Genomic DNA, 57671 nt, shown 5'->3' with positions numbered 1-57671 from the left:
GAGTCGCTGCCCGATCACGGCTGAGCCGCTCCACGGGGGCCGATCGATATCGGATCGCGCGGGGGGCCGCGCCCTGTCACGCTGTCCCCATGGACCACGCGGACGCACAGCCGGTCGGGGACATCACGCGAGAAGTGGTCGCCGCGACCGGTCGGGCCGGACCGCACCCGACCCCCGAGGAGGCACTTGCCGATGCGAAAAGGCGGCTCGACCTCCCGGGGGTCGTCCGCTGGGCAAGCCCGTGCGGTTCACGCACCCCGACGTCGACCCGGACACCTGAACCGGGTCCCTCTCACCATCCCAGGACTTCGCGGAGGTAGCGGCGGGCCATCGTGGCGTACTTCAGCGGTTCCGCCGTCGCCGGGTCCTGCTCGGCCTCGACCACCAGCCATCCCTCGTAGTCGGCTTCGGCCAGCGCCGAGAGGACGGGCCTGAAGTCGATCGCGCCCTCCGGGTCTCCGGGCACGGTGAAGAGGCCCTGGCGGATTCCCTCCTCGAAGGACAGGTGGTCGCTCCGCACCTTGTCGGCCACGGGCTGGCGGACGTTCTTGAGGTGAACGTGCTTGATCCGCTGCTTGTGCTTCTCCACGGCCGTGAGCGGGTCGTCGCCGGCGAACCGGAGATGCCCGGTGTCGAACAGCAGATGCACGTACTCCGCGCTGGTGCCCGCCATCAGCCTGTCGATGTCCTCGGCCGACTGCACGCCGGTGCCCATGTGGTGGTGGTAGCACAGCCGCATCCCCCTGTCCGCGGCCAGCTTCCCGATCTCGTCGAGCCCGCTGGTCAGGAGGTGCCATTCCTGGTCGGAGAACTCGGGGCGGTGCTTGAATACCGGAATGGGCTGGAGGTGCGACGACTGCCCGAACTCCGCGACCACGATGTCCCGACCGCCCACTTCTTCGAGGAACTTCAGCTGCCTCCTGAAGTTCTCGACGGTCCGGTCCTTCTCGCCGATGGTGAAGTAGGTGCTCACCCACGGCTCGGAGACCTTCAGGCCGCGCAGCTCCAGCGCTTTCTTCAACACGGCGGCGTCGGTCGGGTACTTGTGGCCGATGCTGCAACCCTGGAATCCCGCGAGCGCCATCTCGCTCACGCACTGCTCGAACGGGACCCCGATGTCGATCAGCGGGAAGTCGTCGTTCCACCACAGCGTCGGCGTCACGCCGAGTGACACCTTGTCGCGGCCCAGGTTCGGGATGATGCTGGTCGTCACACTTCCTCCTTCTGGCGGTCCTCGAACGTGGGCGGAGTGGCCCACGAGCCGTAGCCCGGCGCCTTCGCGCCGGATGGGTGGGCGCCGATGGCGCGCCACAACAGGCCCTCGGTGTAGGCGTCGGGGGAGACGACGAACAGGGGTACGCGTCCCTCCGCGGGCTCGCTGCCATCCGGGACGGCGGGCTTCGCTCCGCTCCGCCCGGGCGCCGTCCAGGCCGCAACGTCCATGCGCCCCGCCAGTTCCGGGCCGTACCAGACACCGACGTACCAGAGCTTGACGATGCTTCCCACCACCGGATCGGCGGGGGTGGCAGACGGATCGGAAGTCATCGCCTTCTCGATCGCATCCTGCCCTTCCTGCTCCACCGCCGTCTCGTAGTACACCTCCGCCTGACCGGTTCCCCACAGGTCGAACTCGCTGAACCCGGTCGCAGCGGCAGAGAACTTCACAAACGCGCGCAGCTTCTCTTCCGCGTTCGTTCCTTGCGTCATGATTCCCACCTCCGTCGACGGTCTTACAGCTCGAATGTCGGGCCGGCATTCGCCCCCGGATGCCCGGTGAGCGGATTGCGGATGAGCCGGTTCATGCTGTCGCGGATGCGGAACATCTCCCAGACCGCCTTCAGCAGAAGGTCGGGCTGGCCGTTGTAGGCCAGATTGACGTTGGTCAGGAAGGTGGCGTAGCTCTGGTTGAACTCCGTGGCCGCCGCGTGGATCTGCGGGTCATCCGTGAGGTCCGCCAGCTTGATGTCCGGCTTCACCGGATAGACGGCATCCCAGTCGACGTTCACCTCCGGGCCGGAAGGATCGCCCGGATCATCGCCCTTCTGGTAGTACCTCCCCAGTTCCAGCTGCTGGAACCGGTAGTAGTGGGCGATCTCGTCCTGGCTGTCGTAGATGCCGCCGTACAGCCCTTCGCCCTGCTCCGCGACGAGGGTGAGCGCCGCGACCGCGGTGTCGCGGCCGGTCACCACGATCACGTCGCCGCCACCGGAGTAGAAGTACTCGGGAGTCACCTGGCGAGCGGGGTCGCCGGTGAAAATCGTCTTCCCTGCCTTACGGGCCTGGTCCTCCAGGTGGTTGATGCCCCGGATGATCTCCTCGTAGAACTCACCGATGCTCAGGAAACGCGTGGTGGGTTCTCCGGGGACGAGGCCGAGGACCGTCCCGGACTCCTCGAGCTCCGCCAGTTTCGCCGCCGGTGGCGCCGCTCCGTCGGACGTCAGCCCGAGGGCCGCCCAGTCCACCGGGACGAACCTGTCCTCCTCGGTCGGTGCCTGCGCGGGCTTCTCGATCTTCAGGAACGTGTCGAGCGCCTCGGGCGAGAAGGGCCGGAGGTGCACCTTGAAGTAGTCGGGACCGCACGGCAGGTATGACGGGTAGTCCGGTACGAAGTTCGTCCTGGTGAGGTCCGGTGTCCCGCCCACGGCGTTCAGGACGTTCGCGACCAGGGTGAGGTGCAGCATCTCCTCGACGGCCACGACCCTGATGACGTGCCAGGCGTCCGAGTTCTTCCCTGGATGCAGCGAGTAGAGCGCGGTCAGGTAGGGCGGCAGCGTCGCGTGCTCCAACTGGAGCCCGTCGTGGAGGTACCTGCGCAGCTCCTCGATGGTCTGGATCTTGGGCTCTGGAGCAGGCTCTGGTTCTGGAACGGACATGTTCCCCCGATCGTGGGCGGTGGGTGGGTGGTACGCGGTACCGCGTCCGGTACGCCGGTCAGCGAGCCGTCCGGCTGCCGACGACGGCCGGCGCCTTCGCGGCACGCAGGTACCTGACGATGTGGCCCGCGCTGCGGAAGGCGAGCGCCGCCATGGTCAGGCTGATGTTGGACGTCCCGATCGAGGGCAGGCTGCCGGGTCCGACCAGGTAGAGGTTGTCGTGGTCCCACGAGTGCTGGGTGTGGTCGACCACGGAGTTCGCCGGGTCGGTCCCCATGATGTGGGTGCCTGCCAGGTGGTTGCCGCCCACGATGTTGTACCACTGGCCCTCGTGCTCGACGGCGCTGTAGCGGTCCTTGTGGTAGACGGTCCGGTCCTCGGCGCCGAGCTTGTCGAAGATGTCGGTCGCGAGCTTGCGGGCGAACGCGGCGCCCCGCATGGTGTAGGGCGGGATCGTGAACGACACGACCGGCTTCAGGTTGCCGATGGCGTCCTTGTACCGTTCGTCCACGGTGACCGTGTTGTTCCTGTCGGGCAGCAGGTCGATCATGAAGGCCAGCAGCAGCTGCCGGGAGATCCGGTCCCCGAGGGTCCTGCGCAACTCCGCCCCGCGCAGGCCCCGTTGGTCCACGAACTCGACCAGGTCCGTGTAGGGCGAGCCGGTCGCCCAGCCCCAGCCGTCGTTGTGGATGTCCACGCCGAAGCCGGCCTGGGTGCCGCGGAACCGCCCGCCGCGCAGGTCGGTGATCCCACCGGTGCAGGAGGTGCCCCGCATGGTGCCGGCGGGCTTGGGCAGCAGGCCCCAGGACAGCAGGTACGCGTGGTCCATCAGGTTGCGGCCGATCAGCTTGCTGCGGCTCATCCGCTGCATGTCGGAGGCGAGCATGAGCCGGGCGTTCTCGATGGCGTGCGCGCACAGGATGTAGACGGCGCCCTTCACCGTGTACTCCGTGTACTCCCCGGAATCGAGCGCGTCGTAGTTCTTGATGGTGATCCCGGTGACCCGCTGGTCATCCCCGTCGACCTCGACCTTGGAGGCGACGGCCTGCGTCACGATCGTGACGTTGCCCTTGCGGAGCGCCTTGGCCAGCGTCTTGCCCGCGTGGTACTTGGCCTGCACGGGGCAGATCGGCACGCAGTTGGTGTTGCCCTGGCAGCGCTCGCCCTCTTCCACCTGGTTCGTGCTCACCGCGCCGACCGGGACGAAGCCCTTGCCGCCGTCGTACGCCGGGTTCGGCACGCCGTTGCGGGCCTGGGGAAAGCTCCGCACCCGCAGGGCGTACTCGTCGTCCGCCAGAGTGACCCGCATGCCGTCCACACCCCGGGCGACCGTCTGGTCGAGATAGGACAGCGGCATGCGGTGCATCGGGAACACGTATCCCTTCGGGAAGTGCATCCCCAGGTAGGCCTGGTCCTCGACTTCGGCGGCGACGCCCAGTTCGGCCTCGGCCTGCCGGTAGTACGGTTCCAGGTCGTCGTAGCTGAGCGGCCAGTTGAGGCCCTGGCCGTACTTGGTGCGCAGGTCGAAGTCCTCGGGCAGCATGCGCAGCGCCTTCCCCTCCCAGTGCATGGAGGTGCCGCCGAGGACCCGGGTGAAGGTGGTGTCCGTGCAGTACGGGTCCTCCTGCACGAGGTAGAACTCGTCCTGGGGCGTCTCCGGCCCCACCGGCATGGTGTCGGTGCTCCTGGGCATCCGGGCGTTCGGGTTGAACGGGTACGGAGACTGGTTGTCCTTGACGACCGCGCCGTAGAACCGCGACAGGTACGACTCGTACTCGGCGAGGTCCAGGTCCTTGCCGGGGCCGGCTTCCAGGATCACCACCCGGTAGCCCGCCTGGCCCAACTGCTCGGCGACGATGGAACCTGCCATGCCGCCACCGACGACAACGGCATCCCACTCGCCTTGCGCCGCCTCTGCGGCGCTGGTCTGCGTCGCGGCACCGGCGGGGAAGATCACCGAATCCGTATCGTCGTAAGACGTCATTGATGCCCCTTGTCGCGTCTGGGGTGGCCGCACCCCGATTACGGGCCGAACAGCCCGATGGCAGATTCCACCGGCCGCCGGAACGGATGGCGGTTTCGCGACTGTCGAAGGGGCACTGCTGCCACTGGCAAAAGGGAACCAGCCCGAAATCCGGGTTCGGGCCGGCGAACCGACGCAAGAAGGCATCGCGGCGCCCACCGATGAGCCGCTGAGGGCTTCCCGTGTTCCCCAGTGGGTCCCGCCGCCAACTGCGGCCGCTTATCGCATGGTTCCCTGGGGATCGCGGGAATGGCCTCCATGCCGAGGGTTGCATATGTCGCTGTCATTCCGGGCCGCCACAGCCGGTCTTGCCGGCAAACCCACCTTTCGGGCGTAATCGGCGAGGCGTTCTCCGGGTCGGCTCCGAAAGGACCCCGGCCGAGGGACGGTTCAGGAGGCGAACGTCTCGATCTCGCCCGCGAAGACGATGACCTGGTCGATGAGGCTGCGCCGCAGATGGACGACGTCCGTTCCCGCCAGCCGCGGGCCTCCGTCAGGCGTGGTGAAGACCCACTGGTACCGGGCCCATTCGTCCGGCATGTCCACCGCCGAGCAGCGCACCATCGTGCCGGTCCCCGCCGGGTGGCGCCGGATGTCCAGCACGAACCGCTCGACCGCCTCGATCCCCTCGCTGCGACCCAACGGCCCCCAGAAGACCACGTCCGAGGTCAGGGCCTGGGACAGCAGGTCCGCCACATAGTTGTCGTCCGAGGCGTTGAACGCCGAGATGAACGTGTCGATCGCGGAGCATGCGGTCTCTTCCTGCATGCCCCAGTGATACCAGACCCCTCGCGCCCGCTCGACCCGCGAGCCGCTTTCCGATCACCCACCCGCGTCGCGGAAGCACGGCCTTCGCCGCGGCGGGGCCCCAGGTCGGCCGAGTGGGCCGAGTCGGCCGAGTCGGTCGAGCGAACCCGCCGCGCATGGCGCGGCCTTAGGAGCCCTGGGTGGTGATCCGGGCCTCGAACGCGGTGAGTTCGGCCCTTATCCGGGTGAGCAGCAGATCGTTCTCGCGCCGCACGTCGTCGATCGTGGCGTCGCGGTACTTCTTGTCGAGCGTGACCACCAGCGCGCCGCCGGGAGAGAGGGTGGCGTCGGTGATCTCGCCGATGTCGTCGGCGCCCTGACGGCGGCAGGCGGCCACGACGTCGGCCCGGCGCAGCCCGAGCCGGTGCAGGGACTTCGAGATCACCTGGCCGTCGCGGATCAGCGCGGTGGAGCGTCCCTCGAAGATCCGGACCAGCCGCGGGAAGCGGTTGACCAGACGGACCATGAGGGAGTTGAGCGCGACCAGGACGACCGCGCCGAGCAGGCCGCCCGCGAGGCTGTTGTCGCTGCCGATGACCGCGTTCTGCACCACGTTGGACAGCAGCAGCATCACGACCAGGTCGAAGCTGTTGAGCTGGGCGAGGTCGCGCTTGCCGGCGACCCGCAGCAGCACCGCCAGCCCGATGTAGACCAGCACGGTGCGCAGGACCTTCTCCGAGGCCGGGATCTGCATGTTCCACAGGTCGTGCCAGATCAACGTCGTGTCCCCTCGCGCCGGTTGGGCCGTGTCCGCCCCGGGAGCAGGGCGCCCCCGGGGTGGACAGCTTGCTGCACCCCGCGCGGGCGGGCAACGACCGCGCGGCGGTCAGCGCCCCAGGCGCGGGTCCGCCAGGCTCCACCAGCCGCCGGCGGGGCCGGTCCGGGCGACCTGTGCGGCCATGCGGCGCGGGTCCGGGCCGTACGACCCCACCCGCGGCACCGGCGGGGGCCGGCCCCGTACCCCCTGCGGGTACCTCCGCCCGGCGCCGGGACACGCGACTTCGCCCGGTGCGCGCGGGTCGCCCCGGCGGGACCGTCGGTACGCGCGTGATAGGTCCCCGCGGTATGGGTACCCGCAGGGTGTACGTACGTCCGGTCCGTGCCCCCCGTGCGGGTCGGCACCGCGGGTGCCCGTACGCCCTGCGGATCGGCGCAGGGCCCGCACCCGGCGACCGAGGGAGGATCGATGCAGCACGACCAGATCATCGGCAAGGTGCAGGCGCTCGCCCAGCTGCCGGACCGGGGGTCCGCCGAACGCGCGGCCACGGCGGTCCTGCGCACCCTCGGCGAACGCGTCTCCCCGGGACTGGCCCGGCACGTCGCCGCGCAACTGCCGCCCGACCTGGCGGTCTGCCTGCGGACGGCCGCGCAGGACGCGGTCGGGGAAGGGCGCGACCGCGGCTCGGGGGAGAAGTTCGACCTGCCGGTCTTCGCCGGACGGGTGGCGGGGCGGGCCGGCGTGCCGGACGACGCGGCGCTGCGCGACACGGGCGCCGTCCTGGAGGTGCTGGACGGCGCGCTGTCCCCGGAGCTGATGGACAAGGTGACCGCCGACCTGTCAGCGGACTTCGCACCGCTCCTCCCCTCGGGCCGCGCCTGAGCACGGGGCCGGGGCCCACAAGCGGGGGCCCGCCGCGGTCCGAACCCGTCGTGGGGACCGCGGGCCCGTAAATCGCCCTACGCGACCCTGACCACGTACTTGCCCTGGACGCCGCCCGCCTCCAGCGCCTGGTGTGCCGCTGCCGTCTCCTCCAGGGGGAAGACCGTGTCCACCGCGGGGCGCAGCCTGCCCTCGACCACATGGCGGGCGAGGTCGTCGAAGTCCGCCTGCGTGGGGTTGCCGCTGAAGAAGCGCACCCGGCCGTGTCCGTGGACCGTGCTGGCCGCGAGGTAGCCGAGCGACGCGGCGGGCCGTTCCAGGTCGAAGGCGATGGTGACCATGCGCCCGCCGGGATTCAGCAGCCGCCGGAAGGCCCCCAGGTCGGTCCCCGCGGTGTCCACGACCACGTCGAAGCGGCCCAACTCCGCCGGCCGCACGGTCCGGTGGTCGACGGCCTTGTGCGCGCCGAGCCCGCGGACGAAGTCGAGGTTGGCTGCGCGGGCCAGCGCCGTGACCTCTGCGCCGTACGCCCGTCCGAGCTGGACGGCGGCGTTGCCGACACCGCCCGCCCCGCCCCGGACTAGGAGCCGTTCGCCGGGGCGCAGCCGGGCTTTGTCCCGCAGCGCGGTGACGGCCGTGGTGGCCACCGGCAGCGCGGCGGCATCCACCAGGTCAAGGCCGTCGGGGACCCGGCCGACCCGCTCGGCGGGTACGGTCACGTACTCGGCGGCGCTGCCGAACCCGGAGGCGCGGCCCAAGACCCCCCATACGCGGTCGCCGGCCGCGAACCGTGTGACCCCGGCCCCCATCGCGGCGGCCTCGCCGGTGAAGTCCAGGCCGACGCGCTTGGGGAACTTCCGGCCGCTCAGGAGGCGGAGGCGGCCGGCGCGGACCGCCAGTTCGCCGCCGTTGACGCTGAACGCGCGCACCTTCACCAGGACCTCCCCGGGGGCCGGCTCAGGGATGGGCACGCGCCCCGTGTAGAGCACGTCGGGGCCGCCGTAGCGGTCGTAGAGCACTGCCTTCATCATGCGGTCGGTCATCGTTCTGCCTTTGCCGCCGGGGGCCGTACGGGGATGTGGCACCGACCGTAAGCTCTCAAGTGGACGCAATCGTCCGCTTGGACCGGAAGCGAGAGACAGTGATGGCGGAATCCTCTCGGATCACAGCCCGGGACGGGGTGCGGGCGGACGCCCGGCGCAACCGGGAGCGGGTCCTCGTCGCCGCCCGTGCGGTCTTCGCCGAGCACGGGATCGACGCCCCGATGGCGACCGTGGCCCGGCGGGCCGGGGTCGGCGTGGCGACGCTGTACCGGCATTTCCCGACCCGGGACGCCCTGGTGAGAGGCGCGTTCGCGCAGCAGATGGAGACCTGCGCGCGGGCGCTCACCGAGGCGCTGGCCGCCCCCGACCCGTGGCAGGGCTTCCAGCACCTGGTCGAGACGGTCTGCGCCCTGCAACGGGAGGAACGCGGGTTCCCGGCCGCGTTCGTCGCGGCCTTCCCGGACAGCACGTCGGAACACGCGCAGTACCGGCAACGCGCCGAGCGGGACTTCACGACCCTGGTACGCAGGGCCCAGGCGTCGGGCGCGCTGCGGGCCGATTTCCACCCGTCCGACCTCGCCGTGGTCCTGTTGGCGCACTGCGGTCTGGTGACCGCGCTACCGGATGACGGTGCGGCGTCCCGGCGCCTGGTGGCGTATGTGCTCCAGTCGTTCCGCGCCGACCCGGCCGGCGAACCGCTGCCCCCGCCGAGTGCGCTGACCCTGCGCAGCTTCCCGATGGCAGCTGACAGTCCCCAGGGGCAGCGGTCCCGCAGGGCCTGACAGGAAGCGCTGCCTGCGGCAGGGCACATCGGGGCCTTGCCCGGGCCGTCCGCCGCGGTGATCCCGTCCCGCGCGACGCGACGCCGCGATCGCCGACCGATTGCTGAACGAGGGCGCCTTCGTGACGATCTTCGGGCGACGCGCGGGAAAGGCCACCGCGGCCGTTGACGATGCACCCGGCGCGAGGTCGTCGGTGACTGAGTCGGTGACTGAAGCGTCCCGGGGGCTGTCGCCGCGTGGCCGCGGGCGTCTGGTCGTCGTGGGACATGCCGGTCAGGCGCGGATGAGCGGCCGTGTGCTCCTTGTCGGCGCTGCTGTTGTCACCCGAACTGCTCAACCGTGCTCGGCAACGGCATCGCCCCTGCGCTGCCACATTTCATAGTTCCCACATTCTGCCGTGATCTCGGCTGCCGCCTGAGCCGCGGTGAAGAAGTCGTTGACCACCGGCGAGACGCGTGATGCCGCCACCGCGAGGCACACCTGGTCGGGCGCCAGATCCGGGACGGGCACATACGTGACGTCCGGATGCGAGTAGAACACGGTCGCCGAACGGGCCAGGTACGAGATGCCCCGGCCGGCCGCGACATGCTCGAGCGTCTCGTCCACCCCGCGCGCCAGGTACCCGGCGTCAGGGTGCGGGCGCCTGGTGGGCTGCGTGCTCGGGTCGGCATGCCAGACCAGCGGCTCACCGGCCAGGTCGGTCTCGGATACTTTTTCCTTGCCGGCCAATCGGTGGCCGGCGGGCAGCACCGCCACCCGCGGCTCGGCGTAGAGCGGGGCGACGCGCAGGCCGGCTTCCTCTATGGGCAGCCGCACATAGCCGACGTCGATGCGGCCGTCGAGCAGCATCGGGGCCTGGTCGTCCCATTCGATCCGCTGCACGTCCACCAGAACGTCCGGGTGCCGGGCGGCGAACAGTTGTACCGCCGGGGCGACCGCGATGCCGGCCCGGAAGCCGACCATCAGCCGCTGGCTGCCCCGCGCGGCCACGGTCACCCGGCGGCGGGCGGCGTGCGCGGAGGCCAGCAGCGGACCGGCGTCGGTCAGCAGTTGTCGGCCCGCGTCGGTCAGCGTTACGCCGTGGCGATCCCTGGTGAACAGCGAGGCGCCGAGGTCCTGCTCGAGCGCGCGGATCTGTCGACTGAGCACCGGCTGCGCGATATGGAGTTCATCGGCGGCGCGGCCGAAGTGCAACTGGTCGGCCACGGCGACGAAGTAGCGCAGTTTGCGCAGATCCAGATCCATGGCGCCCTCCCGGTCCGGTGATGCCTCCAAGGTATCACCCCGACTGAAGGAAGTATTGGACACCTACTCAGGCCAATGGCAGCCTGAATACGTACCCAATGGGGGGCGAAGCGAATTCGGCACAAGAATTCGATACGGGGGATTGGTAGCAGGGCGCAGGCTCGGAATGGTCGTATCGGGAACTGAGTGGCGTCCATCGCGTTTTATCCGGCTTCAGAAAGCAGGCACACCAGTGAGCAGCATCAGCATTATCGGTCTGGGGAACATGGCCGGCGCCCTGGCCGACCGGGCGCTCGCCGGCGGCAACGCCGTCGAGATCATCGGCCGCGACCCGGTCAAAGCCAAGGAAACGGCCGCAGCGCTCGGCGGCGCCACTGTCGGGACAGCCGGCGCCTCCCCGGCCGGGGACATCGTTGTCCTTGCCGTGCCGTACGCCAGCGCGGTGGCGGTGGTGAGCGAGTACGGGGACGCACTACAGGGCAAGGTCATCATCGACATCACCAACCCCGTCTCCCCGGATTCCCAGGGCCTTGTCACCCCCGACGGCACTTCCGGCGCCCAGGAGATCGCGAAGGCCGCCCCGGCCGGCGCGCACGTCGTGAAGGCGTTCAACACCGTCTTCGGCCACATGCTGGCGCAGGGCAGCCCGCTGGACGTGCTCATCGCCGGCGACGACGCCGAGGCCAAGGCGACGGTGTCGGCGTTCATCAAGAGCCTCGGGTTGAAGCCGATGGACACCGGCCCCCTGGCCATGGCGCGCTGGCTGGAGGGAACGGGCCTGGTGATGATCGGCCTGGGCCGCAATGGCGTGGGGAGCTTCGACTTCACCCTCGGCGTCAACACGTCTGCCTGAGCGCGCCCGCACCACCACTTCTCGCGCCCTATCGATATATCAATCACAAGGACCAGTAGCATGCGCGTTTTCGTCACTGGCGGGACCGGCCATTCCGGTTCGTACATCGTCCCCGAGCTCATCGCCGCCGGGCACGAGGTCACCGGCCTGGCCCGATCGGACACAGCAGCGGCGGCGCTGTCCGCGCTCGGCGCGAAGGTGCGCCGCGGCGACCTCCAGGATCTCGACGGGCTCAAGGAGGCGGCCGCGGACTCCGACGGTGTCATCCACGTCGCGCACAGGCAGGACCTGCTTCCGTCCGGCGGGATCGACGCCGTGGCCGCCGCGGAGCTCCCGGTCATGCTCGCGTACGGCGAGGCACTGGCGGGAACCGGAAAGCCGCTGGTCGCAGCGGGGAGCATCGGCTCGCCCGGGCAGCACCTGGGCCGGCCGGCCACCGAGGAGGACCCGGCCCTTCCCGGCGGCGATGAGTACAAGGGCACCCTGCGGGTTCGTAACGTCGTGGAAACCGCCGTAATCGGCCTCGCCGAGCGGGGAGTGCGGTCTTCGGTCGTGCGGATTGCCAACATCGCGCACAGCACGACCGACCGTACCGGCTTCCTCCCCACGCTGATCGCGCTCGCGAAGGAGAAGGGCGTCGTCGGCTACCCCGGCGACGGCGCGAACCTGTGGAACGCCGTGCACATCCGCGACGTCGCCTCCTTGTTCCGCTTGGCGCTGGAGAAGGGGCCCGCCGGCAAGTACTGGCACGCGGTCGGGGACGGGGCCATCCCGTTCCGCGAGATCGCCGAGGCCATCGGGGGCCGTCTGGGCCTGCCCGCCGTGAGCATTCCCGCGGACGTCCTGATGGTGCCAGGATATTTCGGGTTCCTCGCGAACATCGTCACGCAGAACTACCCGGCGTCCAACCACATCACCCGCCGGACCCTGGGCTGGGAACCCGCTCAACCCAGCCTGCTCGCCGATTTGGACAACGGACATTACTTCTCCGCCGGCTGACGGCGGGTACGCGAATCGCAACGAGCCGGAAAATAACAAGGGTTCGGCTCTTCTGGAGGGATGCTGAGAATATGACGACGGTGGGATTCATCGGAAGCGGATACATCGGCAGTACGATCGCGCGGCTCGCCGTCGAGGCCGGGCACCAGGTCGTGCTCAGCAACTCGCGCGGTCCCGAAACGCTCGCGGACACGGCCGCGGAACTGGGGCCGCGGGCGTCCGCGGCGACGAGCGGGGAGGCCGCGGCGGCCGGTGACATCGTCGTGGTCTCGGTGCCGGTCAAGGCCTTCCCCAACGTGCCTGCCGCGCCACTGGCCGGGAAGACGGTCATCGACACGTGCAACTACGGCCCCGAGCGTGACGGGCATATCCCCGAGCTCGACAGCAAGTCGCTGACCTCGAGCGAGCTGCTTCTGCGGTACATCCCGGACGCCATGCTCGTGAAAGCGTTCAACAACATCTTCTTCAAGCACCTGCTGTCACTCGCCCGCCCGGCGGGGGCGGCCGACCGCTCCTACCTGCCGATCGCCGGGGACTGCGCGCCGGCGAAGGCGGCGGTGACCGAATTCATCGAATCCATCGGGTACAGCGTGGTGGACGCGGGACCGCTGGCCGACAGCTGGCGGCAGGCGACGGACACGCCGGTGTGGGGGACTCCGTACGGGCCGGCTTCGAACGAGAAGGGCCGGCCGGTCAGCGAGGACGCCATCCGCGCGGCACTGGCCACCGCGACGCGGTAACCGCAAGTCGGCGCGGGCCCGACAACATCGAATCCGACACTGAGCCCTTTCCAACCTGGCATCTGAGCAGGTCAGTTGGGCTGGCAGACAGGTGAAGCCCCTGGTAGATGGGTTTTCGACCAAGAAATCCGTCTCCACCAGGGGCTTCGTGTGCTTGTCTACCCGTCGGGCGTCGACGTGTCCAGCTCTTCCCTTCGCTTCTTGTCCGCCAGGCTCCGCCAGCACCGCCGGGAGCTCGGCACTCGGTGGAGGCGTCTGAGCCCGGGGCGGCAAGCTCTGCTCACCCTCGCCTACCTTCGCAACGGCCATCCGTACGCCCAGGAAGCAACGCTGAAAACGCTCAATGTTGAGCAAATAGTCAATTCCCTTTACGGTCGCACTGCACGCCCGTAGAGTGGGGGCGTGGATCATAACCGGCGATCGGTGCACCTGCCCCGAACTGAGACCGCCCCTGTCATCCGGACCGAATTCAACGATGCTGCCGGCTGGGCGCTTTTGATGCAAGCCATGGAAACGCCCATCACCTACACCGAGGACTCACAGAAAGTTTCCGACTACGAGCAGGCTATTTCACACATCACCCTGATCGACCAGGCCGAGTATCAAGAAATACTGCCTGATGCGGTACTCGCCGCCGCCCCCGATACAGGCCATGATCTGCCGTACGACCACCTCTACCTGGTCGACGCAGAAACCTACGCCTCTGACGATCTGCGTCTGCTCGGCATTGACATCAGCGTGTACGGATTCGATCGCTTCGCACCGTTCCGCGTTCCGGCCCTACAAGTGGCCAACATTGAAGTAAACGATCAGCTGGGCAATCTGTCTTTCGTCGAGTTCAGTGATATCCCTTGGTCGGAAATCGGGATACATGCGGCGGGGCCAGGCACGGAGATATTTGAGAAGTTCCGTCAGATTAACAGAGCAAAGGGGGCGCCAACTGACCGTGCCGCGCCCTGGCAGTCGTAGTACCCAGGGCTGATTCAAAGTCCCGCCGCACGAACGTGCCCTGGTCGCACTCGTGTACCTGCGTCGTCACGAGACTCTCGCCCGGATCGCCAGAGTCTTCGGGATATCCGTCGGCACCACCCACGCCTACGTCGCCGCGGTCGCCACCCTGCTCGCCGAGTAGGCACCGGGCCTGCTGAAGACGCTGCGCGAGAGGGACCCGGATTGCGTCCTCCTGGACGGCACCCTCGCAGAGTGTGATCGCGTCCACGACGGCAAGGCGGACTACTCCTCGAAACACCGACGGCATGGGGTGAACGTGCAGGTCGTCGCCGACCAGGCCGGGGAGATCCTCTGGCTGTCGCCGGCAGTGCCGGGTCGGACCCACGACCTGACAGCCGCCCGCACCCACAAGATCCTCCGGATCTGCGAACGCCAGGGTGTCCCGATGGTGAGCGCGACGACGAGCGGTCCGCGATGTTGCTGGAGCGGGTTCAGCCGTCGACCCTGGCGGATGTCGGGGACGGCGACGAGTTGGTGGGGTCGCCGGGCGGCTCGGCGAACTCCTCTCGCGCCAACTCGCCTCAGCCAGCCAGCCCAGGCCGACCGCTGCCGTCGCCCGGCAGACCCCCACTACGAAGACCTTGATCTACGGGCTGGAGTACTAGAGTCGGCACATGCGAGGGAGGACGGGGCTCGCGCTGGGCGGGGCCGCTGCGGTGCTGGCTTGGGGTGAGTGGGTGAACTGCCGCTGGTCGCGGGCCCTGGTGGGGGTCGGCGGGGGCGGGGGCGGGGCCGAAGCCGTGGTCGTGCTGGGTTACCGGAACCGGCGGCCGACGGCGAACTTCGTCAACCGCTGGCGCGTTCGCGCCGGAATTCGCTCCGTCGACGCGGGCGGTGCGCGGGAAACGCGCGTCATCTTCAGCGGTGGTGCGGCCGTCGGCCCCACCGCCGAGGCCCAGTTGATGGCCGACTACGCGACCTCGGTGCTCGGGTTCGACGGCACGGTGCTCCTCGAAGACCGGAGCACGACGACCTGGGAGAACATCACGAAAGTGATCCCGCTGCTGGAGGATGTCGACCGCATCAAGATCGTCTCCCAGCCGGCGCACGCGCTCAAGGCGCGGGCGTATCTGCGACGCCGGCGCCCCGATCTCGCCGAGCGGCTCGTGCGGGCGGATGACTACCGACCCGGTGAGTGGCTGCTCGGCAAACCGCTGCTGGGCCTGTACGGGCTGTGGGCACTTCGCGGACTCACGGCCGAGGAGCGGAAGGCCGCGTCGTAGGAAGCCGCTGCTAGGTCGCCGCCGGGCCTACGACGCCCCGGTCCTGTGCGGCGCCCCCCGCGAGCCCCTCCGCGCAGGTGCGGCCGCGGCGAACCCCGCGGCGCGGCCCGGGGATACGGTCCGTCAGGCCGTGCCCGGTACGACGGCCAGCGCGTCGATCTCGACCCGGAAGTCCGGGTGCACCAGGCCGGCGACCTTCACCAGGGAGGAGGCGGGCGGGTGTTCCGCGTTCTGGTGCTCGTCCCGGACCTTGCGGAACGCGGCCAGGTCGGCCAGGTCGGTGAGGTAGACCGTCAGTTTGACCACGTGCTCCAGGCCGGAGCCCGCCGCCTCCAGCGCGGTGGCCAGGTTCGCGTAGACCTGCCGGACCTGCGCCTCGGCGTCCCCCTTGCCGACCGGATTGCCGTCGCCGTCCGCCGGGACCTGGCCCGATACGGCGACCATCGTGCCGGAGAAGGCGACCGCGTGGCTGTAGCCGTTGACGGGCGGTGCGCCGTCGGGGCGGGTGAAGTGCTCCATGCCTCACGATCATGCCACGGCCGCTCGACGGCGTCCGGGAAACGGCCCCCTCGACTCCGGGGAGGCCAGGGGAGACCCAGGGCGCCCCGGGGAGACCCGAGTTGCGGCCTCCGGCGCCCCCGCACCTTGGGCCTTCCGCGCCGCCGCGCCTCCCGCGCCCCCGCCCTTCCCTACCCCCGGCCCCCACAACCCCCGCTCCCCAACGGCTCTGCCGCCACCCCCCAACAGGGCCGAAAACCCTTCACAGGAGGACCTGAAACGCTATCGACGCCACCCCCACACCCCCTTCCTGAAGCCCCGTCAGGCCCCGAACGCTTGACGCGGCGCCCCTTCGTCGCCAGGATTCCAGTCATTCTTGGCATGCCCCGCGCCGCGGATTCACTCAGGCTCGGCCTGTATGGAGAGCTGACAACGTTGTCAGAGAAGTGGAGTACACGATGACCCGACGGACGCGGCTGCGAAGAGCGGCCACCGCGATGGTGTTCGCGCTCGCCGCGGCCTGCGCGGCGGCCCTCCCGGCCCAGGCGGCGTCGGCCGGCACCGCGAGCACGAGCGCGGGCGGCGACCTGACCCACCTGGTGAACCCGTTCATCGGCAGCCAGGACGACGGCAACACCTACCCCGGCGCGGCCGTGCCCTTCGGCATGGTCCAGCTCTCCCCGGACACCGGCCACAACACCGGCTACGACTACAACCAGAACCACATCCTCGGCTTCAGCTCGGTGCACCTGTCCGGCGTCGGCTGCGGCCTCGGCGGCGACCTGCCGGTGCTGCCCACCACCGGCGACATCACCAGCACCGACGACGCGGTGTACGCGGCCCCCTTCAGCCACGACGACGAGAGCGCGTCGCCCGGCTCCTACCAGGTGAAGCTGGGCACCGGCATCACCGCCGAGCTGACCGCGACCACCCGCACCGGCTGGCAGCGCTACACCTTCCCGGCCACCGACAAGGCCAACGTCCTGCTCAACAGCGGCCAGGCGCTGCACAAGGTGACCTCCAGCACCGTGACCGTGCTGGACGACCACACCGTCCTGACCGCCATCACCGGCAGCGGCTTCTGCCAGGACACCAAGCCGTACACCCTCTACACCGAGACCCGCTTCGACCGGCCCTTCGCCTCCTACGGCACCTGGAACGGCGCCACCGTCACCGCGGGCAGCGCCAAGTCCACCTCCACCGGCCGCGGCGGCGCCTACGTGCGGTTCGACACCACCAAGGACCGCAGCGTCACCGCGGTGACCTCGCTGTCGTGGACCGGGGCGGCCGGCGCCGCGAAGAACCTCGCCGCCGAGGGCGGCGGCAGCTTCGACCACGCCCGCGACGCCGCCCAGCAGGCGTGGCAGGACCGGCTCGCGCAGATCCGGGTGAGCGGCGGCACCGACGAGCAGCAGCGCACCTTCTACTCGTCGCTGTACCGGTCCTTCCTCGCGCCGAACGTCGGCGACGACGTGGACGGCCGCTACACCGGCTGGGACGGCAAGGTGCACGCCGCGAACGGCATCACCTACTACCAGAACTGGTCGCTGTGGGACACCTACCGCACCCAGGAGCAGTTGCTGTCGCTGCTGGCGCCGCGCGAGTCCCGGGACATGGCGCTGTCGCTGCTGCGGGTGGCCGACGAGAGCGGCCAGCTGCCGCGCTGGGGCTACGGCACCGTCGAGACGAACATCATGACCGGCGACCCGGTCACCCCGTTCCTGGTGGACGCCTACCGGCAGGGCCTGCTGAAGGGCCATGAGGAGGAGGCGTACCGGGTGCTGAAGCAGCACGTCGACCACGCGGCGCCCGACTCCTCGCCGTCGGCCGACCGCCAGGCCGACGCGGAGTACCTGGCCAGCGGCTACGTGCCCTACGACCCGACCCGGCCGCAGACCAAGCCCGGTGACGACGACTACCAGCACGGCCCGTCCGCGACCTTGGAGTACGCGCTGGCCGACGCCGCCCTCGGCGGCATGGCACGCGACCTCGGGCACACCGCCGACGCGAAGAAGTACCTGACCCGCGGCCAGAACTACCGCAGCATCCTCAACCCGGCGACCGGCTTCTTCCAGGCGCGCGACACCGACGGTGCGTTCGTCGGCCCGACCGACCCCGCCTCCAGCGTCGGCTTCCACGAGGGCACGTCCTGGCAGTACATGTGGCTGGTGCCGCAGGATCTGCCCGGCCTGGTCGACCAGATCGGCGGCACCGACGCCGCCAACTCCCGGCTGGACTCGTTCTTCGCCTACGACCAGCTGCTCAAGGACCCGGCCGGCACCGCGCGGGACGTGTGGGTCAACGGCCCCTACTCTTACTACAACCAGGACAAGTACAACCCGCAGAACGAGCCCGACCTGAGCGCCCCGTACACGTACCTGTCCACCGGGCAGCCGTGGAAGACCACCGACGTGGTGCACGCCGCGCTGACGCTGTTCACGAACGCGCCCAACGGCGTCACCGGCAACGACGACCTCGGCACGATGTCCGCCTGGCAGGTGCTCTCCGCGATCGGCATCTACCCGATGGCGCCGGGCACCGACGAGTGGGGCGTGTCCACGCCGCTGTTCGACCGGGTGGACCTCAGCCTGGACCGGTCGGCGTACCCGACCGGGAAGCTGACCATCACCGCGCCCGGAAGCAGCGACAGCAACCGCTACATCCAGTCCGCCAGCCTCGGCGGCAAGAAGCTGGCGCACACCTACATCACCACCGCCGACATCAAGGCCGGCAAGAACATCGCGCTCACGCTCGGCACCTCGCCCTCGTCCTGGGGCACCGCCGCCTCCGACGCCCCGCCGGCGCTGGACCACGTGCAGGACAACCGGCGGCACACCGCGGCGGCCGCCACCCCGGCCGCGCCCGGCATCCTCGCCGGCGCCGACGCCACCGAGGTGGACCTGTCCGCGGTGCTGTCCGGGCCCGGCACGGTGTCCGGCTCGGTGAGCGTGACGGCCGCGAAGCCGCTCAAGGTGGACCCGGCGAGCGCCCGCTTCACGGTCGTGTCGAAGTCGCTGCCGGCCACCCACGTGGTGCCGCTGCACGTCTCCGCGCCCGCCGGCACGCCCGACGGCACCTACCCGGTGACGGTGAAGGTCAAGCAGGCCGGCGGCCCGACCGCGACCCGGACCATCCCGGTGTCGGTGACGAGCGCGACCTGCCAGGGCACCAGCGGCTACTGCGCGCAGGACCTGTCCGGGCAGTACGACGTGGACGGCGTCAGCGTCTCCGGCGGCCCCGGCGCGGACTTCGACGGCACCGGCACCAGCTACCCGGCCGAGGACATGCCCGCGCCCGGCACCGGGGTGCTGGCCGGCCGTGCCTACGACTTCCCCGACACCTCCGGCACCGCGAAGAACTTCGTCACCGCGCACGGCCAGACCATCGACCTGACCGCGCGCGCCTACTCCGGGCTGGACGTGCTGCTCTCCGCGCACGGCGGGGACGTCACCTCGACCGCGACCGTGCACTACTCCGACGGCACCAGCGCCCAGTTCGCGCTCAATGCCACCGACTGGGCGGCCTCCTCCCCGCGGTTGGGCGAGGACACCGCGGTGCACGCCGACAGCCGCTACAACAGCAGCGGCGCGCCGGACGGCGTCGCGGTCAACCTCTGGCACATCACCGTCCCGCTGGACAGCGGCCGGACCGCGCAGTCCGTCACCCTTCCCGACAACACGAACCTGGCGCTGTACGCGATCAGCGGCCGCAACGCCTGACCGGGGCGCGGTGCCCGGCCCGGCGTCACCACGCCGGGCCGGGCGCCCGCCCTCCGCTCCGCATGACCCGACGGCCGTAGGACGCCTGGCCGGCCGTCACCCACCGCCGGTGCCCCGCCCGCCCGCGACCCCCGTGCAAGCGGGCGGGGCGCCGGTCACGCACCTGGAGCCGTAACCAGAAAGGCAGCACCCTCATGAGAAGTGGCCGATCCCGCCGCACGCTCGCCAGATCACTGCTGGCAGCCGCGGTGTCCATGGCCCTGACCGTGCCGGCCGCCGGCCTCGCGCACGCCGCCAGCGGCGGGCACGGCGCGGGCGACACCTCCGACCCGGCCTTCACCACGTCCTTCGAGTCCGGGCAGGCGCAGCCGACCTGGACGAGCACCGCGGAGACCGACGCCAAGGGCAAGGCGTGGGTGTCCGGTGTGACCGCCGGCACCGTGCCGGTGCTGGCCGGCAGCATCAAGGACAAGATCGCCAAGGTCACGGCGAACTCCGACAACCCGCCCAACGAGACGGCCGACAAGGCCGCCGACGAGGACTCCAACACCAAGTGGCTGACGTTCGCCCCCACCGGCTGGCTCCAGTACCAGCTGACGGGCGCGGTGACCGTCAAGAAGTACGCCCTCACCTCGGCGAACGACAGCGACGACCGCGACCCGAAGGACTTCCAGCTCCAGGGCTCCGACGACGGCTCCACCTGGACCACCGTCGACAGCGAGACCGGCCAGAAGTTCGCCAACCGCTACCAGTCCGAGATCTACACGGTCGCGAACCCCGGTAGCTACAGCTACTACCGGCTGAACGTCACGGCCAACAACGGTGCCACCGGCGCCACGCAGCTCGCCGACCTGATCCTCTCCGACGGCTCGGCCGCGCCGACCCCGGTCTCCGGCATGACCACCGAGGTGGGCAGCGGCCCGTCCTCCGGCCCGGACATCAAGGCGAACGTCGGCTTCACCGGCGCCAAGGCGCTGGAGTACGCCGGCACGCACACCGCCTCGGGCGCGGTGCACGCCTGGAACAAGCTGTACGACGTGCACATCCCGGTGCAGCGTGACACGCAGCTGTCGTACGACATCTTCCCGGAGCTGACCGGCGGGGACCTGAAGTACCCCAGCACGTACGCCTCGATCGACCTGCACTTCACCGACGGCACCTACCTGAGCCAGCTGAAGAAGAGCGCGCAGGACGTCAACGGCGTGGCGCTCACCCCGCGCGCGCAGGGCGACTCGAAGATCCTGTACGCCTCGCAGTGGAACGCGGTCGCCGCGACCGTCGGCAAGGTCGCCGCGGGCAAGACCATCGACCGCATCCTGCTCGGCTACGACGACCCGGCCGGCAGCAACGCCGAAGGCGCCGCCACCCAGTTCAAGGGCTGGATCGACGACCTGACGATCGGCGCGGCCCCCGCGGCGAACACCTCCAAGAGCTACGTCGACCACGTCGACACCCGGCGCGGCACCAACTCCTCGGGGTCGTTCTCCCGCGGCAACAACCTGCCGCTGACCGCGGTGCCCAACGGCTTCAACTTCTTCACGCCGGTCACCGACGCGGGCTCGGACAGCTGGGAGTACAGCTACGCCGCGCAGAACAACTCCGACAACCTGCCCACGCTCCAGGCGTTCGGCATCAGCCACGAGCCCAGCCCGTGGATGGGCGACCGCGACCTGTTCCAGGTGATGCCGTCCACCGCGACCGGCACCCCGGACCTGGACCGCACCAAGCGCGCGCTGCCCTTCAAGCACTCCGACGAGGTGGCGCAGCCCGACTACTACGGTGTGACGTTCACCAACGGCCTCAAGGCCGAGATCGCGCCCGCCGACCACTCGGCGATCATGCGCTTCACCTTCCCCGGTGACACCGGCGACCTGCTCTTCGACAACATCGACAACAGCGGCGGCCTGACCTTCGACGCCGCCAAGGGCACCCTCGACGGCTACGCCGACCACAAGAGCGGGCTGTCCACCGGCGCCAGCCGGATGTACATCCACGCCGAGTTCGACCAGACGCCCGGCACGGCCACCAAGACCACCGGCCAGGGCCGCGACAACGTCACCGGGTACGCGCAGTTCGACACCTCCGGCAACAAGGTGGTGACCATGCGCGTGGCCACCTCGTTCATCAGCGCCGCGCAGGCGAAGAAGAACCTGGACCTGGAGATCCCGCAGGGCACCTCCTTCGACACGGTCAAGAACCGCGCCGCGCAGGCGTGGAACGCCAAGCTCGGCAAGGTCGAGGTGCAGGGCGCCAGCGATGACCAGCTGACCACGCTCTACTCCGACCTGTATCGGATGAACCTGTACCCGAACTCCGCCTCGGAGAACACCGGGACGAACGCCAAGCCGGTGTGGCAGTACGCCAGCTCGTTCTCCGCGCAGGGCAGCAGCACCGCCACCCAGACCGGCGCCAAGGTCGTCGACGGGCAGGTGTACGTCAACAACGGCTTCTGGGACACCTACCGCACCGAGTGGCCGGCCTACTCGCTGCTGGAGTCCGACACCGCGGGCAAGCTCGCAGACGGCTTCGTGCAGCAGTACAAGGACGGCGGCTGGACCGCCCGCTGGTCCTCGCCCGGCTACGCCGACCTGATGACCGGCACCAGCTCCGATGTCGCCTTCGCCGACGCCTACGCCAAGGGCGTCACGAACTTCGACGTCAAGGCCGCCTACGAGGCCGCGGTGAAGAACGCCACCACCGTCTCGCCGAACTCCGGCACCGGCCGCAAGGGCATCGACACCTCCGTCTTCACCGGCTACACCAACACCTCGGTGGACGGCAGCGTCTCCTGGTCGCTGGACGGCTACGTCAACGACTACGGCATCGGCACCATGGCGGCCAAGCTCGCCAAGCAGCCCGGCACCTCCAAGGCCGACCGCGAGCGCTACCAGGAGGAGTCCGCGTACTTCCTGGCCCGCGCGCAGAACTACACCACGATCTTCAACAAGAACGTGGGCTTCTTCGAGGGCCGCAACGCCGACGGCTCCTGGCGCGTCGCGGACGACGCCTACGACCCCAAGACCTGGGGCTACGAGTACACCGAGTCCAACGGCTGGAACTACGCCTTCACCGTCCCGCAGGACCCGGCCGGCCTGACCTCGCTGTACGGCGGCCAGAAGAGCATGGAGAAGAAGCTCGACACGTTCTTCTCCACGCAGGAGACCGCCCAGGGCGACACCGGCTCCTACGGCGGCACCATCCACGAGATGATCGAGGCCCGTGACGTGCGCATGGGCGAGCTGGGCATGAGCAACCAGCCCTCCTACGCCATCCCGTACATGTACGACTACGCGGGCGCGCCGGCCAAGACCCAGGCAGCCGTCCGCGAGATCGAGCAGCGCCTGTTCACCGGCAGCTCGATCGGCCAGGGCTACCCCGGCGACGAGGACAACGGCGCCACCTCGACCTGGCAGATCTTCAGCGCGCTCGGCTTCTACCCGCTCCAGACCGGCAGCGGCAACTACGAGATCGGCTCGCCGCTGTTCACCAAGGCGACGATCCACCTCGACAACGGCAAGACCATCACGGTCAACGCCCCGAACAACAGCCGCAGCAACGTCTACGTGCAGTCGCTGAAGGTCAACGGCAAGCCGTACAACAAGGTGTACCTGACGCAGGACCAGCTCTCAGGCGGTGCCGTGCTCGACTTCACCATGGGCGCCAAGCCGTCGACGTGGGGCACCGGCAGCAACGCCGTGCAGACCTCGCTGACCGCGGCCGGCAGCACCCCGAAGCCGCTCGCGGACACCACCGGTACCGACCTCGGCACCGCCTCGGCAGCCGACGGCACCAACGTCAGCGGCCTGTTCGACAACACCTCCAAGACCGCGGTCACCTTCCCGTCCGCGACGCCGCAGATCACCTACGCCTACCAGGGCAGCGGCAAGTCGGCCGAGCAGAAGGCCACCTTCTACACCCTCACCTCCGGCAGCACCGCCGCGCAGGACCCGAAGAGCTGGCAGCTCCAGGGCTCCACCGACGGCGGCAAGCACTGGAAGACCGTGGACACCCGCAGCGGCCAGACCTTCGACGACCGCTCGCAGACCCGTCCGTTCGAGATCGCCCACCCCGGCGCCTACTCGTCCTACCGCCTGGTGGTGACCGCGAACAACGGCGGCAGCTCCACCACGCTCTCCGAGGTGGAACTGCTCGCCACCTCCACGGGCACCGGCCACTGACCCGGACCCGCTGACAGCCGGCGCCCCCGCCACGACCGTGGCGGGGGCGCCGCGCTGTGCGTTCGGCTGTCCGGGCGAGCCGCCCGTGCGCCTGAACCCGGGCCGGGCCGCCCCCGGGTTGACTGGCGTCGCAGCCGCCCGGGCCCGGGCGGGCACGACACAGGCCGGACGGGGAAGGGCGGGTGGGCGCGGGTGGCCGAGGACGCGGGCGCCGAACTGGACTACGCGGCCCTGTTCGCGGCGATGCCTTCGGCCTGCATCGTGCTGGACCGGCAGTTGACGATCGTCGCGTGCAACGACGCCTACCTCGCCGCCACCGGCCGCGACCCGGCCGACCTGCTGGGGGTGCGCTTCTTCGACGCCTACCCGCCCGACCCCGGCGACCCCGCCTCGCAAGGCGCCGAGGTCCAGCGCAAGTCCCTGGAGGCCGCGCTCGCCACGGGCCGCACCAACATACTGCTGCTGCACCGCTTCACCATCCCCGATCCCGACCGCTCCGGCCCGTTCGCACCGCACTGGTGGAACGTGGTGAACCGGCCGGTCAGGGACGCCGCCGGGCAGGTCCACCTGCTCATCCACCAGGTCGACGACGTCACCGAGTACGTCCGGGCCGAGCGGGCGGCCGACACCGCACACGGCGAGAACGCCGCGCCGCGGGAGGACACCGCGCCGCAGGAGGACACCGCGCCGCGGGAGGAGACCCCGCCGGACGACGCGGCCGTACAGGCGCCGCGCGCCGAACTGTTCACCCGGGCCCGCGAACTCCAGCAGGCCAACGCCCGCCTCCAGGAGTCCGCGGTACGCACCCAGGACGTCGCGCTCACCCTCCAGCGGGCCATGCTCGCCACCCCCGACCTCGCCGCGCACCCCGAGGTCGCCGTGCGCTACCTGCCGGCGCTGACCGGCATGAACGCCTGCGGCGACTGGTACGACGTCGTCGACCTGCCCGAGGGGCGCCTCGCGCTGTCGGTCGGCGACGTGGTCGGCCACGGCGTGGACGCCGCCAGCGTCATGGGCATGCTGCGCGCCGCGCTCAGCGCCGCCATCCGCGTCGCCGACAGCCCCAGCGGTGCCCTGGAGACGCTGGGCCGCTACGCGCGCGCCCAGGACGGCGCGGTCGCCACCACCACCTTCACCTGCCAGCTCTTCCCCGGCAGCCGGCTGCTGATGTACAGCAGCGCCGGCCACCCGCCGCCGCTGCTGGTGCACTCCGACGGCAGCTGCGAACTGCTCGACCAGGCCACCGACCCGCCGCTGGGGGTGCGCATGGAGCACGTGCCGCGCCCGCAGGCCACCGCCGACTACCGCGACGGCGACCTGCTGGTGCTCTACACCGACGGCCTCATCGAGCGGCGCGGCGAGGACATCGACGCCGGGATCGGCCGCCTGATCGAGGGCGTGCGCACGCTGCGCGCCCTGCCGCCGGAGGAGGTCGCCGACGGCCTGCTGCGCGTGATGGCCGACCCGGCCGGCCAGCAGGACGACATCTCCCTGCTGATCACCCGGCTCTGACGCCCCGCCCGACCGCGCCGCTGACCAGCGCGCTCCAAGGGCTGGTCCAACGCCCGGTTCACCCCGTCGAGTTGTGGTGTCCGCTTTATTGACGCTGCAATGCCGCGATGATTCACTTCCGTCCTGAGAGCGCTCTCATGCAGCCCGGGGCCAGGGCGTGCCGTACCTGCCCGTCTTTTCCCACCACTTCAGGGAGAGCCGTGTCCGTCATTCCCACGCGCCGTGCCATGCTCCGCGGGGCGGCAGTCGCCGCCGCGGTGCCGCTGGCCGGCGGCATCTCCACCGGATCAGCCCACGCCGCGCAGCCCGGGCGCGGCAGCGGCCCCGGCACGCAAGGCGGCGCCGCGCAGCACGGCGGCACCGACCTGGGCGCGAACGTCCTGGTCTTCGACCCGTCGATGGGCGACGCGGCGATCCAGCAGCAGCTCGACGCGGTGTTCGCCACCCAGCAGTCCAACCAGTTCGGCACCGAGCGCTACGCCCTGGCGTTCAAGCCCGGCACCTACAACGTCGACGTCAACGTGGGCTTCTACACCCATGTGCTCGGCCTGGGCGACAGCCCCGACGACGTGCTGATCAACGGCCATGTCACCGTGGACGCCCAGTGGCTGGACGGCAACGGCACCCAGAACTTCTGGCGGGCCGCGGAGAACCTCAGCATCGCGCCCCCGGACGGCCTGGAGCGCTGGGCGGTGGCCCAGGCCGGCCCGATGCGCCGGGTGCACGTCAAGGGCGACATGACGCTGTGGCCCAGCCCGCCCGGCAACCAGTGGTCGAGCGGCGGCTTCCTCGCCGACAGCGTCGTGGACGGCCAGGTGGAGTCCGGCTCGCAGCAGCAGTGGCTCTCGCGCAACGACACCTTCGGCAGCTGGACCGGCTCCAACTGGAACATGGTCTTCGTCGGCACCCAGGGCGCCCCCGCCCAGTCCTTCCCCACGCCGCCCTACACCACCGTGGACCGCACCCCGACCGTGCGGGAGAAGCCGTTCCTGACCGTGGACCGGCACGGCGGCTACCACGTCTTCGTGCCCGCGCTGCGCCGCGACAGCACCGGCACCACCTGGGCGCACGGCCCGGCCCGCGGCCACAGCATCCCGCTGTCCGGCTTCCACGTGGCCACCCCCGGCGACACCGCAGCCGACCTCAACCGGGCGCTCTCCCGCGGCCAGCACCTGCTGCTCACCCCCGGCGTCTACGCCCTGTCCGCGCCGCTGAAGATCGACCGCCCCGGCACCGTGGTGCTCGGCCTGGGCCTGGCCACCCTGCGCTCCACGCACGGCAACTCCGTGGTGGAGGTCGCCGACGTCGGCGGCGTCACCGTGGCCGGGGTGCTCCTGGAGGCCGCCTCCGACCACGCGCCGCTGCTGCTGCGGGTCGGCCACGGCCGCAGCCGCCTGCGCCACGACGCCGACCCCACCGCGCTGTTCGACGTCTACGCCCGGATCGGCGGGTCGCTGCCCGGCGGCGCGAGCGTCAGCGTCCAGGTCGACAGCAATGACGTGATCTGCGACAACCTGTGGCTGTGGCGCGCCGACCACGGCCTGGACGGCACCGTCGGCTGGACGGTCAACCCGGCCGACACCGGCTTCCTCGTGAACGGCGACCACGTCACCGCCTACGCGCTGGCCGTGGAGCACTACCAGAAGTACGAAGTGGTGTGGAACGGCAACCACGGCCGCACCTACTTCTTCCAGAACGAGCACCCCTACGACGTGCCCACCCAGTCCGCCTGGGTGCACGGCGGGACCAACGGCTACGCCGCCTACAAGGTCGGCGACGCGGTCACCGAGCACCACGCCTGGGGACTGGGCAGCTACTGCTTCTTCAACCTCGAGGCGAACATCTACACCGACCGCGCCTACGAGGTACCCGACACCCCCGGGGTGGTCTTCACCGACCTGATGACGGTCTGCCTCAACGACGCGGCCGGCGGCGGCATCCTGCACTGCATCAACGCCAGCGGGGACCCGGTCGAGAACGGGTTCGGCACGTACAACATGAAGCAGTACGCGAACGGGGTCGCGACCGTGTGACGGTCGCCGCCGTGTGATCCGTGTGATCCGTGTGGTTCCGGGCCGCCGGTGCGCTCCGCGCCGGCGGCCCGCGGGCGTCAGGGCGTCTGCTGCGGGGCGGCGGCGCGGTCCATGGCGCTGCCGCCGCTGCTGCTGCCGCTGCCGCTGCCGCCACCGCTGTCGGTGGAGGACGAGGTGGGGGGCGACGTGGTCGCCGACGGGGTGGGTTGCGTGGTCGCGGTGCTGCCACCGGAGCCGGAAGCGTTGCCGCCGGTCCTGGTGCTGCCGGTGGAGGGCGTCGCCGACGGGGTGGGGGAGGACGGGGCGGTGGTCGAGGTGCCGCCGGTGGCCGGGTCGGTGGCGGTCGGCGCCGGGCTGGTGGTGTCCTGGCCGCCGCCGGAGCCGCTGGTGCTCGGGCTGCCGGTGGTGGAGGGGGTCGGGGTGGTGGTGGAGTGCGACGAGCTGCCGCCGGTGAAGGCGTTTCCGATCGTGGTGCCGCTGCCGTGGCCGCTGATGTTCTGGCCCGAGGCGAGCTCGACCACGGTGATGCCGCCCATGGTCAGGCCGAAGGCGAGCGCCACCGCGACGGCCGGCCGCTTCCAGCGCCGCCCGCGCCCCCCGCCGGCGCGGTGGACGGTGCCCTCGGTGTAGGCGGTGTCCGCCGGCGAGTCGAGGTGGCCGGTGGAGAGGGCTTCGAGCGAGGCGGCCGCGGTGGCGTCCAGGGTGCCGTACACCCGCGTCGCGCCGTCCGTACGCTCGCCGGCCGGTTCGCCGCCAACGTCGGCGGGGTCGGGGCCCGTACGCGGCTGCGGCTGCGCGGCCTGGTGCAGGGCGGTGGCCGGGGCCTGGCCGGGGGAGTCGGTCGGGGTGTCCGGCGGGGTGTCCGTCGGCGGTGCGAAGACGGTGTGCGCGGTGGCGGGGTCCGGCTGCGGTTGCGGGGCCTGGCCGGGGGCGTCGGGCGGGGTGGGCGTCGGTGGTGCGAAGACGGTGTGCGCGGTGGCGGGGTCGGGGTCCGTACGCGGCCGCGGGTCCTTGCGGAGGCTGGGGGCCGACAGCAGGCCGGTGCGCGCGGCGGTCTCGGTCGCGGTGGCCGTCAGGGACGGCTTCGCCCGGCCCTGGAACGCGGCGCCGTGGACGTGGCCGGCCACCTCGTGGACGTGCCGGCCGGTGCGGCGGAAGACGTGCTGGAGGATCGAGCCGCCGCAGGTGCCGAGCACGCTGACCACGCCGGCGCCCATGATCGTGCCGTACACCCCGAGGTTGGAGGCGAGCTTGGCGGCCACGACCGCGGCCACGGCGCTGCCCGCCACCTGCGGCACGCTCAGGTCGAGCGTGGCGCGGCCGCCCCTGCCCGCGGGCTCGCCGCCCTCCGGCTGCTCCGGTGCGGCCTCGTCCGGCCGCTCTTGCGCGGGCCCGCCGGCCCGCTCGTCTCCCAGCCCCATCCCGGACCCGGCCCTCCTCTCGCGGTCAACCGCAAGGACAGACGGACGGCCCGCGGCGTAAAGTTCCTTTTGCGCTCTTTTCGTGAACTACGCCACTCCGCCCCGCCCGCGCCCCCCTCCGCCGCACCGCCACGCCCGGGCGGAACCGGCTGACCAGGTGCGACAGCGGATCGCAACCGGGGTACTACGCTGGGCCGATGGCGCGATACCTCGACGTACACCCTGAGAACCCCCAGCCGCGCATCATCGGCGGCGTGGCCGAGAGCATCCGGTCCGGCGCGCTCGTCGCCTACCCGACGGACTCCTGCTACGCGCTGGGCTGCCGGGTCGGCAACCGCGACGGGCTCGACCGCATCCGGTCCATCCGCAACCTCGACGACCGCCACCACTTCACCCTGATGTGCCGGAACTTCGCCCAGCTCGGCCAGTTGGTGCAGATCGACAACGACGTGTTCCGGGCGATCAAGGCGGCCACGCCCGGCAGCTACACCTTCATCCTGCCGGCCACGCGGGAGGTGCCGCGGCAACTGCTGCACCCCAAGAAGCGGACGGTCGGCGTGCGCATCCCCGACCACGTCGTCACGCAGGCGCTGCTCGCGGAACTCGACGAGCCGCTGGTCTCCAGCACCCTGCTGCTTCCCGACGAGGCCGAACCGCTCACGCAGGGCTGGGAGATCAAGGAGCGGCTCGACCACGTCGTGGACGCCGTGGTGGACTCCGGCGACTGCGGCACCGAGCCCACCACCGTCGTCGACTTCTCCGACGGCGCCGCCGAGATCGTCCGCCGCGGCGCCGGCGACCCCGCGCGCTTCGAGTAGCCGGACCGCGGCGCGGCGCGCGTTTTCCCGCCCCGCGCCGCAGCCCCGGACCGGCGGCGGCGAAAACCGGCGGACGCCATTCCGCTCGATGCAGTGGGGATTTTCCTGCTGCGTCCGCCCTACCGTTGAGGCGACTCGAATTCCGCCCGCATCCGCGGGAATTCGTTCCGGACGCCAGGAGCGCCCCCACGTGCTCCGGCCACCCCTGACCTGGGGTCGGCCGACCGCGCCCGGACCCGGGATGCAGGTGTTCCCGTGCGCGCATTTCCACCCGGACCTCGATTCCGCGAGGGCCGGGACATGGGCGAACGGGACGGAGGACGCTTTGCCGGGACTTCGTATCGGGTTTCTCCCTTTCACGGCGTGCACGCGCACCGGGTACGCCGTGGGATTCCTGTGAAGTTGTCCCGCGCCGCCTATTCCCGACAGGTAGGACACGTCAGATGGCACGTTCCCTGGTCGATCTGCTGACCGAGCACGCCGCGCGAAACCCGGGCCGTACCGCGTACCGGTACCTCGTCACGGGCGACGTGGACGGCGGGGTCGAGGAGATCACGTACGGGCGGCTGGCCGAGCGCGCCCAGGCGATCGCCGCCTGGCTCCAGGACCACGGGCTGGCCGGGTCCCGGGCCGTCCTGCTCTACCCGCCGGGTGTGGAGTTCATCTGCGGCTACCTCGGCTGCCTGGCGGCCGGGGTCGTCGCCGTGCCCGCCGTCCCCCCGCAGGGGCGCGCGCAGAACCACCGCGCCCTGGCCCGTACCGAGCGGCTGCTCGCGGACGCCGACGCCCGGGCGGTCCTGGGCGGGCGGGAGGTCATCGCCGCGCTGCGCACGATGGCCGACCAACTGCCCGGACTCGACCGGATCACCTGCCTGGCCACCGAGGACGTCCCCGACGGACTCGCCGCCACCTGGCGCGCACCGGACCTGACCGCCGACTCCGTCGCCTTCCTCCAGTACACCTCCGGCTCCACCTCGGCGCCGCGCGGTGTGATGGTCACGCACGGGAACCTGATGCACAACGAGCGGTTCATCACCGAGCGGATGGGCCACACCCCGGAGGCGCTCGAGCGGCACGGCCACGAACTCTTCGTGAGCTGGCTGCCGCTGTACCACGACATGGGGCTCATCGGCCCGGTGCTGAACACCGTCTACCTCGGGGCGACCGCCACCCTCTTCTCGCCGCTGCACTTCCTCCAGCAGCCCCGGCGCTGGGCGGCGGCCGTCAGCCGCTACCGCCCGCACACCAGCGGCGGCCCCAACTTCGGGTACGAGCTGAGCGTCAAGCACGCCACCCCCGACTTCGTCGCCGGCCTGGACCTGAGCAGCTGGCGGGTCGCCTTCAACGGCGCCGAACCGGTCCGCGCCGCCACCCTGCGGCGCTTCACCGCGACCTTCGCGCCGGCCGGCTTCCGCGACGACGCCCACTGCCCCTGCTACGGGCTGGCCGAGGCCACGCTCATGGTCAGCGGCAACGCGTCCGGCACCCCGCCGGTGGTGGCCGCCGGCGACGGCGGGAGCGGCCCGGAGGCCGTCGGCTCCGGGCGGCCGGGGCCGGACATGACCGTCGTCATCGTCGACCCGGAGCGCGGCGCGGAACTCCCCGACGGCGAGACCGGCGAGATCTGGGTGCGCAGCGCAAGCGTCGCCGGCGGCTACTGGCGCAACGCCCTCGCCACCCGCGCGGCCTTCCGCGCCACCCTGCCCGGCCGCGAGGGGCGCTTCCTGCGCACCGGCGACCTCGGATTCCTGCGCGACGGCGAGCTGTTCATCGCCGGCCGCCTGAAGGACCTCATGGTCGTCGACGGGCGCAACCGCTATCCGCAGGACCTCGAACTGTCCGCCGAGTCGGCCCATCCGGCGGTCCGCCCGGGCTGCACCGCGGCCTTCTGCGTGGACGGGGGAGCCGACGGCGAGCAACCCGTCCTGGTCGCCGAGGTGTCCGCGGACGCCGCCGGCGAGGCCGAGAAGATCGCCGACCTCGTCCGGGGCGCGATCGGCGAGGCCCACGGCCTGCCGCTGCACGACGTCGTGCTGATACGGCCCGGCACCATCCCCAAGACGTCCAGCGGCAAGATCCAGCGCCACGCCACCCGCGCCGCCTACCTCGGCGGCACCCTCTCCCTGTCCGGCGCGTCCGCCGGCTGACCGCCCCGCCGCGGTCTCCCGACCGCCCCGCGCAGCCTCGCCCGGGGCGCCCCCACTGAACCGGGCGCCTCCGGCCGTACCGACCGCACCGGCCGTACCGGTCGCACCGCCCGTACCGACCGCACCGCATCCGCGAGGACACCGCCCGAGCACCGAGCGCACGAGGACACCTGCCCAGATGCCTGCGAACGAGCCCCCGAAGCCGACCTCCGAGACACCCGGCGCCCCCCAGGCGCGCCCCACCACCGCGGCGGGCGTGCGCGACTGGCTGGTGACCGCCGTCGCCGAAGCCGCCGGGCTCGACCCGTCGGCCGTCGACCCGCACCGGCCCGTCGCCGAACTCGGCCTGGGCTCCCGTCAGTTGGTGGCACTGTCGGTGGAGTTGGCGGCGCTGACCGGCCGCACCCTGGACCCGTCCCTCGTCTACAACCACCCCACCATCGCCGCGATCGCCGCGGCGGTCCTCGACGACGGGCCGGCTGCGGCCGCCGGGGCGCCGCCCGGGCCCGAACGGCAGCCGGGCGGCGGCGACATCGCGATCCTCTCCATGGCCTGCCGCTACCCCGGCGGCGCCGACGACCCCGAGGCGCTGTGGCGGCTGCTGGAGGCCGGCCGCGACGCCGTCACCGAGGTGCCGCCCGGCCGTTGGGACACCGCCGGACTCCACGACCCCGACCCCGAGGCGGTCGGCACCGCCTACACCCTGCGCGGCGGCTACCTCGCCGCCATCGACCGCTTCGACGCGGCCTTCTTCGGCATCTCGCCCCGCGAGGCCGCCGCGATGGACCCGCAGCAGCGCCTGCTCCTGGCGACCGCATGGGAGACCGTCGAACGCGCCGGGATCGTCCCCGGCACCCTCGACGGCACCTCCACCGGCGTCTACGTCGGCCTGTACGACAGCGGCTACCTCGGCAGCGCGCCGCTCGACCGGCTCGACGGCCACGTGGGCACCGGCACGGCCCCCAGCGTCGCGTCCGGCCGGATCGCCTACACCCTCGGCCTCCAGGGCCCGGCCGTCACCGTGGACACCGCCTGCTCGTCCTCGCTGGTCGCCCTGCACCTGGCGGCCAGGGCGCTCGCGGCCGGCGAGTGCGACCTCGCGCTGGCCGGCGGCGCCACACTGCTGGTCACCCCGCGCGGCCACGTCGAGTTCAGCCGGCTGCGCGGCCTGTCGCCCACCGGGCGGTGCAGCCCGTTCGGCGCCGGCGCCGACGGCGTGGTGTGGGCCGAGGGCTGCGGCGTGGTGCTCCTCAAGCGGCTCCAGGACGCCCGCCGCGACGGCGACCGGGTGCTGGCGGTCGTCAAGGGCTCGGCGGTCAACCAGGACGGCCGCAGCCAGGGCCTGTCCGCGCCCAGCGGCCTTGCCCAGGAGCGGGTGGTGCGCGCCGCGCTGGCCGCCGCGGGGCTGCGCCCGGACGACCTGGACCACGTGGAGGCCCACGGCACCGGCACCGAACTGGGCGATCCCGTCGAGGGCCGCGCCCTGGCCGCCGTCTTCGGCCCCGGCCGACCGGCCCACCGGCCGCTGGCCGTCGGCTCGCTGAAGTCCAACATCGGCCACACCCAGGCCGCCGCGGGCATCGGCGGCGTCATCAAGACGGTGCTCGCCCTCGGCCACGAACGCCTACCCGCCTCGCTGCACGCCGAGACCCCCACCCCGCTCGTCGACTGGGAGGCGGGCGGGCTGCGGGTCCAGACCGCCGCCCGGCCGTGGCCGCGCGACGCCGACCGGGTGCGCCGGGCGGGTGTCAGCGCGTTCGGGATCAGCGGCACGAACGCGCACGTGGTGCTGGAGGAGCCGCCCGGGGAACTGGCCGGGCCCGCTGCGGCGGTCCCACCGCGGCACCCGGCGGGCGCGGTGCGGCGCGAAGCCCCCGCCGAGGCACCGGCGCCGCACCCCGGCCCCGCCGCCCCGCTGCTCTTCCCACTCTCCGCCCGCACCGAACCCGCCCTGCGCGGCCAGGCCGCCCGCCTGCTCGACCGCCTCACGGCCGCACCTGCGCCCGAACTGCCCGCGGTGGCCGCCGCACTGGCCCACCACCGCACGCACTTCGAGCACCGCGCCGTCATCCGCGCCGCCGACCACGACGGCCTGCGCACCGCGCTGCGCGCCCTCGCCGACGGCCGCCCCGGCCCCGCGGACCTCGTCGAAGGCCCCGGCCGCCGCGCGGCCGGGAAGGTCGCGTTCGTCTTCCCCGGCCAAGGCGCGCAGTGGCCGGGCATGGCCCGCGACCTGCTCGGCCGCGACCCGGTCTTCACCGACATGATCGACCGCTGCGACGCGGCGCTGCGCCCGTTCACCGGCTGGTCGGTGACGGCGGTGCTGCGCGGCGACGCCCACGCCCCGCCGCCGGACCGGGTGGACGTGGTCCAGCCCGTCCTGTTCGCCGTCATGGTCTCCCTCGCCGCGGTGTGGCGGGCCCGCGGCGTCCACCCGGACGCGGTGGTCGGGCACAGCCAGGGCGAGGTGGCCGCCGCCTGCGTCGCCGGTGCCCTCAGCCTCAACGACGCCGCCGCGGTCGTGGCCCTGCGCAGCCGCGCCCTGACCCGGCTGGCCGGCAGCGGCACCATGGCCGTCGTCGCCCTGCCCCGCGACGAGGTCGAGGCGCTGCTGCCCGCCTCGGGCGGCCGGGTGTCGGTCGCCGCCGTCAACAGCGGCCGCTCGACGGTGGTCTCGGGCGCGGCCGAACCCCTGCTGGACCTGCTCGCCGGGCTCGAACGCGAACAGGTCTTCGTCCGGCTGCTCGACGTCGACTACGCCTCCCACAGCGCCGGGGTCGAACCGGTCCGCGCCGAGATCCTCGACGAGTTGGACGGCGTCACCGCCGTACCCGCACCCGTCGCCTGGTACTCGACCGTCACAGGCGAGCCCGTCACCGCGGAACTCGACGCCGGGTACTGGTACACGAACCTGCGCGAACCCGTCCGCTTCGCACCGGCCGTGGCCCGCATGGCCGCCGACGGCTACCGCTGCTTCGTCGAGCTGAGCCCGCACCCCTCGCTGCTCACCGCGCTGCGCACGGTCGCCGAGGAGACCGGCCAGGACGACCTGACCGCCGTCGGGTCGCTGCGCCGCGACGAGGACGGCCCGGCCTGCCTGGACCTGGCGGCCGCCGAACTCCACGTCCACGGACGGCAGCTCGACTGGCGCCGCCTGGTGCCCGACGGCCCGTCGGCCGACCTGCCCACGTACGCCTGGGACGCGCGGCGGCACTGGACCGAACCGGACGCCGCCGGCGGGGCGACCGGCCTGCTCGACCGCGCCGCGCACCCGCTGCTCGGGGTCCAGCTCCAGTCGGCGGACGAGAGCCGCTGGACCTTCCGGTCCGAGTGGCAGGCGGCGACCGCCGACTGGCTGCCCGACCACGCCGTGTTCGGGCGGACGGTGGTGTCCGGCACGACCCTGGCGGAGCTGTGCCGCGCGGCCCTCGAGGTCGCCCGGCCCGCCGACCCGTGCGATGTCGAGGACCTGCTGCTGCTCGCGCCTCTCGTCCTCACCGACGGCGGCACCGTGGAGGTGTCGGTCGACGTCGTCACGGCGGGCGCGGAAACGGGTGCCGGCGCGGGTGCGGAAACGGGCGCGGGTGCGGCTGCGGCCGCGGAGATCACCGTGCACAGCCGGCCGCGCGGCGACGAGAGCGCCGGGTGGACGCTGCACGCCACCGCCGCGGCCACCACTGCCGCGGACCCCGCCGCCGCGGGGGCGCCCCCGGCGTGGCCGCAGGACGCCGCCACGGCCTGGGCCCCGGACGCGTACGAGGCGCTGGCCGACCGAGGGCTCGGCTACGGACCGGCGTTCCAAGGCGTGCGGGACGCGGTCGTCCTCGCCCCCGGCGAAGTGCTGGCCCGGCTGTCGCTGCCCGCCGCCGCGCACGCCACCGCCGACGCGTACCCCCTCCACCCGGCCCTGCTCGACGCCGCACTCCAGGCGACCTCCTGCCTCGACGCCGCCGGCGGCCGCGTCCTGCTGCCCGTCGCGGTGGGCCGCTGCGTCCTGCCGCCCGGCGGCGCGACCGAGCTGACGGCCCATGTGCGGCGCCTCGGCGACCCCCGTACCGACCCCGGCGCCGACGTCACCCTGGACGTGCACCTCTGGGACGCCGACGGGCTCCCCGCGGGGCGGCTGGAAGGCGTACGGCTGCGGGCCGCCGACCCGGACGACCTGCTCCGGGCCCCGGACAGCGCCCGGCACCTGTACGAGGTGGCGTGGACGCCCGCCACCGGCGGGACCTCCGCCCTGGCCGGCGGCACCTGGGCCGTTCGCGGCGACCCGGGCGACCCGGATGCCGCGGCGGCCGTACGGGCCCTGCAAGCGGCCGGCGCGGAGTTGACCGACGCGCGCGCGGACGTCCTTCTGCGCTGGTGGCCGCGCCCCCGGCCCGGTGCCGACGTGGCCTCCGCGGCCCACGCGGTGGCCGCCGCCGCGCTGCGCGAACTCCAGGAGCTGCTCGCCCTCCCGCGCGAGGAGGCCCCCGACCGCGTCGTCTGGGTCACCCGCGGGGCGGTGGCCGCCGCCGACGGCGACACCGTCCCGGACCTGCCGAACTCCCTGCTGTGGGGCCTGGCGCGCAGCGCACGCGCCGAACACCCCGACGTCACCCTCACCTTGCTCGACCTCGACACCCCGGCCGGCCTCATACCCGCGCTCGGCCACCCCGGCGAACCCGAACTCGCCGCCCGCGACGGCATACTGCTGACCCCGCGCCTGACCCGCGCGGCCGCTGGTCCATCCGCCGCGAAGGGCGGCGCGGCTTCGTCGGGTGTGCTCGCGGGAGGGGATGCCCGTGCCGCGGGCGAGGTCGGGGGCAACTCCCGGCAGGGCAGCGCGGGTTCGGTGGGTGGCGTTGCGGCTGGTGGTCCGCCGGCCGCGCGGGGGGACTTCGGTTCGCCGGGCGTGCCCGGGGCGGCGGGGGGCGGGTTCGACTTCGCGACGGGCGGCGGGGGGTCGGCGGCTGCGGGGGCGGCGGGTGCGCGCACCGTTGGGGATTCAGGTGGCGGCTTTCCCATGGACGGGGCCGTGCTGGTCACCGGTGGGTTGGGGGCCGTCGGGCGGAGGTTGGCGCGGCGGATGGCCGAACGCGGGGTGCCGCGGCTGGTGTTGACATCGCGGCGGGGCGGGGCGGACCCGCGTGCCGCGGGCATCGGGGCGGAACTCGCCGCGCTCGGTGCCGAGGTCGAGATCGTCGCGTGCGATGTCGCGGAGGCGGCGGACGTGGCGGAGGCGGTGCGGCGGGCCGGGCGCGGGGACCTGCCGCTGCGGGGGATCGTGCACTGCGCGGGGGTGCTGGCGGACGGGGTGGCCGCCGAGCTGACCGCGGAGCGCCTCGCGCGGGTGCTGCGTCCGAAGGTGGACGGCGCCGCCCATCTGCACCGGCTCACCGCTGAGTTGCCGTTGCGGCTGTTCCTGCTGGTGTCCTCAGCGGCCGGGGTGTTCGGCGCGCCGGGCCAGGCCAACTACGCGGCGGCGAACGTCTTCCTCGACCAGCTCGCCCACCACCGGCGGGCGTTGGGGCTTCCCGCCGCGTCGGTGTCGTTCGGCGCCTGGGCGGGGGAGGGGCTGGCCGCGCGGCACGCGGACCTGGCACGGATGGCCCGCCTCGGCCACCGCCCGCTGACGGCCGACCAGGGCTGCGAACTGGCCGAGCTGTCCCTGCGCGCAGGCGCCCCGCACCTCGTGGCCTCGGCGTTGGACCTGCCGCGGCTGCGCGCCGCCCAGGCCGGTGCGGCCGAGGACGCGGGCGCCCTGTGGCGCACCCTGCTGCCTCCGGCCCGCGCCGCGCGCCGCGGTGGCGACACCCTGGCCGCACGCCTCGCCCGGCTCCCCGAGGCCGACCGCGCCGAGCGCGTCCTCGCCCTGGTCCGGGAGGAGGCGACCCGCTCCCTCGGCCTCGGCCCGGGGCAGACCGTCCGCCCCGACCAGCCGCTGCGCGAACTCGGCATGGACTCGGTGACAGCACTGGAACTGCGCAACCGCATCAGCTCCCGGGTCGGCGCGCGCCTGCCCGCCACCCTCCTGTTCGACCACCCCACCCCGGCCCGCCTGGCCGGATACCTGCTGGCCCACCCGCTCGCGGCGGCCGCGCGCACCGCGGCGCCGCACGCCACCGCCCCGGCCGCCCCCGCCACCCCGGCACTCGCGGCTGACGAGCCCGTGGCCGTCGTCGCCATGGCCTGCCGCCTGCCCGGCGGCGTCAAGGACCCCGAGGGCCTGTGGCGGCTGGTCGCCGAGGGCCGGGACGCCGTGGGCCCCTTCCCGGCCGACCGCTGGGACGTGGCGTCCCTCTACGACCCCGACCCGGACGCCCTGGGCACGACCTACGCCCGCGAAGGCGGCTTCCTGGAGGACATCGCCTCCTTCGACGCGGGCTTCTTCGGGATCACCCCGAAGGAGGCGGCCGCGATGGACCCCCAGCAGCGCCTGCTGCTGGAGACCGCCTGGGAGGCGCTGGAGCGCGCCGGGATCGTCCCCGCCGAGCTCGCCGGCAGCTCCACCGGCGTGTACGTCGGCATGTTCGGCAGCGACTACCTGGCCGGCGCCCGCCTCGACCAGCTCGACGGCTACGTCGGCACCGGCGCCGCGCCGAGCGTCGCCTCGGGCCGGCTCGCCTACGCCCTCGGCCTCAACGGGCCCGCGCTGACCGTGGACACCGCCTGCTCGTCGTCGCTGGTCGCGGTGCACCTGGCGGCGCAGGCGCTGCGCGCCGGCGAGTGCGACCTCGCGCTCACCGGCGGCGTCACGCTGATGGTGACCCCGCAGACCTTCGTCGAGTTCAGCCGGCTGCGCGGCCTGTCGCCCACGGGCCGCTGCCGTTCCTTCGCGGACGCGGCCGACGGCGCGGTCTGGGCCGAGGGCGCGGGACTGGTCGTCCTCAAGCGCCTGCGCGACGCCCGCCGCGACGGCGACGAGGTCCTCGCGGTGCTGCGCGGCACCGCCGTCAACCAGGACGGCCGCAGCCAGGGCCTGTCCGCGCCCAACGGCCCCGCCCAGGAGCAGGTGGTCCGGCAGGCGCTGGCGCGGTCCGGGCTGGCGCCCGCGGACATCGACCACGTCGAGGCGCACGGCACCGGCACCACCCTCGGCGACCCGATCGAGGCGCACGCCCTCGCCGAGGTCTTCGGCGGTTCCCGGCCGCCCGGGCGCCCCCTGCACCTCGGCTCGCTGAAGTCCAACGTCGGCCACACGCAGGCCGCTTCGGGCGTCCTCGGGCTGATCAAGGTCGTCCAGTCGCTGCGCCACCGGACCCTCCCGCGCACCCTGCACGCCGATCCGCCCAGCCGCCACGTCGACTGGGACGGCAGCGGCCTGCGCCTGCTGCACGACGAGGTCGCCTGGCCGCAGGACACCGGCCGTACCCGGCGGGCCGGGGTGAGCGCCTTCGGGATCAGCGGCACCAACGCCCATGTGATCCTGGAGGAGGCCCCGTACGCCGCGCCCGCGGCTGGGGCCGAACCCGCCCCGGACCCACGGCTGTTCATGCTGTCCGGCCGCAGCGACGACGCGGTGCGCGCCCAGGCCGCGCGGCTGGCCGCGCACCTGCGCGACGGCGCGCCCGCCGCCCTGCCGGACATCGCCCACACCCTGGCCCGGCACCGCAGCCACTTCGAGTGGCGTGCCGCGCTGGTGGCGGCGGGCCGGGAGGAACTGCTCGCGGGGCTCGACGCGTTGGCGGACGGCCGCCGGCCCCTCGCGGCCCCGCGCGCGGAGCAGAACGGCAGGACGGCCTTCGTCCTCACCGGGCACGGCGGCCCCTGGCCACCGGCGGGCGTGGCGGAGGCGGCGGCCGGATCGGCGGCTTTCCGGGAGGAGTTGGCCCGCGTCGACGAGGCCGTCCGACGGCGCACCGGATGGTCGGTCCGCGACGTGCTCGCCGGGACCGGCGACGCCCCGAGCAGTCAGCGGACCGACGTCGTACAGCCGGTGCTGTTCGCCCTCGGTGCGGCGCAGGCAGCCGCGTGGCGGGGCTTGGGCGTCACCCCGGACGCCGTCGTCGGGCACAGCCTGGGCGAGGTCACCGCCGCTTACGTGGCCGGGGCCCTGACAGTGGACGACGCCGTGCGCGTGGTGACCGGCCGGGCCGCGGCCGCCGCGCCCCTGGTCGGCCAGGGCGGCATGCTCGCCGTCCGGCTGCCCCCCGCGCGCGTCGAGGACCTGCTCGCACCCTACGCGGGACGGCTGTTCGTCGCCGCCGTCAACAGCGCCGAGGCCGCCGCCGTTTCGGGCGAGGCCGCGGCCCTGGCCGCGCTGCGGCGGCAACTTGACGAACTGGGCACCCCGAACCGGCCGTTGGCCACGCCCTTCGCCTCACACACCCCCCTGATGGCATCGGCCCGCGGCGAGCTCCTCACCCGCCTCGGCGCCGTCCGGGGCGGGCCGGGCCGGCTCGCGATGTACTCGACGGTGCGCGCCGCACCCGTCGCCGGGGAGCAGTTGGACGCCGCGTACTGGTACGCCAACCTCGGCGAGCCCGTACGGTTCGCGGACACGATCCGCCGGATGCTCCACGACGGCTACCGCTCCTTCGTGGAGATCGGCCCGCGCCCCTCGCTCGGCGCCCCGATCGAGGAAGTGGCCGCCGAAGCCGGTATCGACGTGGCCGGTATCGCGCCGCCCTCCGCGGACGACGGCCCGCGCGGCCTGCTGCACCGGCTCGCGGAGCTGTACGGCGCCGGACACACCCCGGACTGGCGGGAGTTGTTCCCCGCCGGCCGCCGCGCCGACCTGCCCACCTACCCCTACGCCCGGGAACGCCACTGGCGGACCCCGGCCCGCACCGCCACCGGCGCGGGCCTGCTCGGCACCCACCTGGAGAGCAGCGACGCACCCGGCCGCCACCTCTTCCAGACCGACATCGACCTGGGCGACAGCCGCTTCGCCTACCTCGCGGACCACCGGGTCGGCGGCGAGATGTGGCTGCCGGCCGCCGCGTTCCTGGACATGGCGCTGGAGGCCGCCCACGCCGTGGGCGACCCCGGCGGCCCCGACGAGCGCGGCACCAGCCCGGCAGCGGGCCCGCTCCACCTCACCGGCGTCCGCTTCCACCGGCCGCTGCGCCTGGAGCCCGGCAGACCCGTACGCCTGCAACTCGTCCTGCACCCGGCCGCGGACGGCCACCGGGACTTCACCATCGCCTCGGCGCCCGCGGGCGGCGGCCCCGCGGTGTGGGAGCAGCACGTCACCGGGCGCGCCGCCCCCGGCGCCGGCGGCCAGCCGATCCCCGCGGCCGCCGGCCGCCTGGCCGACCTGCGCGAGGAGTGCACCGGGCACGCCGACCTGACCGCCGTGCGCGCCGCACTGAGCGCCCTGGGCATCGACCACGGCCCCGCCTTCCGCGCTCTGGAACAGGGCCGTTTCAGCGGCGGTGCGGCGCTCGGACGGCTGGCCCCGCGCCCCGCCGCCGGCCACCTGCTGCACCCCGCCGTCCTCGACGCCGCCTTCACCACCGCCGCCCTTCCCAGCGACGCGCCCGCGGGCCGGGCGTTCGTGCCCGCCGAAGTCGGCCGGCTGCACTTCACCGGCCGGCGCACCCCGCCCGCCTGGGCGACCTGCCGCCTGCGCTCCGCGGCCGGCGACACCGCGACGGCCGACCTGGCGGTCTACGACGAGGACGAGCACCTCGTGCTGTACGCCGAGGAGTTCCGGCTCGCCGCGCTCGCCCCGCGCTCCCCGCTCGACGCGGCCCTCTTCGAGACCCGCTGGCAGCCGCGCCCGGACGCGTCGGCCCAGCCCGCCGACGGCAGCTGGCTCCTGCTCGCCGACGGCACCGGCGTGGCCGCCGCGCTCGGTGAGAAGCTCGCCGCCGCCCGCGTCCCGCACGTGATCGCCCGCCGGGGCCCGCAGTTCGCCGCCGAGGGGCACGGCCGGTACGTCCTCGACCCGGCCGACCCCGGCCAGTGGGCACGGCTGCTCGACGAGGCGTACCCGGACCGGCCGCCCGCGCAGGTGGTCCAGCTGACGGCCCTCGACGCCCCGGCGATCGTCTCCGCGGCCACGGCCGAGGACACCGCCGGCCTGGCCTGCCTGACCACCCTGCACCTGGTGCGCGCGCTGGCCGGCCGCACCTGGCAGGGCGGGCCGCCGCGCCTGTTCGTGGTCGTCCGCGGCAGCCAGGCCGCCGGGGGCAGCACCCAGGTGACCCGTCCCGAGCAGGCGCTCGCCTGGGGCTTCGGGCTCGCGGTGGCGCAGGAGCACCCCGAGCTGTCGGCCACCCTGATCGACCTGCCGCCCGCCGGCGGCACCGACGCCCTGTGGACCCAGCTGCGGTGCGCCGACGGCGAACACCTCGTCGCGCTGCGCGAGACCGGCCGCCTGGTGCCCCGCCTGGCGCGTACCCGTCCCGACGACGGCGGCCACGGCCGGGTCGCGCCCGACGGGGTGTACCTGGTCACCGGCGGCCTCGGCGGCCTCGGCCGGGTCGTCGCCGAACGGCTGGCCGCGCGCGGCGCTCGCCACCTCGCCCTGCTCGGCCGCAGCGCCCCCGGCCCGGAGGCCGCCGCCTGGATCGGCGAACTCGCCGCGCGGGGCGTGCGCGTGCACCTGGTCCGCGCCGACGTAGCCGACCGGGACGGCCTCGGCGCCGCACTGGACGCCCTCCGGCGCGACGCCGGACCGGTCACGGGCATCGTGCACGCCGCCGGAGTCCTCGACGACGCCGTTCTGGAGAATCTGACCGGTCCGCGCGTCCTGCGCGTCCTCGCCCCCAAGGTGCTCGGCACCGCGCTGCTCACCGAACTGGTCCCCGAGGCACAGGACATCGTGCTGTTCGCCTCCGTGGCCGGGCTCCTCGGCTCGGCCGGCCAGAGCCCCTACGCGGCCGCCAACGCTTTCCTCGACGCCTGGGCCCACCACCTCGCCCTGGCCGGCCGCCGCGCCCTCAGCCTGGACTGGGGCGCCTGGACGGAGGTGGGCATGGCCGCGGGGACCGGCCCGGGCGCCGCCGGGGCGCACCGCTCCGGCCTGGCGGCCTTCACCGCGCAGGAGGGCGGCGAGCTGTTCGACCGGGTGCTGCCCACCGGACGGCGCCAACTCGCGCTCGCCGCCCTGGACCTGGAAGCCCTCGCCCTCGACCCGGACGCGGCCCGCACCCGCCCGCTGCTCGCCGACCTCGTCACCCTGCTGCCCGGCAACGGCAACGGCAACGGCGACGGTGACGGCTTGGCCCGGCGGGTGCTCACGGCGGCCACCGACACCGACCGCGCCGCACAACTGGAGACCTACGTACGGGCCCGCGTACGGGACGTCTCCGGCGGCGCGACGGCCCCCGGCGGCATCCCGGCGCACGCGTCCCTGACCGAACTCGGCCTGGACTCCCTGATGTTCGTCCGGCTGCGCACCGCCTTCTCCCGCGAGCTGGGCGTGGACCTCCCCACGGCCGCGGTGATGTCCGCCGCCGATGTCCGCGGCCTCGCCGAAGCCCTCGCCACGGCCCTGCGCGAACGGCCGTCCGCCGCACCCGGGACCACTGCCGAGGAACCCGGGCGCGCGACGCCCGAGCCGGAGGTTCCCGAGCACGAGGTGCGGCCGGCCACCCGCGACGTCGTCCGGCTGCTGCGCAGCGCCCGCCCGGGGATGCCCGGGGCGGCCCACGCCATCGGCCTGGCCGTGCGGCTGGCCGCACCGACCACCCGCGAGGTGCTCACGGGCATCCTCGAACGGCTCGCCGCGCGGCACGCGGCTCTGCGCACCGCGGTCGAGTCCGGCCCCGGCGGCGGCCGCCGACTGCGGGTGGACCGCCGTCCGGCGGGACCGCTCCTGCACGCGACGAGCGCGCCCCCCGACACCGGCGCCGGCCCCGACGCCGGTCCCAACGCCGGTCCCGACGCCGCCGCGTCGCTGCGCGCGCTGCTGGAACCGCCGTTCGACCTGGCAGCGACCCCGCTGTGGCGCTTCGCGCTGCACGACGGCGGACCGGACCGTGACCAACTCCTCGTCTTCGGCGCCCACCACGCCGTCAGCGACCTCCAGTCGCTGCTGCTGGTGGCCGCGGAGATCGACACCGAACTGTCCGGCACCCGGCTCGGCGACACCGTCACTAACCGCGACGCGGACCTGCTGGCCGCGGCCCAGCCGCAGCCGGCCGGCAGCACGGACGACCCGGGCGCCGCCGAGTGGCGCGCGCTCTTCCAGGGCAGCGCCCGCCTCGATCTGACCCTCGACCGGCCGCGCCCAGCGCGGCGCACCTACCGCGCGGGCAGCGTCACCGTGCAGATCCCCGACGGCCTCATGGACCGGGTGGCCGCGACCGCGAGCGGCCTCGCGGTCACCCCCGCCGCCTTCTGCCTCGGCGCCCTGACGGTGCTGCTGGCCCGGCTTCGGGAACGCGAGCGCTTCGTGCTGGCCGTGCCCGTCGACACCCGCGTTCACGCCGACGCCTACGGCGCGGTGGGCTTCTTCGGCGTGCCGGTGCCTTTTCCGGCGGAGGCGCGGGCGGGGGAGCGGGTCGAGGAGGTGCTGCGGCGCACCGGCGGCCGGCTGGAGCGGCTGCTCGCCAAGGGCGCGATGTTCTCCGACGTGCTGGCGACGCTCACCCGGCAGGGCCTGCACCGGCCGGACGCGCCGCTGGTCGAGGTGTACTTCAACTACGTCCGCTCCGGGGCGGGCCGGCTCACCGGCCTGGAGGTGCTCCCGGCCGGGACCGGCCACTCCGACCTCGACCTGATGGTCACCATGACCCCGGACGCGGGCCGCATACGGCTCGACCACAACCTCGACATCCTCGATGCGGCGTCCGCGGGGCGGCTCGGCGAGGAGTTCCTGCGGCTGCTCGCCGAAACGGCGGACGACCCGGCGGCGTCGGTCCGCGCGGCATCTTCGGCGCCGGCGGTGGACGCCGTGCCCGCGGCGGAACCCGATCCGGCGGTGGGTCTTGGATTGGCCGTTGCGCCCGATCCGGCGGTGGGCCTCGATCCGGCCGTGGAGCTTGAACCGTCCGTCGCACCCGATCCGGCGGTGGGCCTTGAACCGTCCGCCGCGCCCGATCCGGCCACCGCAGCCGTAGCCGCAACGGCGCCCGCCGCCGGGGGAGCCGGCGCCACCGCCCCGCCCACCCTCGCCCTCGCCGCCACCTTCGCCCTCGGCGACCTGCCCGCGATGCTGGCGGCCGCGACCGGTGGCGCCGACCCGCAGGGCCCGGCCCCGACCGTGACCGAAGCTCCCTACCACCAGGTGCTCGCGGCGCTGCGCGACCCGTCCGGCGTCTTCGCCGACCCCGCCGTGTCGATGGGCGCGGTGCTGTTGCGGGCCGCCGACCTCGAACGCTTCGGCCCGGTCGGCGACGACCTCCTCGCCGAACTGCGCACCGCCTACCCGGCCGCGCTGCGGTCCCTGGCCGAGCGCACCCGCACCCCCCTGGTCGTCGGCTTCCTGCCCGCCGCCCGCGACGACGACCGCCTGACCGGCTGGGAACGCGCCGTCGCCGCCGACCTCGCCGACGCGCCCGGCATCGCGGTCCTCGGCCCCGAGGAGTGGACCCGAGACCACGCCGTAGCCCTGCCCTTCGACGCCGCCACCGAGCGGCTGGCCCACCTGCCGTTCACCCCGCAGTTCCAGGCGGCGGTCGCACTGCGCCTGGCCGGCGTCGCCGCGGTGGCGCTGCGCCCCGCGCCGAAGGTGATCGCGGTGGACGGCGACGAGACGCTGTGGGGCGGGGTCGCCGGCGAGATCGGCCCGGCCGCGGTGGACCTGGGCGGCCCGCGCGCGGCGCTCGCCCGCCGGCTGCTGCGCTGGCGGGCGGCGGGCGTCCTGCTCGTCCTGGTCAGCAACAACGACGAGGACACCGTCCGCGCCGTCCTGGACCGCCCCGAAAGCCTGCTGCGCGCCGAGCACTTCAGCGCGCTGTCCACGGCCTGGGAGCCCAAGTCCCGGCGCCTGGCGGCCGTCGCCCGCACGCTGAACCTCGGTCTGGACAGCTTCCTCTTCCTCGACGACAACCCGGCCGAGATCGCCGCGATGCGCGCCGCCCGGCCGGAGGTGCTGTCGGTGACCTGCCCGCCCGCGGCCGGACTCGACCGGTTCCTGGACGTGCTGTGGCCGTTCGTGCCGCCGGCGGCCACCGCCGAGGACGCGCTGCGCGCGCGGTTCTACGCGCAGGAGCGGGAGCGCGACGCCGTACGTGAGCAGGAGGGCTTCGAGGAGTTCCTCGCCGGCCTGCGGCTGGCGGTGGACGTACGGGCCCTGACGGACACCGACGTCCCGCGGGCCGAGCAACTGGTGCACCGGACCAACCAGTTCACGCTGCGCGCCCGTTCGGCCGACGGCGGCGACGTGGCCCGGTGGCGGGCCCGCGGCGAGGTGTGGACGGCCGCGGCCCGCGACCGGTTCGGCGACTACGGCCAGATCGGCCTGGTCGCGGTGCGCGCGGACGGCGATGTGCTCGACGTCCTGGCCTGGGTGATGAGCTGCCGGGCGCTGGGCCGCGGCGTCGAGGAGCGGCTGCTGGCGTGGCTCGCCGACCGCGCGGAGGCGGCCGGCTGCACCAAGGTCCGCCTGACGGCCGAGCGCACGGCCCGCAACGCACCGGCCCGCCGCCTGCTCGCCGCGCTCGGCGGCGGCGACCCCGACGACGAGCACCTGACGGTCATGGCCACGCCGGAACACCTCCGGGGGTTCCGGTCGTGGCGACAGCGAGGAGAGGAGCGCACATCGTGAAGGGGACTCATGGCTGACGTGGACGACGCCGCCGCGGCGTACGCCCGGACCCGGGCCACTGCCGAGTCGATCGAACGCGGCGGCGGCAGCGGGCTGACCGTGTCCGACCTGCTGGCCAGGGTCAGGACGGCACCGCCCCCGCAGCCCGCCCCGCCGGAACCGGCCCCCGCCACCGGCCCGGGCCCCGCGCCCGCGGCCTCGGGCGGCACCGAACTCGACGCGCTGGCCGCGACGATCGCCGCCGCGGCCGGGCGCCGCCTGCCCGGCGGGCACCTCGCGCCGGACGCCGACTTCTTCGACGCGGGCGGGACGTCGGTCCACGCGGTGGAACTGGTCGCGGAGTTGGAGAGCACGCTCGGCGTCCGGTTCGACCTGGACGAGGTCTTCGCCGACGCCCGCCCGCTGAGCATCGCCCGGCGCCGGCTGGAGCACGCGGGCGCCGCGCCCGCGCCCGTACCCGCGCCCGTACCCGTTCCCGTCCGGGCCGCGTCCCCGCCCCCGGCGCCCGCCACCGCCCACGACCCGCGGACCGCCGCGCGCCCGGAGGACCTCGCCCAGATCCTGGCCGACCTCGCCCTCGCCGACCGCCTGCCGTTCACAGGGCCGCCCGAGCCGGTGCCGCCGCGCCGCATCCTGCTCACCGGCGCCACCGGCTTCCTCGGCGGCCACATGCTCCTGGACCTGCTGCGGCACAGCGACGCCCACGTCCACTGCCTGGTGCGGGCCGAGGACGAGGAGCAGGCCGCCGCCCGCCTCGGCGCGGCCCTCACCAGCTACCGGCTGCCCTGGTCCTCGGAGGTCCGCCGCCGCGTCAGCGTGCTGCCGGGCGACCTGCGCCGCCCGCGGCTGGGCCTGACCGGCGAGCGGTGGACCGCGCTCGCCGACGAGGTGGACGCGGTCGTCGGCGTGGGCGCGGCCGTGGACTTCCTGCGCGGCTACCCCTCGCTGCGCGGCAGCAACGTCCTGGGCACCCTGGCCCTGGCCGAGTTCGCGGCGGCCGGCCGGCCCAAACCGCTGCACCACGTCTCCTCCGTCGCGGTCTTCAACGAGGTCGGCATCACCGCCATGGGCGAGGACGACCCGCTGGCCCGTGTCGACCGCCTCGTGGCCGGCTACGACCAGTCGAAGTGGGCGGCGGAGGTGGCACTGCGGCGTGCCCGCGACCACGGCCTGGTCGTCACCGCGCTGCGCCCGGGCGGCATCGGCGGGCACACCAGGACCGGCGCCCACAACCCGCGCGACCTCAGCAGCGGCCTGCTCGCCGCCTTCAGCCGCTTCCGCACCGTCCCGGCCTTCCGCCACCTCAACGCGGCGCCCGTGGACTGGGTGAGCCGTACCGCGGTGGCGGTGGTGTGCGAGCCCGACGCGTGGGGCTACGACTACCACCTGACCGGCGTCCCCAACACGCTCGACGACGTCGTACGGGACATGGCGCTGGGCGGCATGCACGTGCGGGTGCAGGACTGGGACACCTGGCGGGCCGACGCCCTCGCGCGGCTGGCGGCCGACCCGGTCCCCGAACTGGACTTCCTCACCCGGCTGCTGCGCAGCCCCACCGCGCTCAGGCTGTGCGAGGCCACCCTCGAAGGCCCGGCGGCCACCGACGACCGCACCGCCGCGCTCGTCGCGGCACTCGGGCTGCCACCCGCCGCCCGGTACGACGCCCGGGCCCAGCTGAAGACGTTCGAGAAGCTCGCCGCCGACGGCCTGGCCCGGCTGCCGGATAGGGACGACCCGCCCTACCTGTGGTTCACCGAGCACGCCGAGGGCCGCGTCGGGCCGCCCGGCGGCCCCGCCGACACCCCCTGCTCGACCGAGCTGACCCTGTCGATCGCGAGCATGCACCAACTGGTCGCCGAGCGCCGGGTGGACGTGCGCGGCGAGCTGAACTGCCCGGCCCTGCACCCCGAGCCGGTCACGGTGACGCGCGGCGCCATCGTCGTACGCCCCGACGAGGGCATCCCCGAACAGCACGGCTCGCGGCACCCGTTGCTCGCCTACCGGCTGGAGCTGGCCGACGCCGGCGGCGGCCGCTGGTGGCTCACGGGCCGCAAGCACGCCCGGGCCCGCCGCGACGTGTGGCGGCAGACGCGGGCGCTGACCGTTGAGATCGGCCGCGCGGGCGAACCCGCGCTGCTCGCCGGCGAGATCGTCGTCCCCGCCGGCTCCTACGTCCGCGACCAGATCGACGGCATCCGGTTCGACCCGCGCTTGACCGCAGCCGAGCAGCGCGCTGCCAAGCTGGGCTGGCTGGGCTGGTTCGGCCTGGAGATGGGCCGCGGCCTGCTCGGCCCGTTCACCCGCGCCGCCGCCGAACTGCTCGACCTGCGCCGTACCACCACCCCCACGGAGCGCCGCCGATGACCTTCCGGACCAGGACGACCTCCCGCGCCGCCGCCGCTGCCCGGCCCGCGGTCCGCAGGGTCAGGAGCGCCGCCGCCCTGCGGCCGCTCCACCACCGCCTCGACCCCGCCCGGGTGGAGGAGATCCCCTTCCACACCGCCGACGGCGTCCGGCTGGGCCTGACCCGGGTGGACACCGGCGAGACCGGCCGCCCCGCGGTACTGCTGCTGCACGGGCACACCGCGTCCGCCGACATGTTCCTGCTGCCCGAGACCCGCAACCTCGTCGACGTCCTGCTCGACGAGGGCTACGAGCCCTGGCTGCTGGACTGGCGCGGCAGCTGCCGGCTGCCCTACAACGCGACCGGCCGCAGGTACACGTACGACGACGTCGCCCTGTACGACCTCCCCGAGGCCGTCCGCCGGGTCCGCGACCGGATCGGCGAGCGCCCGCTGTTCGTGGTCGCACACTGCATCGGCGCCCTCGCGCTGTCGCTGAGCATGACCGCCGGACTGGTGCCGGGGCTGGCCGGCGTGGTGTCCCAGGGCGTCTTCCTCACCCCGAAGCTCGCCGGCAGCACCTCGCTGCGGATGTCGGTCGGGTGGGAGCTGCTGAGGTCCCGGATCGACCACATCCCGGTGGACTTCCGCACGGTCGGGCTGTGGTCGAAGTACACGCCGCTGTTCGCGCTCGCCGGCCGCCGGGCGGACTGCCCGGACCCGACCTGCCAGATGCTGCACCACTCCGCCTGGGGGTCGGGAGCCTCGCTCTTCGTCCACGAGCACCTGGCCGACGCCACCCACGGCCGCCTCGCCGAACTCCTCGGCCCGGCGCCGCTGTGGATCGTGCCCCACCTGCGGCGCATCGCGCAGGCCCGTACGGTCGTGCGCTGGCACGACACCGACCACCGCTACCGGGCCCTGCCGCCCAACGCGCTGGACGCCGCCGCCCGCATCGACACGCCCGTCCTGCTGCTGGCCGGCAGTGACAACGGCCTGTGGCTGGACTCCCAGCGGCTGTGCCGCGACGTCCTGGCCCGGCGGCAGCCGCAACTGGACGTGGCGTACGTCGAGATCCCCGGCTACGGCCACCTGGACACCTTCATCGGCCGGGGGGCCGCGCTCGACGTGTTCGGGCACGTCGTCGACTTCCTCGGCGCACGGAGCTGAGGAGCCCGGCCCCCGCGCCCCCCGGCGACCGTGCCCCCGCGCCCCCCGCCCCCCCGCACCCGCCACCACGGCATCGAGAGAGGAAGCACCGTGACCGCACCAGCCGTCACCACGCCGCAGACCCCCGGCCGCAGGGGTCTGCCGCTGATCGGCGAGACCATTCCCTTCCTGCGCGACCAGCAGAAGTGGGCACGCGAACGCTACGACCGGTTCGGCCCGGTCTCCGAGGCACACCTCATCGGCCGCAGGTGGCATGTGCTGCTGGGGCCCGAGGCGCTCGACGTGGCGATCGTCGACCGGGACAAGGCGTTCGAGGCCGGACCGGCCTGGGGCTACATCAACGGTGCCTTCTTCCGCGGCGGACTGGCCTACCTCGACGCGGAGGCGCACTTCCGGCAGCGGCGCATCATGGGCGGCGCCTTCACCCGCACCCACCTGCTGTCCTACCTCGACGGGATCAACGAGACGATCGCCGAGCAGATCGACGGCTGGGCCGGGCAGCCGGAGACCAGGGTCTACCCGGCGATGAAGCAGCTCACCCTCGCCATCGCCTCGCGCACCTTCGCCGGCATCCGGCTCGGCGCCGACGCGGCGCGCGTCAACGACGCCTTCACCGACTGCCTGCGGGCCAGCACCGCGTTCGTCCGGCGCCCGGTCCCCGGGCTGAGCTGGTCGCGCGGGCTGCGCGCCCGCCGGGTCCTGGAGCAGACCCTGCGCGCGCAGATCCCGGCCCGGCGCGCGGAGCCGGGCGACGACTTCCTCAGCGTGCTGTGCGGCGCCCGGGACGACGAGGGCAACGTCTTCACCGACGACCAGGTCGTCTGCCACATGATCGCGCTGCTCCAGGCCGCCCACGACACGACGACGTCCACCGTCACGTCGATGATGTACCGGCTGGTCCAGCGGCCCGACTGGCAGGAGCGCTGCCGGGCCGAGAGCCGGGCCCTGGGCACCGCGGGCCTGACCTTCGACCAGCTCGACCGGCTGCCGAGCACCGACCTGGTCATGAAGGAGACGCTGCGGATCGACGCCCCGGTGCCGGCGCTGCCCCGGGTCGCGGTCGCCGACACCGAGGTGCTCGGCCACCGGCTGCCGCGCGGCTCCTTCGTGCTGGCACTGCCGCAGTTCACCCACCACATGCCCGAGTGGTGGGACGAGCCGGAGCGCTTCGACCCGCTGCGGTTCACCGCCGAGCGCCGCGAGGACAAGGTGCACAAGCAGGCGTGGTCGCCCTTCGGGGCGGGCCTGCACAAGTGCATCGGCCAGCACTTCGCCGGCATGCAGATCAAGGCGATCATGCACCAGGTGCTCAACCGCTTCGCCTGGTCGACGGACGAGGGCTACGAGGTGTCCTGGGACCGTACGACGGTGCCCCGGCCGAAGGACGGGCTGCGGGTGCGGCTGGTGGCGGCGGGCCGGCCGGGCACCGCTGCCGCCCCGGGCGCGGAGGGCACGGCGTGAGCGGGGCGGGCGGGGAACGCGTCCTGGTCACCGGCGTGACCGGGTTCGTCGCCGGACACTGCGCCAAGCACCTGCTCGACCGCGGCTACAGCGTCCGCGGCACCGTGCGCAGCCTGGCGGACCCGGCGACGGAGACCCTGGAGAAGGCGCTCGCGCCCAGCGCCGGCGGCCGGCTGGAACTGGTGGAGGCCGACCTCACCGACGACAAGGGCTGGGCCGCGGCGGTCGCGGGCTGCGCCTATGTGCAGCACGTGGCGTCGCCCTTCCCGGCCAGCATCCCCGCGCACGTGGACGACCTGCTCGCCGCCGCCGTCGACGGCACCCGCGGGGTGCTCACGGCCTGCGCGCGGGACGGCGGCGTGCGCCGGGTGGTGCTGACGTCCTCCGCGGCGGCGGTCATCTTCGGCCACGCCACCCGCTCCGACCAGCGGCTGGACGAGACGGTGTGGTCGAACCCGGACGGCTGCGACGCCTACCAGAAGAGCAAGACGCTCGCCGAGCGCGCGGCCTGGGACCTGGTGGAGGCGCTGCCGCCCGAGCAGCGGTTCGACCTCGTCGCGGTGAACCCCGGGATGGTGATCGGGCCGCTGCTGACCCCGCGGGTCAACACGACGATGGAGGTGCTTGGGCGGCTGCTGCGGCGCGAGGTGCCGGCGTCGCCGCGGATGGCGTTCGCCGTCACCGACGTACGGGACGTCGCCGCCGCGCACCGCCTGGCCATGGAGTCCCCGGCGGCGCCCGGCAACCGCTACCTGTGCGCCGGCGAGAACCTGTGGATGCGGGACATCGCGCGGGTGCTCGCCACCCGTTACGCCAAGGTCCCCACCGGGCAGCTGCCGGACTTCGTCGTGCGGGCCGCGGGCCTGTTCGACCCCGCCGTCCGCCTCGCCGCCACCTACCTCGGCCCCCTGGAACGCACCACGTCAAACAAGGCGTTCCGCGAACTGGGCTGGACCCGCCGCGACCCGGCGGCCACCATACTGGACGCCGCGGAGAGCCTGATCGCCTTCGGCCTGGCCCCCGACCGGCGCAAGGTCCGCGCCTGACCTGCCGGGCCGGCCGCGCCCGCCCGCCGCGGGGTCACACCCAGCCGCGGCGGGCGGCCGCCAGGGCGGCCTGGAAGCGAGTGGTCGCGCCGAGCGCGGTCATCAGGTCATGGACCCGGCGCTGCGTGGTGCGCGTGCTCCAGCCCTGCGTCCGGGCGATCGCCGCGTCCGTCAGCCCCGAGGCCAGCAGCATCAGCAGGGTGCGGGTCTCCTCGCCCGGCGCCGCCGACACCGCCGCGGCCTCGCCCGGGGTGGCGGCCTCGGCCGTACGTGAGACCGGCACCGTACGGGGGACCGGCACCGTACGCGAGACCGGTGCCGCACCCGATGCCGCGCCCGCACCCGAGGCCGCACCCGGGACCCCGGCCGCGGCGAGCGGCACCGCCCGGTCCCACTCCGCCTCGAACAGCGCCTCCAGCGCGGCCAGGATCGGCGACGGGTGCACCAGGTACGCCGCCGCGTGCCCGCCGGCCGACAGGCTGAAGGGTATGAGCGCGGCCACCGTGTCGCGTATCACCAGCTTCAGCGGCAACTCACCGCGCACCCGGGCCTGTTCGCCGGCCGCCACGCTCGGCAGGATGTCGTCGAGCAGCCGCCCGGGCCAGGCCACGGCGTCCCGCGAGTAGATCACGCGGTGCACCACGCCGACGCGCTGGCGCTGGAGCTGGTGCTGGAGGTTGCTGCCGGGACGGTCGATGTACGGCGGCAGGTCGAACGCGCGCACCTCGCGCTCGGCCTCGTTGATCAACCGGCCCGCGGCCGCGCTGATGTCCTCACGGCGGGTCAGCAACTCCACCGCGATGTCCGGGTCGTTGATCCGCAGCGCCTCGCGGTGCGTCTCGGCCAGCCGCTGCACCAGCGAGCGCGCCGCGTCCAACTGCCGCTGCCGGTCCTGGATCAGCGCGGTCACCGCGACGTCGGGCGGGGCGGCGGTGAAGCGCGGCGGCCGGCTCCCGGCGCGGGTGGCAAGGCCCTTGGCGACCAGCGCCCCCAGCGTCTTCGCGACCGCCGCGGTGCTCGCGCCGCAGGCGTGCGCCAACTCCGAGGCGCTGCACCGCGGCAGGCCGACGAGCACGGTGTAGACGCGCTCTGTTTCGCCACCGAGTCCCAGCACGTCAAGTTTCATGGTCTCCCCGCAGGTCGTCTGGCGGACCCCCGCCACCTGGCACAACCCGGCCAGCGTGAACATCTTGCGCATGATCGGCGCCGGTTGGCATCTTCCACCGCACAGGGCGCTTCCCCGCGGCGACGAGGCCGCCGAGGACGCGCCCGCCCACTTCCCTGTGCGCCCGCACCCGCACTCCCTTCGTCGGAAGGTGTTCCATGCGCCGCTCCACACCGCCCGGCAGGGCAAGAGGCCGCGCCCGTACCGCCGTGGTGGCGGTCCTCACGGCCGTCGCCACCGCCGCGGCCGTTCCGACAACGGTGTCAGCGGCGACGCCGCGGGCGCACGCGTTCTCCGCCCCGGCCGCGCCCGCCTCCGCGGCGGCGTCCGGCAACTCCCTGCCCACCGCCGCCGGTTCGCCGCTCGGCACCTCCTCCGCGCCCACCCCGCCCACCGCCCAGCGCCAAGGCGCCGTGCCCGGGCAGGTCCTGGTGACGCTCGACGCCGGCACCTCCGTGACCGGCGCCGCCGTGCCCGGCACCCGGATCGCCGCGCGCCGCCCCCTCACCAGCAACACCACGCTCGACGCGCAGCTGAAGGCCGCGGGCGCGCAGTCCCTGAGCCCGCTGCTGCCGGGCGTCTCGGCATCCGCGGCCGCGACGCTGACCGGCGCCGCCCGCGACCGGCTCGGCGCGAGCGCCCCCGACCTCGGCCGCACCTACGTGCTGCGGACCTCCACCCAGGACACGGCCGCCGTGGCCCGCCAGTTGGCGAAGAGCCCGGGCGTGGCCGCGGCCGAACCCGACCGCTACGTCAACACCATGAACACCGGCGCCCAGCGCCTGCCCGCGTCCGCCACCGCGCCCGCCACCGCGCACACCCCCGCCACGAAGGCGGCGCCGGGCACCGGCACTCAGGCCGCCGCCGCAGTGCCCGCCAACGCCACCCTCGCCGACTCCGCGCAGGCGTTCCTCAACGCGGGCGGCGTCGACGCGGTCGGCGCCTACGCGGTGCTGAAGGGGGAGTTCGGCCAGCAGCCCGGCACCGGCGAGACCATCACCAACGTGTCGGTGGGCGACCTCACCGACCAGTCGATGGCCGACGCCGGGGACACCTACGTCCAGGAGAACGGCCCGACCACCGTGCTCCGGAACGGCCAGCGCTACCTCGACCTGCCCTCGATGCCGCTGATCCCGGCGTACGTCGCGAAGGACGCCGGCGGCCTGGACGGCACGGCCGCCACCGAGCAGCAGGACGCCACCCTCGACGAGGTGATGCTCGACTTCGGCGTGATGGCGCCGCTGCCGCACGACCAGCAGCGCGCCTCGGCCACCGGCAGCGGCTACACCGACCTGCTCGGCATCGCCCCCGGCGCGAACTACCGGCTGGTGGTGCCCGAGCAGCCCACCACCGACCGGATCGCCGGCGCGCTGCTGGCGGCGGCCGACCAGACACCGCGGCCGGACGTGATCACCGCGAGCCTCGGCTTCGGCACCGACGCGCAGGGCCTGCCCGGCCGCTACCTGGAGGACGACCCGGTGATCCGCTCGGTCGTCGCGTCGATCGTGCAGCACGACCACATCGTGGTGACGATCTCCTCCAACGACGGCACCCGCCTCTACACCCCGGCCTCGGTCGGCCCGGACGGCGGCAGCACCCCGACCGACACCGCGACCGGCCGGGAGCAGCCGACCACCATCGACGACGACGCGCTGTCCACCACACCGACCCGCGTGCCCGACACCGGCGCCATCGCCGCCGGCGGCAGCACCCTGGACGACACGCTGGCCCAGGGCGCCGACGGCCCCGCCACCACCGCCGAGACCCGCCTCAGCGGCTTCGGCAGCTTCTCCTCCGGCTTCGGCACCCGGGTCGACCTGTCCGCGCCCAGCGACAACATCCTCGCCTTCTCCCACCCGGCCGGCGGCTCCGCCCAGGACGTCGACGTCTCGCTCAACGGCGGCACCTCCGCCTCCGCGCCCGAGATCGCCGCGGCCGCCGCCGTGGTGCTCCAGGCCGGGCGGCTCGGCGGCCGCGCGCTGACCCCGCAGCAGGTCCGCGACGTGCTGGAGCAGACCGGCCGCGCGGTGCCGACTCCGCCGCAGATCGACCGCACCCTGCACGTCGGCCCGCAGATCGACGTGACCGCCGCCGCCGAGCGCGCGCTCGGCGGCAAGGCACCCGCACACCCGGCGCTGGTCCGGGTCGCGGTCGCCCACCGCGTCACCCAGGGCGGCCTGGGCGGCGACTTCCTGGAGGGCACCGACCCCAACCGGATCGACCTGGACGACATGGCCGCGGGCGGCGACGGCGAGGGCCTGGCCGGCCCGGTCACCTTCGCCGGCGACGTCACCGGCCGGACCGGCCCCGGCACCTCCTACACCCTCACCGTCGGCAAAACCGTCTTCCGCTCCGCCACGCCCGCGATCCGCGTCACCCCGACCCGGCTGCTGGCCGCTGCCGGGCTGCCCGTGGCCGCCACCGCGGACCGCCAGGTCACCGTCACCTACGCGGTGGCCACCGGCGGCCACACCGTCGCCAGCGAGCGCCGTACCCTCACCGTCGGCACGAGCGACGGGCGTTACGCCGAGGCGGCCGCCCCCACCGCGCCCTCGGTCGTCGCCGCCGGGCAGGCGGTGAAGGTCTCCTACGACCTGACCGGCGTCGCGAAGACGTCCGACCCGCAACTGGTCGTGTCCACCGCGGGCCACTGGAACCCGCAGCTGGCCCCGCTGTTCACCGCCGCCTGGCACCAGGCGCTGACCGCGGACAAGGGCACCGTCACCATCCCCGCCGCCGCCTTCGCCTCCGGCGGCGGGATCTACGGCATCGGCGTGGTCCAGTACGGCTACGGCGGCAACCCCCAGCAGACCGGCTACGGCGAGTTCGCCCCGATCCGGGTGGCCGGCGCCACCGCCGCGCAGCGCCCCGGCGCGCCGCTGCTGTCCACCGCCGCCACCGCCCCCGGCCACAGCGCCGAACCCACCCGCGCCGCCCCCGGGTTCGACGTGCGCTACGACGTGCGCGCGGTGCCGGGCGCGCACAGCGCCGAGCTGGAGTTCTCCGCCCCCGGCCCCACCTCCTACGGTGCGCTGAACACGTTCACCAACGCCAACGGCACCGGCCTGGACGACGACGGCGTGGACGCCCCCTCCGCCGCTCACCGCGCGGTGCCGGGCGCCTCCGGCACCGCCCACCTGGACGCCGCCGCGCTCGGCCTGACCGGCTCCGACAGCTACGGGGTGCGGGTCCTGGCGCTGGACCGCTCCGGGCACGTCGTCGGCCAGGCGTCCGCGCTGTCCACGCTCGCCTTCGACGACGGCCTGGCCCCCGCCGGCTCCTCGGTGACCGGCTTCGCCGCCGACGGCGCCCACTCGGTGGCCGCGCTGGCCACCGCCGCCGGCGGCAGCGAGGTCCGGCACTACGCGACGGCCACCGGCCGCTACGGCGCCGCCTTCGCCGCCGACCCCGCGGCCGGCTCCGCCTACCAGGTGGTCGGCGCCACCGACGACCGCGCGCTGCTGGTGCACCGCACCGCCGACGGCGCGGTGCGGGTGGAGACGTGGAACACCGCGGCCGACACGCTCCTGGGCAGCACCGCGCTGACCACGGCCGACGGCGCCTACGTCACCGGCCGCGTGGACGCCGCCCACCGGCGCGGCGCCCTGCTGCTGCACGGCGCCGGCGGCGACCTCGTCCTGCCGGTCGACCTGGCCGACGGCACCGCGGCCGCCCCCATCCCCGCCGACCCGGCCGGGGTCTCCGCCGGGTCCTACGGGCTGCTGACCGTGGACCGCTCCACCGGCGCGGTGCTGCTCGCCCGCCAGGCCGGCGCGTTCAACTGCCTGGGCAGCGCCACCGTCGCCCGCGTCGACCTGACCGCACGCACGGTCACCGCGGACGGCAGCACCTCGGCGTGCAGCCACGGCATCGCCTCCGACGGCGCCGGCACCCTGTACAACCTGTCGGCCACCGAGATCAGCGTGAACATCGTGCCCACCGGCGTCATCTCCGGCATCGACGAGGCCACCGGCGCGAGCGCCGCCGTCGGCACCGACGGATCGGCGAGCGTACGCCTGGGCAAGCCGGCCTCCCTCGCGGTCGACGGCACCCACAAGATCGCCGTGGTCTCCTACGCCTCACCCGCGGGCACCGCGTACTTCGGCGCGGGCATGTACGTGCCGGACAACAACGCGACCGGGCAACTGGTCGTGGTGGACCTGGCCACCGGCAAGGTGCTGCGCACCGTCACCGGTGTCACGCTCGGCGGGCACTCCGCGCCGAACGACACGATCCAGCTCGACCCGGCCACCCGGACCGGCTGGACCTACGGGGCGTACGACGAGCAGATCCAGCAGTTCTCGTACTGACCCGGGGC

The 57671-nt window shown here is 73.7% G+C and carries 31 protein-coding genes and 3 pseudogenes (1 of these 34 running past the window's edge); 23 read left to right on the top strand and 11 right to left on the bottom strand.

The genetic code is table 11. The features are described from left to right. Positions 1-24 carry the end of a 2-hydroxyacyl-CoA dehydratase gene (locus AC3EVP_RS30695; RefSeq protein ID WP_435135548.1) on the top strand. 1254 nt of this gene lie to the left of the window's left edge, so 24 of the gene's 1278 nt are visible here — the last part of the coding sequence; its start codon lies off the left edge, out of view; the stop codon is at positions 22-24. 268 nt (positions 25-292) lie between these two features. On the opposite strand, the gene iolE is transcribed toward AC3EVP_RS30695, so the two are convergent. The 6 genes from iolE to AC3EVP_RS30665 all read right to left on the bottom strand — a co-directional run bounded on the left by iolE (position 293) and on the right by AC3EVP_RS30665 (position 6421). Beyond that, positions 293-1213 (bottom strand): myo-inosose-2 dehydratase, encoded by a 921-nt coding sequence (gene iolE, locus AC3EVP_RS30690; RefSeq protein WP_435135546.1) that lies wholly within the window; start codon positions 1211-1213, stop codon positions 293-295. After that, entirely contained in the window at positions 1210-1707 is a 498-nt protein-coding gene (locus AC3EVP_RS30685; protein ID WP_435135544.1) for a hypothetical protein, read from the bottom strand. The genes iolE and AC3EVP_RS30685 overlap by 4 nt, the downstream gene beginning before the upstream one ends. 23 nt (positions 1708-1730) lie before the next feature. After that, entirely contained in the window at positions 1731-2873 is a 1143-nt protein-coding gene (locus AC3EVP_RS30680) for a ferritin-like domain-containing protein (protein ID WP_435135542.1), read from the bottom strand. Between the two features lie 58 nt (positions 2874-2931). After that, the gene (locus AC3EVP_RS30675; protein WP_435135540.1) at positions 2932-4857 is read right to left on the bottom strand and encodes a GMC family oxidoreductase; all 1926 of its coding nucleotides are present in this window, start codon (positions 4855-4857) and stop codon (positions 2932-2934) included. A gap of 429 nt (positions 4858-5286) precedes the next feature. After that, on the bottom strand, positions 5287-5664 hold the full coding sequence (locus tag AC3EVP_RS30670; protein WP_335980605.1) for a nuclear transport factor 2 family protein: 378 nt from the start codon (positions 5662-5664) through the stop codon (positions 5287-5289). 166 nt (positions 5665-5830) lie between these two features. Continuing rightward, complete coding sequence (locus tag AC3EVP_RS30665; RefSeq protein ID WP_435135538.1) at positions 5831-6421, bottom strand: DUF421 domain-containing protein; 591 nt, start codon at positions 6419-6421, stop codon at positions 5831-5833. Between the two features lie 468 nt (positions 6422-6889). Between AC3EVP_RS30665 and AC3EVP_RS30660 the strand changes: the two genes are divergently transcribed. Beyond that, the gene (locus tag AC3EVP_RS30660) at positions 6890-7303 is read left to right on the top strand and encodes a DUF2267 domain-containing protein (RefSeq protein WP_335980600.1); all 414 of its coding nucleotides are present in this window, start codon (positions 6890-6892) and stop codon (positions 7301-7303) included. A 77-nt stretch (positions 7304-7380) separates the two neighbouring features. Here AC3EVP_RS30660 and AC3EVP_RS30655 read toward each other — a convergent pair whose 3' ends face one another. After that, on the bottom strand, positions 7381-8346 hold the full coding sequence (locus tag AC3EVP_RS30655; RefSeq protein ID WP_435135536.1) for an NAD(P)-dependent alcohol dehydrogenase: 966 nt from the start codon (positions 8344-8346) through the stop codon (positions 7381-7383). Positions 8347-8447: 101 nt separating this feature from the next. Here AC3EVP_RS30655 and AC3EVP_RS30650 point away from each other — a divergent pair, with 101 nt between their 5' ends. Next, positions 8448-9128 carry a TetR/AcrR family transcriptional regulator gene (locus tag AC3EVP_RS30650; protein ID WP_335980597.1) on the top strand — a complete coding sequence of 227 codons (681 nt, stop codon included), beginning with the start codon at positions 8448-8450 and terminating at the stop codon, positions 9126-9128. Positions 9129-9461: 333 nt separating this feature from the next. Here AC3EVP_RS30650 and AC3EVP_RS30645 read toward each other — a convergent pair whose 3' ends face one another. Then, positions 9462-10373, bottom strand: a complete 912-nt coding sequence (locus AC3EVP_RS30645) for a LysR family transcriptional regulator (RefSeq protein WP_435135533.1) — start codon at positions 10371-10373, stop codon at positions 9462-9464. 232 nt (positions 10374-10605) lie between these two features. On the opposite strand from AC3EVP_RS30645, the gene AC3EVP_RS30640 reads away from it, so the two are divergent. The 7 genes and pseudogenes from AC3EVP_RS30640 (at position 10606) to AC3EVP_RS30610 (ending at position 15199) form a co-directional block, all read left to right on the top strand. Continuing rightward, positions 10606-11226: an NADPH-dependent F420 reductase gene (locus tag AC3EVP_RS30640; RefSeq protein ID WP_435135531.1), complete on the top strand. Its 621-nt coding sequence runs from the start codon at positions 10606-10608 to the stop codon at positions 11224-11226. A 60-nt stretch (positions 11227-11286) separates the two neighbouring features. Continuing rightward, a complete protein-coding gene (locus AC3EVP_RS30635) occupies positions 11287-12225 on the top strand; it encodes an SDR family oxidoreductase (RefSeq protein ID WP_435135529.1) in 939 nt (312 codons plus the stop codon). Positions 12226-12305: 80 nt separating this feature from the next. Further along, on the top strand, positions 12306-12965 hold the full coding sequence (locus AC3EVP_RS30630) for an NADPH-dependent F420 reductase (RefSeq protein WP_435135595.1): 660 nt from the start codon (positions 12306-12308) through the stop codon (positions 12963-12965). A 150-nt stretch (positions 12966-13115) separates the two neighbouring features. Then, a pseudogene (locus tag AC3EVP_RS30625) lies at positions 13116-13292 on the top strand (IS5/IS1182 family transposase); the annotation flags it as partial. A gap of 75 nt (positions 13293-13367) precedes the next feature. Continuing rightward, positions 13368-13934: a DUF6924 domain-containing protein gene (locus AC3EVP_RS30620; protein WP_435135527.1), complete on the top strand. Its 567-nt coding sequence runs from the start codon at positions 13368-13370 to the stop codon at positions 13932-13934. 16 nt (positions 13935-13950) lie between these two features. Continuing rightward, a pseudogene (locus tag AC3EVP_RS30615) lies at positions 13951-14370 on the top strand (transposase); the annotation flags it as partial. Between the two features lie 220 nt (positions 14371-14590). Further along, a complete protein-coding gene (locus tag AC3EVP_RS30610; protein WP_435135525.1) occupies positions 14591-15199 on the top strand; it encodes a YdcF family protein in 609 nt (202 codons plus the stop codon). Between the two features lie 123 nt (positions 15200-15322). Here AC3EVP_RS30610 and AC3EVP_RS30605 read toward each other — a convergent pair whose 3' ends face one another. Further along, positions 15323-15718: a RidA family protein gene (locus AC3EVP_RS30605; RefSeq protein WP_435135523.1), complete on the bottom strand. Its 396-nt coding sequence runs from the start codon at positions 15716-15718 to the stop codon at positions 15323-15325. Positions 15719-16155: 437 nt separating this feature from the next. Between AC3EVP_RS30605 and AC3EVP_RS30600 the strand changes: the two are divergent. From AC3EVP_RS30600 to AC3EVP_RS30580, 5 genes and pseudogenes are all read left to right on the top strand, one after another. Next, a pseudogene (locus tag AC3EVP_RS30600) lies at positions 16156-18504 on the top strand (GH92 family glycosyl hydrolase); the annotation flags it as partial. A gap of 6 nt (positions 18505-18510) precedes the next feature. Further along, positions 18511-19416 carry a hypothetical protein gene (locus AC3EVP_RS30595; protein WP_488179835.1) on the top strand — a complete coding sequence of 302 codons (906 nt, stop codon included), beginning with the start codon at positions 18511-18513 and terminating at the stop codon, positions 19414-19416. Positions 19417-19610: 194 nt separating this feature from the next. Next, on the top strand, positions 19611-23594 hold the full coding sequence (locus AC3EVP_RS30590) for a GH92 family glycosyl hydrolase (RefSeq protein WP_335980585.1): 3984 nt from the start codon (positions 19611-19613) through the stop codon (positions 23592-23594). A gap of 192 nt (positions 23595-23786) precedes the next feature. Then, the gene (locus AC3EVP_RS30585) at positions 23787-25106 is read left to right on the top strand and encodes a PP2C family protein-serine/threonine phosphatase (RefSeq protein WP_435135520.1); all 1320 of its coding nucleotides are present in this window, start codon (positions 23787-23789) and stop codon (positions 25104-25106) included. A 227-nt stretch (positions 25107-25333) separates the two neighbouring features. Continuing rightward, positions 25334-27139, top strand: a complete 1806-nt coding sequence (locus AC3EVP_RS30580) for an adenylyl cyclase (RefSeq protein WP_435135593.1) — start codon at positions 25334-25336, stop codon at positions 27137-27139. A 77-nt stretch (positions 27140-27216) separates the two neighbouring features. Here AC3EVP_RS30580 and AC3EVP_RS30575 read toward each other — a convergent pair whose 3' ends face one another. Beyond that, entirely contained in the window at positions 27217-28560 is a 1344-nt protein-coding gene (locus AC3EVP_RS30575) for a hypothetical protein (RefSeq protein WP_435135518.1), read from the bottom strand. A gap of 197 nt (positions 28561-28757) precedes the next feature. On the opposite strand from AC3EVP_RS30575, the gene AC3EVP_RS30570 reads away from it, so the two are divergent. From AC3EVP_RS30570 to AC3EVP_RS30540, 7 genes are all read left to right on the top strand, one after another. Continuing rightward, positions 28758-29378 carry an L-threonylcarbamoyladenylate synthase gene (locus AC3EVP_RS30570; RefSeq protein WP_335980577.1) on the top strand — a complete coding sequence of 207 codons (621 nt, stop codon included), beginning with the start codon at positions 28758-28760 and terminating at the stop codon, positions 29376-29378. Between the two features lie 443 nt (positions 29379-29821). Further along, on the top strand, positions 29822-31525 hold the full coding sequence (locus AC3EVP_RS30565; protein ID WP_435135516.1) for a fatty acyl-AMP ligase: 1704 nt from the start codon (positions 29822-29824) through the stop codon (positions 31523-31525). A gap of 178 nt (positions 31526-31703) precedes the next feature. After that, positions 31704-46169, top strand: a complete 14466-nt coding sequence (locus AC3EVP_RS30560) for an SDR family NAD(P)-dependent oxidoreductase (RefSeq protein WP_435135514.1) — start codon at positions 31704-31706, stop codon at positions 46167-46169. Between the two features lie 9 nt (positions 46170-46178). Further along, positions 46179-48533: a thioester reductase domain-containing protein gene (locus tag AC3EVP_RS30555; protein WP_435135512.1), complete on the top strand. Its 2355-nt coding sequence runs from the start codon at positions 46179-46181 to the stop codon at positions 48531-48533. Continuing rightward, on the top strand, positions 48530-49681 hold the full coding sequence (locus tag AC3EVP_RS30550) for an alpha/beta hydrolase (protein ID WP_435135510.1): 1152 nt from the start codon (positions 48530-48532) through the stop codon (positions 49679-49681). The genes AC3EVP_RS30555 and AC3EVP_RS30550 overlap by 4 nt, the downstream gene beginning before the upstream one ends. 90 nt (positions 49682-49771) lie before the next feature. Continuing rightward, positions 49772-51142 carry a cytochrome P450 gene (locus tag AC3EVP_RS30545; protein WP_435135508.1) on the top strand — a complete coding sequence of 457 codons (1371 nt, stop codon included), beginning with the start codon at positions 49772-49774 and terminating at the stop codon, positions 51140-51142. Then, positions 51139-52188, top strand: a complete 1050-nt coding sequence (locus tag AC3EVP_RS30540) for an SDR family oxidoreductase (RefSeq protein WP_435135506.1) — start codon at positions 51139-51141, stop codon at positions 52186-52188. Before AC3EVP_RS30545 ends, AC3EVP_RS30540 begins: the two co-directional genes overlap by 4 nt. Positions 52189-52222: 34 nt before the next feature. Here the strand turns inward: AC3EVP_RS30540 and AC3EVP_RS30535 are convergent, their stop codons facing one another. Then, positions 52223-53386, bottom strand: coding sequence for a helix-turn-helix domain-containing protein (locus tag AC3EVP_RS30535; protein WP_435135504.1), 1164 nt, complete (start codon positions 53384-53386; stop codon positions 52223-52225). A gap of 125 nt (positions 53387-53511) precedes the next feature. On the opposite strand from AC3EVP_RS30535, the gene AC3EVP_RS30530 reads away from it, so the two are divergent. Beyond that, entirely contained in the window at positions 53512-57663 is a 4152-nt protein-coding gene (locus tag AC3EVP_RS30530) for a hypothetical protein (RefSeq protein ID WP_435135502.1), read from the top strand. Positions 57664-57671 lie beyond the last annotated feature (8 nt).

The organism is Actinacidiphila sp. bgisy144 (assembly GCF_057708105.1).
The sequence above is the reverse complement of the archived record's forward strand: the minus strand, read 5'-3'. Positions and strand labels throughout refer to the sequence as shown.

Bases quoted from the DNA above. Each gene is read 5' to 3' on its own strand.
- AC3EVP_RS30605 (WP_435135523.1), bottom strand. From the start codon at position 15,718: ATGGAGCACTTCACCCGCCCCGACGGCGCACCGCCCGTCAACGGCTAC.
- AC3EVP_RS30575 (WP_435135518.1), bottom strand. From the start codon at position 28,560: ATGGGGCTGGGAGACGAGCGGGCCGGCGGGCCCGCGCAAGAGCGGCCG.
- AC3EVP_RS30550 (WP_435135510.1), top strand. From the start codon at position 48,530: ATGACCTTCCGGACCAGGACGACCTCCCGCGCCGCCGCCGCTGCCCGG.
- AC3EVP_RS30685 (WP_435135544.1), bottom strand. From the start codon at position 1,707: ATGACGCAAGGAACGAACGCGGAAGAGAAGCTGCGCGCGTTTGTGAAG.
- AC3EVP_RS30565 (WP_435135516.1), top strand. From the start codon at position 29,822: ATGGCACGTTCCCTGGTCGATCTGCTGACCGAGCACGCCGCGCGAAAC.
- AC3EVP_RS30660 (WP_335980600.1), top strand. From the start codon at position 6,890: ATGCAGCACGACCAGATCATCGGCAAGGTGCAGGCGCTCGCCCAGCTG.
- AC3EVP_RS30645 (WP_435135533.1), bottom strand. From the start codon at position 10,373: ATGGATCTGGATCTGCGCAAACTGCGCTACTTCGTCGCCGTGGCCGAC.
- AC3EVP_RS30610 (WP_435135525.1), top strand. From the start codon at position 14,591: ATGCGAGGGAGGACGGGGCTCGCGCTGGGCGGGGCCGCTGCGGTGCTG.
- AC3EVP_RS30670 (WP_335980605.1), bottom strand. From the start codon at position 5,664: ATGCAGGAAGAGACCGCATGCTCCGCGATCGACACGTTCATCTCGGCG.
- AC3EVP_RS30650 (WP_335980597.1), top strand. From the start codon at position 8,448: ATGGCGGAATCCTCTCGGATCACAGCCCGGGACGGGGTGCGGGCGGAC.
- AC3EVP_RS30680 (WP_435135542.1), bottom strand. From the start codon at position 2,873: ATGTCCGTTCCAGAACCAGAGCCTGCTCCAGAGCCCAAGATCCAGACC.
- AC3EVP_RS30590 (WP_335980585.1), top strand. From the start codon at position 19,611: ATGAGAAGTGGCCGATCCCGCCGCACGCTCGCCAGATCACTGCTGGCA.
- AC3EVP_RS30580 (WP_435135593.1), top strand. From the start codon at position 25,334: ATGCTCCGCGGGGCGGCAGTCGCCGCCGCGGTGCCGCTGGCCGGCGGC.
- AC3EVP_RS30675 (WP_435135540.1), bottom strand. From the start codon at position 4,857: ATGACGTCTTACGACGATACGGATTCGGTGATCTTCCCCGCCGGTGCC.
- AC3EVP_RS30635 (WP_435135529.1), top strand. From the start codon at position 11,287: ATGCGCGTTTTCGTCACTGGCGGGACCGGCCATTCCGGTTCGTACATC.
- AC3EVP_RS30560 (WP_435135514.1), top strand. From the start codon at position 31,704: ATGCCTGCGAACGAGCCCCCGAAGCCGACCTCCGAGACACCCGGCGCC.
- AC3EVP_RS30535 (WP_435135504.1), bottom strand. From the start codon at position 53,386: ATGCGCAAGATGTTCACGCTGGCCGGGTTGTGCCAGGTGGCGGGGGTC.
- AC3EVP_RS30655 (WP_435135536.1), bottom strand. From the start codon at position 8,346: ATGACCGACCGCATGATGAAGGCAGTGCTCTACGACCGCTACGGCGGC.
- AC3EVP_RS30570 (WP_335980577.1), top strand. From the start codon at position 28,758: ATGGCGCGATACCTCGACGTACACCCTGAGAACCCCCAGCCGCGCATC.
- AC3EVP_RS30530 (WP_435135502.1), top strand. From the start codon at position 53,512: ATGCGCCGCTCCACACCGCCCGGCAGGGCAAGAGGCCGCGCCCGTACC.
- AC3EVP_RS30555 (WP_435135512.1), top strand. From the start codon at position 46,179: ATGGCTGACGTGGACGACGCCGCCGCGGCGTACGCCCGGACCCGGGCC.